The sequence below is a fragment of the Streptantibioticus cattleyicolor NRRL 8057 = DSM 46488 genome, from assembly GCF_000240165.1.
In the GTDB taxonomy this organism is placed as follows: domain Bacteria; phylum Actinomycetota; class Actinomycetes; order Streptomycetales; family Streptomycetaceae; genus Streptantibioticus; species Streptantibioticus cattleyicolor.
On sequence record NC_017586.1, the window covers coordinates 5,255,589 to 5,312,274 of the forward strand.

The 56,686-nt window shown below is 74.2% G+C and carries 50 protein-coding genes and 1 tRNA gene (2 of these 51 only partly in view); 23 read left to right on the top strand and 28 right to left on the bottom strand.

Annotated features, from left to right (window positions below):
- Positions 1–794, top strand: partial view of a S66 peptidase family protein gene (locus SCATT_RS23025; protein WP_014145575.1) — the 3' portion only. 139 nt of this gene lie to the left of the window's left edge; 794 of the gene's 933 nt are visible here — the last part of the coding sequence; the start codon falls outside the window, past its left edge; it ends in the stop codon at positions 792–794.
- Positions 795–855: 61 nt separating this feature from the next.
- Here SCATT_RS23025 and SCATT_RS23030 read toward each other — a convergent pair whose 3' ends face one another.
- A complete protein-coding gene (locus SCATT_RS23030; RefSeq protein WP_014145576.1) occupies positions 856–1,692 on the bottom strand; it encodes a COG4705 family protein in 837 nt (278 codons plus the stop codon).
- 233 nt (positions 1,693–1,925) lie between these two features.
- Between SCATT_RS23030 and SCATT_RS23035 the strand changes: the two genes are divergently transcribed.
- The 3 genes from SCATT_RS23035 to SCATT_RS23045 all read left to right on the top strand — a co-directional run bounded on the left by SCATT_RS23035 (position 1,926) and on the right by SCATT_RS23045 (position 5,513).
- Positions 1,926–3,209, top strand: a complete 1,284-nt coding sequence (locus SCATT_RS23035; protein WP_173405654.1) for a sensor histidine kinase — start codon at positions 1,926–1,928, stop codon at positions 3,207–3,209.
- Entirely contained in the window at positions 3,206–3,874 is a 669-nt protein-coding gene (locus tag SCATT_RS23040; protein WP_014145578.1) for a response regulator, read from the top strand. The genes SCATT_RS23035 and SCATT_RS23040 overlap by 4 nt, the downstream gene beginning before the upstream one ends.
- 154 nt (positions 3,875–4,028) lie before the next feature.
- A complete protein-coding gene (locus SCATT_RS23045) occupies positions 4,029–5,513 on the top strand; it encodes a glycoside hydrolase family 47 protein (RefSeq protein ID WP_014145579.1) in 1,485 nt (494 codons plus the stop codon).
- Here SCATT_RS23045 and SCATT_RS23050 read toward each other — a convergent pair.
- Complete coding sequence (locus SCATT_RS23050) at positions 5,485–6,096, bottom strand: NADAR family protein (RefSeq protein ID WP_014628555.1); 612 nt, start codon at positions 6,094–6,096, stop codon at positions 5,485–5,487. The genes SCATT_RS23045 and SCATT_RS23050 overlap by 29 nt on opposite strands.
- A gap of 219 nt (positions 6,097–6,315) precedes the next feature.
- Between SCATT_RS23050 and SCATT_RS23055 the strand changes: the two genes are divergently transcribed.
- The 5 genes from SCATT_RS23055 (at position 6,316) to SCATT_RS23075 (ending at position 15,104) form a co-directional block, all read left to right on the top strand.
- Entirely contained in the window at positions 6,316–8,370 is a 2,055-nt protein-coding gene (locus SCATT_RS23055; protein WP_078590813.1) for a DUF5107 domain-containing protein, read from the top strand.
- 878 nt (positions 8,371–9,248) lie between these two features.
- On the top strand, positions 9,249–12,515 hold the full coding sequence (locus tag SCATT_RS23060) for a lectin (protein ID WP_014145582.1): 3,267 nt from the start codon (positions 9,249–9,251) through the stop codon (positions 12,513–12,515).
- A gap of 239 nt (positions 12,516–12,754) precedes the next feature.
- Complete coding sequence (locus tag SCATT_RS23065; protein ID WP_014145583.1) at positions 12,755–13,549, top strand: SGNH/GDSL hydrolase family protein; 795 nt, start codon at positions 12,755–12,757, stop codon at positions 13,547–13,549.
- A gap of 64 nt (positions 13,550–13,613) precedes the next feature.
- Positions 13,614–14,549, top strand: a complete 936-nt coding sequence (locus SCATT_RS23070; RefSeq protein WP_173405655.1) for an NADP-dependent oxidoreductase — start codon at positions 13,614–13,616, stop codon at positions 14,547–14,549.
- Positions 14,550–14,693: 144 nt separating this feature from the next.
- Positions 14,694–15,104 carry an SseB family protein gene (locus SCATT_RS23075; RefSeq protein ID WP_014145585.1) on the top strand — a complete coding sequence of 137 codons (411 nt, stop codon included), beginning with the start codon at positions 14,694–14,696 and terminating at the stop codon, positions 15,102–15,104.
- 1 nt (position 15,105) lies between these two features.
- Here SCATT_RS23075 and SCATT_RS23080 read toward each other — a convergent pair whose 3' ends face one another.
- From SCATT_RS23080 to SCATT_RS23100, 5 genes are all read right to left on the bottom strand, one after another.
- Entirely contained in the window at positions 15,106–16,584 is a 1,479-nt protein-coding gene (locus tag SCATT_RS23080) for a phosphatase PAP2 family protein (protein ID WP_014628558.1), read from the bottom strand.
- 121 nt (positions 16,585–16,705) lie between these two features.
- The gene (locus SCATT_RS23085) at positions 16,706–17,107 is read right to left on the bottom strand and encodes a ChaB family protein (protein ID WP_014145587.1); all 402 of its coding nucleotides are present in this window, start codon (positions 17,105–17,107) and stop codon (positions 16,706–16,708) included.
- Positions 17,108–17,149: 42 nt separating this feature from the next.
- The gene (locus tag SCATT_RS23090) at positions 17,150–17,569 is read right to left on the bottom strand and encodes a CBS domain-containing protein (protein WP_407696654.1); all 420 of its coding nucleotides are present in this window, start codon (positions 17,567–17,569) and stop codon (positions 17,150–17,152) included.
- 69 nt (positions 17,570–17,638) lie between these two features.
- Positions 17,639–18,004 carry a DUF2795 domain-containing protein gene (locus tag SCATT_RS23095; protein WP_014145589.1) on the bottom strand — a complete coding sequence of 122 codons (366 nt, stop codon included), beginning with the start codon at positions 18,002–18,004 and terminating at the stop codon, positions 17,639–17,641.
- A 74-nt stretch (positions 18,005–18,078) separates the two neighbouring features.
- The gene (locus tag SCATT_RS23100; protein ID WP_014145590.1) at positions 18,079–18,660 is read right to left on the bottom strand and encodes a hemerythrin domain-containing protein; all 582 of its coding nucleotides are present in this window, start codon (positions 18,658–18,660) and stop codon (positions 18,079–18,081) included.
- Between the two features lie 220 nt (positions 18,661–18,880).
- On the opposite strand from SCATT_RS23100, the gene SCATT_RS23105 reads away from it, so the two are divergent.
- Positions 18,881–19,414 carry a GNAT family N-acetyltransferase gene (locus SCATT_RS23105; RefSeq protein WP_014145591.1) on the top strand — a complete coding sequence of 178 codons (534 nt, stop codon included), beginning with the start codon at positions 18,881–18,883 and terminating at the stop codon, positions 19,412–19,414.
- Between the two features lie 13 nt (positions 19,415–19,427).
- Here SCATT_RS23105 and SCATT_RS23110 read toward each other — a convergent pair whose 3' ends face one another.
- Entirely contained in the window at positions 19,428–20,558 is a 1,131-nt protein-coding gene (locus SCATT_RS23110; RefSeq protein WP_014145592.1) for a baeRF2 domain-containing protein, read from the bottom strand.
- A gap of 88 nt (positions 20,559–20,646) precedes the next feature.
- Here SCATT_RS23110 and SCATT_RS23115 point away from each other — a divergent pair, with 88 nt between their 5' ends.
- Complete coding sequence (locus SCATT_RS23115; RefSeq protein ID WP_014145593.1) at positions 20,647–20,889, top strand: DUF6158 family protein; 243 nt, start codon at positions 20,647–20,649, stop codon at positions 20,887–20,889.
- A gap of 70 nt (positions 20,890–20,959) precedes the next feature.
- Here the strand turns inward: SCATT_RS23115 and SCATT_RS23120 are convergent, their stop codons facing one another.
- The 5 genes from SCATT_RS23120 to SCATT_RS23140 are packed head-to-tail and all read right to left on the bottom strand — an operon-like array spanning position 20,960 to position 26,784.
- The gene (locus SCATT_RS23120) at positions 20,960–22,120 is read right to left on the bottom strand and encodes an enolase C-terminal domain-like protein (RefSeq protein ID WP_014145594.1); all 1,161 of its coding nucleotides are present in this window, start codon (positions 22,118–22,120) and stop codon (positions 20,960–20,962) included.
- Between the two features lie 12 nt (positions 22,121–22,132).
- Positions 22,133–23,851 carry a GMC family oxidoreductase gene (locus SCATT_RS23125; protein WP_014145595.1) on the bottom strand — a complete coding sequence of 573 codons (1,719 nt, stop codon included), beginning with the start codon at positions 23,849–23,851 and terminating at the stop codon, positions 22,133–22,135.
- Positions 23,848–24,447 carry a gluconate 2-dehydrogenase subunit 3 family protein gene (locus tag SCATT_RS23130; RefSeq protein ID WP_014145596.1) on the bottom strand — a complete coding sequence of 200 codons (600 nt, stop codon included), beginning with the start codon at positions 24,445–24,447 and terminating at the stop codon, positions 23,848–23,850. The genes SCATT_RS23125 and SCATT_RS23130 overlap by 4 nt, the downstream gene beginning before the upstream one ends.
- Before the next feature lies 1 nt (position 24,448).
- Complete coding sequence (locus SCATT_RS23135; protein WP_014628559.1) at positions 24,449–24,970, bottom strand: hypothetical protein; 522 nt, start codon at positions 24,968–24,970, stop codon at positions 24,449–24,451.
- An 8-nt stretch (positions 24,971–24,978) separates the two neighbouring features.
- Positions 24,979–26,784, bottom strand: a complete 1,806-nt coding sequence (locus SCATT_RS23140; RefSeq protein ID WP_014145598.1) for a thiamine pyrophosphate-requiring protein — start codon at positions 26,782–26,784, stop codon at positions 24,979–24,981.
- Between the two features lie 464 nt (positions 26,785–27,248).
- On the opposite strand from SCATT_RS23140, the gene SCATT_RS23145 reads away from it, so the two are divergent.
- The 6 genes from SCATT_RS23145 to SCATT_RS23170 all read left to right on the top strand — a co-directional run bounded on the left by SCATT_RS23145 (position 27,249) and on the right by SCATT_RS23170 (position 35,087).
- Positions 27,249–28,133 carry an RNA polymerase sigma factor SigF gene (locus SCATT_RS23145; protein ID WP_014145599.1) on the top strand — a complete coding sequence of 295 codons (885 nt, stop codon included), beginning with the start codon at positions 27,249–27,251 and terminating at the stop codon, positions 28,131–28,133.
- Between the two features lie 45 nt (positions 28,134–28,178).
- Positions 28,179–29,363 (top strand): aminotransferase class I/II-fold pyridoxal phosphate-dependent enzyme, encoded by a 1,185-nt coding sequence (locus tag SCATT_RS23150; protein ID WP_014145600.1) that lies wholly within the window; start codon positions 28,179–28,181, stop codon positions 29,361–29,363.
- A 51-nt stretch (positions 29,364–29,414) separates the two neighbouring features.
- Positions 29,415–30,428: an MBL fold metallo-hydrolase gene (locus tag SCATT_RS23155; RefSeq protein WP_014145601.1), complete on the top strand. Its 1,014-nt coding sequence runs from the start codon at positions 29,415–29,417 to the stop codon at positions 30,426–30,428.
- Between the two features lie 170 nt (positions 30,429–30,598).
- Complete coding sequence (locus tag SCATT_RS23160; RefSeq protein WP_014145602.1) at positions 30,599–31,819, top strand: EfeM/EfeO family lipoprotein; 1,221 nt, start codon at positions 30,599–30,601, stop codon at positions 31,817–31,819.
- The gene (gene efeB / locus SCATT_RS23165) at positions 31,816–33,033 is read left to right on the top strand and encodes an iron uptake transporter deferrochelatase/peroxidase subunit (protein WP_014145603.1); all 1,218 of its coding nucleotides are present in this window, start codon (positions 31,816–31,818) and stop codon (positions 33,031–33,033) included. Before SCATT_RS23160 ends, efeB begins: the two co-directional genes overlap by 4 nt.
- Before the next feature lie 179 nt (positions 33,034–33,212).
- Positions 33,213–35,087: a phospholipase C gene (locus SCATT_RS23170; protein ID WP_014145604.1), complete on the top strand. Its 1,875-nt coding sequence runs from the start codon at positions 33,213–33,215 to the stop codon at positions 35,085–35,087.
- A 63-nt stretch (positions 35,088–35,150) separates the two neighbouring features.
- Here SCATT_RS23170 and SCATT_RS23175 read toward each other — a convergent pair whose 3' ends face one another.
- Entirely contained in the window at positions 35,151–36,107 is a 957-nt protein-coding gene (locus SCATT_RS23175; protein WP_014145605.1) for an LLM class F420-dependent oxidoreductase, read from the bottom strand.
- A gap of 321 nt (positions 36,108–36,428) precedes the next feature.
- Here SCATT_RS23175 and SCATT_RS23180 point away from each other — a divergent pair, with 321 nt between their 5' ends.
- On the top strand, positions 36,429–37,868 hold the full coding sequence (locus SCATT_RS23180) for an amino acid permease (protein ID WP_014145606.1): 1,440 nt from the start codon (positions 36,429–36,431) through the stop codon (positions 37,866–37,868).
- Here the strand turns inward: SCATT_RS23180 and SCATT_RS23185 are convergent.
- The 4 genes from SCATT_RS23185 to SCATT_RS23200 all read right to left on the bottom strand — a co-directional run bounded on the left by SCATT_RS23185 (position 37,865) and on the right by SCATT_RS23200 (position 42,541).
- Entirely contained in the window at positions 37,865–38,662 is a 798-nt protein-coding gene (locus tag SCATT_RS23185) for a class I SAM-dependent methyltransferase (RefSeq protein WP_014145607.1), read from the bottom strand. The two genes, SCATT_RS23180 and SCATT_RS23185, sit on opposite strands and share 4 nt — an antisense overlap.
- Positions 38,663–38,740: 78 nt before the next feature.
- The gene (locus SCATT_RS23190) at positions 38,741–39,424 is read right to left on the bottom strand and encodes a response regulator transcription factor (RefSeq protein ID WP_014145608.1); all 684 of its coding nucleotides are present in this window, start codon (positions 39,422–39,424) and stop codon (positions 38,741–38,743) included.
- The gene (locus SCATT_RS39720; RefSeq protein WP_014145609.1) at positions 39,421–41,598 is read right to left on the bottom strand and encodes a sensor histidine kinase; all 2,178 of its coding nucleotides are present in this window, start codon (positions 41,596–41,598) and stop codon (positions 39,421–39,423) included. The genes SCATT_RS23190 and SCATT_RS39720 overlap by 4 nt, the downstream gene beginning before the upstream one ends.
- A gap of 91 nt (positions 41,599–41,689) precedes the next feature.
- Positions 41,690–42,541, bottom strand: coding sequence for a hypothetical protein (locus tag SCATT_RS23200; protein ID WP_014628563.1), 852 nt, complete (start codon positions 42,539–42,541; stop codon positions 41,690–41,692).
- Between the two features lie 184 nt (positions 42,542–42,725).
- On the opposite strand from SCATT_RS23200, the gene SCATT_RS23205 reads away from it, so the two are divergent.
- On the top strand, positions 42,726–43,208 hold the full coding sequence (locus tag SCATT_RS23205) for a hypothetical protein (RefSeq protein ID WP_014145611.1): 483 nt from the start codon (positions 42,726–42,728) through the stop codon (positions 43,206–43,208).
- Positions 43,209–43,455: 247 nt separating this feature from the next.
- On the opposite strand, the gene SCATT_RS23210 is transcribed toward SCATT_RS23205, so the two are convergent.
- The 3 genes from SCATT_RS23210 to SCATT_RS23220 all read right to left on the bottom strand — a co-directional run bounded on the left by SCATT_RS23210 (position 43,456) and on the right by SCATT_RS23220 (position 48,138).
- The gene (locus tag SCATT_RS23210) at positions 43,456–44,292 is read right to left on the bottom strand and encodes an aldo/keto reductase (protein ID WP_014145612.1); all 837 of its coding nucleotides are present in this window, start codon (positions 44,290–44,292) and stop codon (positions 43,456–43,458) included.
- A 92-nt stretch (positions 44,293–44,384) separates the two neighbouring features.
- Complete coding sequence (locus tag SCATT_RS23215; protein ID WP_014145613.1) at positions 44,385–46,205, bottom strand: AMP-dependent synthetase/ligase; 1,821 nt, start codon at positions 46,203–46,205, stop codon at positions 44,385–44,387.
- A 394-nt stretch (positions 46,206–46,599) separates the two neighbouring features.
- The gene (locus SCATT_RS23220) at positions 46,600–48,138 is read right to left on the bottom strand and encodes an MFS transporter (RefSeq protein WP_014145614.1); all 1,539 of its coding nucleotides are present in this window, start codon (positions 48,136–48,138) and stop codon (positions 46,600–46,602) included.
- Between the two features lie 159 nt (positions 48,139–48,297).
- Between SCATT_RS23220 and SCATT_RS23225 the strand changes: the two genes are divergently transcribed.
- Entirely contained in the window at positions 48,298–49,296 is a 999-nt protein-coding gene (locus SCATT_RS23225; RefSeq protein ID WP_014145615.1) for an Lrp/AsnC family transcriptional regulator, read from the top strand.
- On the opposite strand, the gene SCATT_RS23230 is transcribed toward SCATT_RS23225, so the two are convergent.
- The gene (locus SCATT_RS23230) at positions 49,280–50,206 is read right to left on the bottom strand and encodes a LysR substrate-binding domain-containing protein (protein WP_041824950.1); all 927 of its coding nucleotides are present in this window, start codon (positions 50,204–50,206) and stop codon (positions 49,280–49,282) included. The genes SCATT_RS23225 and SCATT_RS23230 overlap by 17 nt on opposite strands.
- 129 nt (positions 50,207–50,335) lie before the next feature.
- Between SCATT_RS23230 and SCATT_RS23235 the strand changes: the two genes are divergently transcribed.
- On the top strand, positions 50,336–51,379 hold the full coding sequence (locus SCATT_RS23235) for a bile acid:sodium symporter family protein (protein ID WP_014145617.1): 1,044 nt from the start codon (positions 50,336–50,338) through the stop codon (positions 51,377–51,379).
- Positions 51,380–51,388: 9 nt separating this feature from the next.
- Complete coding sequence (tatA, locus tag SCATT_RS23240; protein ID WP_014145618.1) at positions 51,389–51,661, top strand: Sec-independent protein translocase subunit TatA; 273 nt, start codon at positions 51,389–51,391, stop codon at positions 51,659–51,661.
- Between the two features lie 20 nt (positions 51,662–51,681).
- Here the strand turns inward: tatA and fdhD are convergent, their stop codons facing one another.
- Positions 51,682–52,530 carry a formate dehydrogenase accessory sulfurtransferase FdhD gene (gene fdhD / locus SCATT_RS23245; RefSeq protein WP_014145619.1) on the bottom strand — a complete coding sequence of 283 codons (849 nt, stop codon included), beginning with the start codon at positions 52,528–52,530 and terminating at the stop codon, positions 51,682–51,684.
- Positions 52,531–52,699: 169 nt separating this feature from the next.
- On the opposite strand from fdhD, the gene SCATT_RS23250 reads away from it, so the two are divergent.
- Positions 52,700–52,783 (top strand) — tRNA-Leu (locus SCATT_RS23250).
- A 131-nt stretch (positions 52,784–52,914) separates the two neighbouring features.
- Here SCATT_RS23250 and SCATT_RS23255 read toward each other — a convergent pair.
- The 5 genes in view from SCATT_RS23255 to SCATT_RS23275 are tightly spaced (at most 44 nt apart) and all read right to left on the bottom strand, a layout consistent with a single transcriptional unit that may run on beyond the window.
- Complete coding sequence (locus tag SCATT_RS23255; protein WP_014145620.1) at positions 52,915–53,241, bottom strand: DUF6343 family protein; 327 nt, start codon at positions 53,239–53,241, stop codon at positions 52,915–52,917.
- Positions 53,242–53,285: 44 nt separating this feature from the next.
- Positions 53,286–53,939, bottom strand: a complete 654-nt coding sequence (locus SCATT_RS23260; RefSeq protein ID WP_014145621.1) for a TetR/AcrR family transcriptional regulator — start codon at positions 53,937–53,939, stop codon at positions 53,286–53,288.
- Positions 53,936–54,709 (bottom strand): enoyl-CoA hydratase family protein, encoded by a 774-nt coding sequence (locus tag SCATT_RS23265; RefSeq protein WP_014145622.1) that lies wholly within the window; start codon positions 54,707–54,709, stop codon positions 53,936–53,938. The genes SCATT_RS23260 and SCATT_RS23265 overlap by 4 nt, the downstream gene beginning before the upstream one ends.
- Before the next feature lie 24 nt (positions 54,710–54,733).
- Positions 54,734–55,909, bottom strand: a complete 1,176-nt coding sequence (locus SCATT_RS23270; protein WP_014145623.1) for an acyl-CoA dehydrogenase family protein — start codon at positions 55,907–55,909, stop codon at positions 54,734–54,736.
- On the bottom strand, positions 55,906–56,686 hold the end of the coding sequence (locus SCATT_RS23275; protein WP_014628565.1) for an ATP-binding protein. 1,199 nt of this gene lie beyond the right edge of the window; 781 of the gene's 1,980 nt are visible here — the last part of the coding sequence; the start codon falls outside the window, past its right edge; the stop codon is at positions 55,906–55,908. Before SCATT_RS23275 ends, SCATT_RS23270 begins: the two co-directional genes overlap by 4 nt.

The window sequence follows — 56,686 nt, forward strand, 5'->3', positions numbered from 1 at the left end:
TGCTCGCGCCCCACGCCCGCGGCACCGACCCGGTGCTGCCGTACCTCGCCGCGGACGACGCCGCCCGCGCCCGCGACTTCCAGCAGGCGTGGTGCGACCCGTCGGTGGCGGCGGTGCTGTGCGCACGCGGCGGCTTCGGGGCGCAGCGCGTGATCGACCTGCTCGACTGGGAGGCGCTGCGGGCGGCCGGGCCCAAGGTGCTGGTCGGCTTCAGCGATGTCACCCCGCTCCAGCGCGCGGTGGGGCACCGGCTCGGGCTCGCCTCGCTGTACGGGCCGGTGGTCGCGGGGGAGGTCTTCGTCAAGGACGACCCCACCCAGGAGCATCTGCGGCGCACCCTGTTCGCCCCGGAGACCGCCCGGGTGCTCACCTGCGCGGGGGCGCGGACGCTGGTGCCGGGTACGGCGCGCGGGGTCACCGTGGGCGGTTGCTGCGCGCTGCTGGCAGCGTCGATCGGGACCCCGGAGGCCGAGCCGGCGCCGGACGGCGGCATCCTGGTCCTGGAGGACGTGGGCGAGCGGCCGTACCGCCTCGACCGCATCCTCACCCAACTGCTGCGGTCCGGCTGGCTGGACGGGGTCGCCGGCGTCGTCCTGGGTTCCTGGCGGGACTGCGGGCCCTACGACGCGGTGCGGGACGTGCTGCTCGACCGGCTCGGCGGGCTGGGCGTGCCCGTCGTGGAGGAGTTGGGGTTCGGCCACGGCGACTCCAGCCTGACCGTGCCGCTCGGGCTGCCGGCGGTGCTGGACGCCGACGCGGCCACGTTGACGATGGAGATACCGGCGCTGAGCTGACGGGTGCCGGGCAGGCGGCCCGGCGAGACGGCGGCGCCGGTGCGAGGCCCGGCAGCCCTGCTCAGTCCGCCGCCGTCTCCACGGCGGCGTCCACGGGGCGGGCGTCCACGTCGCCGGTGTCCTCCTGCACGTCGGGGCGCTTGACCGCCAGGTAGGCGACGAGGAGCACGAACAGGACGAGTCCTCCCACGGTGACCGTGCCCGCCCCGAGGCCGATCCCTCCGCCTCCCTCCCCCTGGTCGTGGAGGGGCTTGAGGAGCCAGTCGGCCACCGAGGCGCCCAGTGGCCGCGTGAGGACGTACGCCGACCAGAAGGCGGTGACGGGATGTAGGCGCCCGCGGCGATGAAGGATCCACGGGATCACGATGGCGATGCCGAACAGCGCGATCGAGCCCACGAAGCCGAGGCCCAGCGTGCCGGCCGTGAAGTCGCCCGTCGCGGTGCCCAGGGCGAAGCTGCACATGACGGTCGTCCAGTAGAACCGCTCGCGTCGCCGCGTGGTGATGCTGTGAACCGAGAGCGTCCCTTCCGACCGGTACCAGAGCGCGAGGACGGCAGCGGTGGCAGCGGCGTAGCCGGCGACCACGATCGGCAGTGGCACACCGACGACGTAGGACACCACGTCGGCCGCGATCGTTCCGACGACGCCGACCCCGAGGATCGCGGTCCAGTAGGGGATCGCCCGGTAGCGGGGTGACCGGAACTGCCACACCAGCGTCGCCGCGAAGGCGATGACGGTGAGGATCAGGAGGATCCAGTGGCCGCCCGCGGCCATGTAGTCCGAGGCCGACTCCCCGAGGCCGGTCGTGAGCAACTTGACGGCCCAGAACATGGCGGTCAGCGCCGGCACCTTGGGGTAAGGGGCGCCGACACGGCGCTGAAGGTCGACACCGGTCACAACTGCTCCCCGGCACATATAAACCCGTTGCCGCCGGGCACAGGTGGGCTCGTCAACTTCCGTGCATCTACCACTGTTGGTCCCTCGAACCGGGGCGACCAGCCGTTCTGGCGCCTCGTCGGGAACGTTAGGTTCGACCGCGCTTCGATCGGTCGTACCGCGGGACGATCTCCGCACCGGCCGGTGGTACCGCGGTACCACCCGGCTCGTACGACCGCGTGCATCATGGACGGATGGCATCCGTGACCGTGGACGACGGTGTGGGCATGGGACCGCTGGTCGCCTGGCTGGGACAGGTCAGCCGCCGGTTGCGGCACGTCGACCGCGCGCGTCCGTGGGCGCTGGACACCGCGGTGGTGGTGCTGGTCTTCCTGGTGTTGTGCGTACCGGACCTGGTACGGGGAAGCGTCGTCTACTGCGACGACTCACGCTGGCGGCAGGTGGTGTTCGCGCAGTGCTCCAGGGCGGGCATTCTGGCCTTTCATGCCGGACTGCTGCTCCCCTTGTTCTGGTGGCGCCGGAGACCTGGCGTGGCCTTCGGTGCCGTCATGGCCGTGTTCCTGCTCCAGTGGTCGCGGAATGTCGTGCTGCGGGCGGACGTCGCCCTTTGCGTCGCACTGTTCAGCGTGGCTCTGCACGGGCGACCGCGGGAACTGCCGGTGGTGTGCGCGGCGTTGACGGGCGGAATGGTGCTCGTCGCGCTGCGTGTCTCAGGGGTCGTGCCCGTCTGGCACGCGCTGTTCTTCCTGCTGAGCACGGCGACCGCGCCCCTCGCGCTCGGCCTGGCGGTACGGATCCGCAGGGCCCAGCTCGCCGGGCTGCGGGAGCGGGCGGTCCAGTTGGAGATCGAGCGGGACCAGCGCAGCAGACTGGCCGCCGCCACCGAACGGGCCCGGGTGGCACGGGAGATGCACGACATCGTCGGCCACAACCTGTCGGTCGTCATCACCCTCGCCGACGCCGGGTCCTACGCCACCGACCTCGATCCGGCCCGCGGCAAGGAAGCGCTGCAACTCATCGCGGACACCGGCCGTCAGGCGCTCGGTGAGTTGCGACGCGTCCTCGGCGTGCTGCGCGAGGACGGCCCGCGCCGCGAGCCCGAGCTGAGTCCGCAGCCCGGCATCAGGGACATCGAGACGCTGTGCGCCGGCTTGCGCGCGGCGGAACTGGACGTCGTCCACCGGACTGCCGGTGACGTGGACGCCCTGGATCGCGGAGTCCAGTTGACCGTGTACCGCATCGCGCAGGAAGCCCTCACCAACACCCTGAAACACGCCGGCCCCAAGGCCCGGGTCGATCTCGCGATCCTGGTCGAGGAGACCCGGCTGACGGTCCGGGTCCAGGACACGGGCGGTCCGGGCCGGCCCGGACCGCCCAACGAGGAAGGACACGGCCTGGTGGGCATGAGGGAACGAGCCGCGCTCTACGGCGGGAACGTCAGCGCGGGCCGCACGGCCGACGGGGGCTGGCAGATGGAGGCCGTCCTCGACCTCGCGCCGCGGGACGGTGGCCGGTGACCACCGTGCTCGTCGTGGACGACCAGCCCTTGCAGAGGTACGGCTTCCGCGTCCTGCTGGAGTCGGTTCCCGGCACCGACGTCGTCGGCGAGTCGGCGCACGGGGCGGAGGCGGTCCGCATGGCCGCCGAACTGCGCCCCGACGTCGTGCTGATGGACATCCGCATGCCAGGGATGGACGGCATCGAGGCCACCCGCCACATCGTCGCCGCCGGCAACCGTTCGCGCGTCCTGGTGCTCACCACCTTCGACCTCGACGAATACGTCTACGCCGCTCTTAGGGCCGGTGCCAGCGGCTTCCTGCTGAAGGACGCGCGACCCGAGGAACTCCTGGCCGGCATCCGCGCCGTGGCCGTGGGCGACGCCGTGATCGCCCCCGCGCTCACCCGCCGCCTCCTGGACGCGTACATCGAGCCCGCCGCGCGCCACCTGAGCGACCCGGCCGAGAACCCGAGACTGAGCGCCCTCACCGGCCGGGAACTCGAAATCCTGGGCGCGATCGCCAAGGGCTGGACCAACAGTGAGATCGCGGCCCACTTCGTCCTGTCCGAATCCACCGTGAAGACCCACGTCGGCCGCGTCCTGGCCAAGATCGGAGCCCGGGACCGCGTACAGGCCGTCATCTTCGCCTACGACATCGGACTCGTCCGGCCCCGTCCCGAATGAGCCGACGCCGCGGGCAGCGCGACGCACCGCCGCGTCCGGGCGCCCCGGCGGAGCCGTCCCCGCCACGCGTTCCCCGCCATCCGGACCACATCCGTCCCGACAACGTTGGCACGGACCCTTGGGCAACGTGCGTCCCGGGGCTAATCTCCGCGCCATGAGACACGACTCCCGCTCGTTTCCCATCCCTTCGGAACCGGGTCGGCGGCCGGCCCGGCGGACGCTGCTGGGGGCTGCCGGCGCGGTGGCCGCGGCGGCGCTGACCCCGTGGCCGGCGTCGGCGGCAGACCGCACGGCCGACGCCTCGGACCCGGGTCCCGCCCGGACCACCGCGCTGCCCCCGGACCACCGCGTCGCCGCCGAGATCCGCAGCGAGTTCCTGCACGGCTGGCGCGGCTACACGCAGGTCGCGTGGGGGTACGACGAGGTACGGCCGGTCAGCGGGGGGCGCAACGACTTCTTCGCGCCGGGCAGGACGTTCGGGCTCTCCATCGTGGAGGCGCTGGACACGCTGTACGTGATGGGCGAGGACGCGGAGGTGGCCCGCGGCTGCGACTGGATCGAGGCCCATTTCGACCCGGCGCAAGACGCCGACGTGCACGTCTTCGAGGCGGTCATCCGGCTGGTGGGCGGCCTGCTCGCCGGGTACCTGGCGACCGGGCGCAAGCGGCTGCTGGACCGGTGCCGGGAGTTCACCGACCGGTTGCTGCCCGCGTTCGCCTCGCCCACCGGGATCCCGTACACCCACGTCAACCTGCGCACCGGGGCGGTGAGCGGCAGCAGCGTGCCGCTGGCCGAAGTGGGCACCAACGTCATGGAGTTCGGGCTGCTCACCCGGCTCACCGGCGACCGGCGTTACCTCGACGCCTCGATGCGGGCGTACCGGGCGGCGATGGCGCGGCGCACCTCGCTGGGGCTGCTCGGCACCTCGATCGACGCGGAGACCGGACGCTGGACCGATCCGGCGTCGGTGGCGCCCAACCCGCCGGTGGACTCGTTCTACGAGTACCTGTGGGGCGGCTGGGCGCTCCTCGGCGACCGGCGGCTGCGCGACTGGTACCGGTCGCTGACCTCGGCCATCCTCAAGCACCAGGCCGACACCGGCACCGGACACCTGTGGTTCCGCCAGGTGGACCCGGCCACCGGACGGCAGCTCGGCACCAGCCAGTCCGAACTCGCCTCGTTCTACGCCGGACTGCTCGGCAAGGGCGGCGACCCGCGGCACGCCCGCGCCTACTACGAGTCGTGGACCGCCGTCCTCGACCGTTACCCGGTGCTCCCCGAGGGCATCGACTACCGCACCCTCGCCGCCACCGACACGGGCAACCAGCTCCGCCCGGAGTACGTCAACTCCTCCTTCGACCTGTGGCGGCTCACCCGGGACCCGTACTACAAGCGCACGGCGTACCGGTACTTCACCGGCATGCGCGACCACCTCAGGGTGCCCGGCGGCTACACCATCGCCGCGGACGTGACCGCCTCGCCGATGCGGCTGGGCGACCTGACCCCGGCGTACTGGTTCGCCGAGAACCCCAAGTACCTGTACCTGATCTTCGCCGACAGCCCCCGGTTCGACTACCGCACCGGGGTGCTCTCCACCGAGGGCAAGATTCTCAAGGGGCTGCGCCGGCCGGGTCGTTGACGGCGGGACCGGCCGCGAGCCGCGCCCGGGCCTCCATCAGGGCGAAGCCCAGCAGGTTGAGCCCGGGCCAGCGGGCCGGATCGGCGGCGCGCTCGTCGTCCGCCGTGACGCCCGTGCCCCAGACGCGGTCCAGCGGGCTGGCCTCCACCAGCACCCGCGAACCGGTGCCCAGCAGGAACGCGCGCAGCGCCGGATCCTGACCGAACTTCGCGAGGTTGCCGGCCACCACCAGCTCCCAGCGGTGCCGCACCCACCGTTCCTCGTCGAAGCCGCGCACCTGGCGGCCGAGCGTCTTGGCCTCGCCGGGATGCCCGGCCGCCAGCACGCGGGCCGCCGTCTCCGCGTCCCCGGACAGCCGTGCCTTGCCGGCCATCATCCAGTGCTCGGCGGTGGCGTACCGCACGCCCTCCACCGTGAACGGCGACGGCCACCACTGGCTCAGGCAGCCCGGCCCCACACCGCCGTCCCGCCGGGGCCGGTGGCCCCAGAACATCAGATACCTCGGCCGCGCCCCGCGCGCGACCAGCGCCGCAAGCTCCGCCCGGTCGCGGACCGCCGCGCAGTCCCCCGTGATCTCCCGCATGCTCCGATCCTCCCAGAGGGGTACGACACCCCGCCCCCGGATTTCCCCCGGCCCCGGAACGCCGCCCCGCACGGCCGTCGTTCGGCACCGCTTCCGCCGTCCCAAACGCCCGCCTGGTAAAGACCGCGCCAAAACGGTCTCACTGGCGCGGCGGCAATGCGTCAAGGGGTCGATCTGTCGATGGAAAGACCTGTTCACCACCGGCCCGGACCGGGTTCGATGGGGCATCGGCAAGAGAGAGGGGCGGTCTTGGCCACCACCGTGCGTCGTACCAGCATCACCCTGTCCGCCGCGCCCGTCGGCCCGGACAACCCGCTTCCGGCGCTGGGCACCCCCGACGAGGTGCACCGGCTCGACGAACGCGAACGCGCCGCGCTCCCGGCCGACATGGCCCGGCAGATCGGCTACGCCCCGCTGCGTTCGGTGCTGCCGGTCCGGATCCGGGACGGTTACGGCCGCGACCGCGCGCCCGTCGCCGTGGACGCGCTGCGCATCGAGAACGACCGGGTGGCCGCCACCGTCCTGCCCGGCTACGGCGGCCGGGTCCACTCGCTGACGCACAAGGCGACCGGACGCGAACTGCTCCACCGCAACCCCGTGTTGCAGCCCGCCAACTTCGGCCTCGCCGACGCCTGGTTCGCCGGCGGCATCGAATGGAACATCGGCGCCACCGGACACACCACGCTCACCTGCGCCCCGCTGCACGCCGCCCGCGTGGTGGCCCCCGACGGCGGCGAGATGCTGCGGCTGTGGGAGTGGGAACGCCTGCGGGACGTGCCCTTCCAGGTCGACCTGTGGCTGCCGCACGGCTGCGACTTCCTGCTGGTGGGGGTGCGGATCCGCAACCCCCACCCGTACCCGGTGCCGGTCTACTGGTGGTCCAACACCGCCGTCGCGCAGACCCCGGGCACCCGGGTGCTGGTGCCGGCCGACCACGCCTGGCACTTCGGGTACGAACGCGCTTTGCGCCGCATCCCGGTACCGCGGTGGAACGGCGCCGACCGCACCTACGCCACCCGTACCGGACACGCCGCCGACTTCTTCTACGACGTGCCGGCCACCGCGCGCCCGTGGATCGCCGCCCTCGGCGAGGACGGCCACGGACTGGTGCAGACCTCCACCGCCGAACTGCGCGGACGCAAGCTCTTCGTCTGGGGGAACGGCACCGGCGGGCAGCGCTGGCAGCGGTGGCTGAGCGGACCGGACGGCGGCGACTACCTGGAGATCCAGGCCGGACTCGCCCGCACCCAGCTCGAACACGTACCGCTGGACGCCGGCGCCGAGGTGTCGTGGCTGGAGGCGTACGGCCCGCTGGAGGCCGACCCGGCCGTGGTGCACGGCGACGACTGGACGCGGGCGCGGACGGCGGTGGCCGAACGGCTCGACGCCGTACTGCCGGACGAGTGGCTGCGGGCCGCCGCCGCGGAGTGGTCCCGGTGCGCGGACACCGAGCCCAAGGAGATGCTGGCGGCCGGCTCCGGCTGGGGCGCCCTGGAGGTGCAGCGCGGCGGATACGAGCTGCCCGGGACGCCGTTCGGCGCGGCGAGTCTCGGCGCGAGCCAGCGCCCGTGGCTGGAGCTGCTGCACACCGGGGAGTTCCCGGACCGCCCCGGCCCGTTGATCCCGCTCGACCACTCGCTGGTCGCCCCGCACTGGCGCGACCTGCTGGAGGCGGCGCCCTCCGGCTGCGCGGCCGACTACCACCTGGGGGTGGCCCAGTGGTACGCGGGCGACCGGGCCCAGGCGGTACGCAGCTGGGAACGGTCGCTGCGGCACGCGGTCACCCCCTGGGCGCTGCGGTGCCTGGCGGTGGCCGACGCGGAGGCGGGCGAGCCGCGACGGGCCGCCGAACGGTACGCCGAGGCCTTCGCCCACGCCGCCGGCTCCGACGCCGACCCCGACCTCACCACGGCCGCCCTCACCGCGCTCGCCCGCGAGGCGGTGCCCGCCCTCCTGGCCGTGGGACGGGCCGACGAGGCCGCCGCGATACTGGAACAGTTGCCCGACGAGGTACGCTCCCGGGGGCGCTTCCGCCTGCTGACGGCGCGCACGTCGCTGGCCCGCGGGGACGCCCCGGCGGCCCGCGCCCTCTTCGACGCCGGTTTCGAGGTGGCCGACCTGCGGGAGGGCGACGAAGTGCTCGCCGAGACCTGGTTCGCGATCGCCGAACGCCTCGTGGCCGGCGACGGCCCGGTGACCGAGGAGACGCGCCGCCGGGCCAGGACCGAGCATCCGCTGCCGCCCCGCTACGACTTCCGCATGCGCCCCGCCTGAGCGTTCCGGCGTGCGTCGGCCGCCCCACCACCGCGCCCATGCCGTCCCGGCGGGAAGCGCCTCCGGCCGGCGGGGCGTCCCGCCGTGTGCGGTTCCGCGCGATCGCGCCGCGCCGCCGCGTCATACCGTCCCGGCGGGCCTCCCGGGGCGTTCCGGGACGTGCCGGTCGTCCCGTCTCGCCCTGTCCCGGCGGGAAGTGCCGCCGGGGCAGCGGGCGTTCCGCCGTGCGTCGCTGGGGCGTGATCGTGCTGTGTCGCCGTGCCGTGTCGTCCCGGCGGGGAAGTCTCCCGGGGGGCTGGGCGTTGCGGGGTTCGTCGGTCATCCCGCGCCACCCCGCCTCGGCCCGGGAGCCCCGCCGGGCCGGCGTTCCGCCGCGGTCGGTTCCGCGGGACCGTGTCCGCGCTGCCGGGGCCGACGGGAAGCCCCGCCCGACCGCCGGGGCGTTCCGGCGCCCCTCGTCCCGTCGCGCCCCGCGCCGCCCCGCCCCGCCCCGGCCGGGAGCCCCGCCCGACCACCGGGCGTTCCGGCGCCCTCCGCCGGGTTCGCCCGCAGGGCCACACCGCGTCACCCCTCCGGGTATCCGGAGCCCGCTGACTGGACGGGGGCGGTGTGCGGAGTGTTGACAGGGGGTCAGGGGATGGCCGAACCTGGCAAACGACCTTCTGGCAACGTTGTCACGAGCGCTGTCGCCGGGCCGGCGGTTGCGCCGGGGGCCGGTGTCGTCGGCTGTGCCGTGTGAACTCCGCATGCCGGCACGGCGACCGTACGTCAGGCACGTCATCCGTGAAGTCCCGACCGCATGGAGGCACGTGATGGCAAGATTCCGGCGCCGAAACGGGGCGCCAAGACCCGGGGCACGACTCGCCGGCGCCGTCGGTTTGAGCCTGGCCCTGCTGCCGTTCCAGGCTCTGGCCGGCGGCGTCGGCACCGCCGCCGCGGTGGCACCGCCACCTCTGGTGGGTGACCCCGCCTCGCTGGTCAACCCGCTGATCGGCACCTCGGGCGAGGTGGACACCTTCCCCGGCCCCGACATGCCGTTCGGGATGCTCCAGTGGGGCCCCGACACCACGCCGCACCGGCCGGACGGCGGCGGGTACGAGTACAAGGACGGCAAGATCTCCGGCTTCAGCCTCACCCACGTCTCCGGACCGGGCTGTCCGGCCGGCGGTGACGTGCCGATCCTGCCCACCAGCGGACCCCTCACCGGTTCGCTCAGCGACACCGCCGCCCCCTTCGGCCACGCCGCCGAGCACACCGGCATCGGCTACTACGGGGTCACCGACACCACCGGCGTCACCACCGAGCTGACCACCGCCACCCGCTCCGGCCTGGGCCGCTTCACCTTCCCCGCCGGAAAGGACGGCAACCTGCTGCTCAAACTGAGCGGCGGCGCCACCCGCGTCGACGGCACCCGCGCCCGGATCGTCAACGACCACGAGATCACCGGAGCCGTGAACAGCGGTCACTTCTGCGGTGCCGCCAACACCTACACCCTGCACTTCGACATCAAGTTCGACCGGCCGTTCCGGGCCAAGGGCACCTGGGTGGGCGGCACCGTCAACCCCGGGGCCACCTCGCTGCGGCAGGGCCGCCCCCGCCAGCAGGAACGCACGGCCCAACGCGCCGTCGCCGGGCCGCACTTGACGCTCCCCGACCGCCCGCAGCCCACCGTCCACGGCGCCCCCGCCCCTCGCACCATCTCACCGCCGGTCACCGGCGCCAACGGGGTGTACGTCAGCTTCGACACCGTGAAGTCCCGTACCGTCACCGCGGCCGTCGGGATCTCGTACACCACGGACGCGGCGGCGGGGCTCAACCTGGCGAAGGAGATCCGCGGGTTCGACTTCGCGAAGGTGCGCAAGGCGAACCACGACGCGTGGAACGCGGTGCTGCGCCGGGTGCGGATCGGCGGCGGAAGCCACGACCAGCAGGTGAAGTTCTACACCGCGCTCTACCACGCGCTGCTGCACCCCAACGTCTTCTCCGACGTGGACGGCGGCTACGCGGGCATGGACGGCCAGGTGCACAAGGTGTCCAGGGGCCAGCAGGCGCAGTACGCCACCTACTCGGGGTGGGACACCTACCGTTCGCAGACCCAGTTGATGGCGCTGGTGGCGCCGAGGACGGCGAGCGACGTGGTCACCTCCGAACTCAACGGGTTCGACCAGACCGGGCTGCTGCCCAAGTGGGCCCACAACAACGGGGAGAGCTACGTGATGGCGGGCGACCCCGGCGCCGCCATCATCGCCGACGCCTACGCCTTCGGGGCCCGGGACTTCAACGCCCGGCACGCCCTGGACGCCATGGTCTACCAGGCCACCAAGCCCAACAACGACCGCCCCGGCGAGGCCGTCCGGGACGCCATGGGCTACCTGCCGATCGACGGCAGGAACTGGGGCTGCTGCAACTTCTACGGGCCGGTCTCCACCCAGCTCGAATACGACAGCGCCGACCACGCGCTCGCTGCGATGGCCAGGTCGCTCGGGCACAAGGACGTGTACACCCGGTTCGCCACCCGGGCACAGGACTGGCAGAACGTCTTCAACCCGCAGACCGGATACCTCCAGGCGAAGCTGGCGGACGGGGAGTTCGCCCCCGGCTTCGCGCCGGGCACCTCCAACGGCTTCATCGAAGGCACCTCGGCCCAGTACACCCCCATGGTGCCCTTCAACCTCAAGGCGCTGATCGCGGCCCGTGGCGGTCCCGGGGCGTACAGCGCCTACCTCGACGGCCTGCTGTCGAACATCGCCCACCCCACCGGCGTCAACGCCGACCTGAGCAACGAACCCAGCCTGGAGATCCCCTGGGAGTACGACTACCTGGGCAAGCCGTGGAAGACCCAGGCGGCCGTGCGCCAGGCGCAGCTCCAGCTGTACTTCAACGCGCCCGTCGGGTCGTTCGGCAACGACGACCTCGGGGCGATGAGTTCCTGGTACGTCTTCTCCGAACTCGGGATGTATCCGCAGGTGCCGGGGGAGGACACCCTGGTGCTCGGCAGCCCGGGCTTCCCGCGTGCCGAGGTCGCCCTGCAAGGCGGCCGTACGCTGCGGATCAACGCCCCGCAGGCCGCCGACGACGCGCCCTACGTCCACCGGCTCACCGTCAACGGCCGCACCTGGGACCGTCCTTGGCTCAGCTACGCGTCGCTGCGCGGCGGCGCCACCCTGGACTACACCCTCGGCACCCGGCCGGACACCTCGTGGGCCGCGGCGCCGAGGTCCGCTCCGCCGTCCGACGCCACCGGGCAGCACGACGTGCTCGCCGCGGCCGGGCCCTCCGGGGTCGGGCTGGTGGTCGCCCCCGGGGCGAGCGGCACCGGCAGGCTGACGCTGACCGACATCGGTCCCCGGGCGGTCACCGTGCGCTGGCAGGCGCACCCCCCGGCCGGGGTGAGCGTGGACGCGGCCTCCGGCACGGTGCGGGTGCCGGCCGGCGGCAGCGCGGACGTGCCGGTGAAGGTGACGGCCGGCCACGACGAGGGGGTCTACCCGGTGCCGTTCACGCTGACCACCGACTCCGGGGCGGACCTGGGCCCGGCGGTGCTGCGCGTGGTGGTGGCCGGCCCCGGCGAGCTGTGGCCGTACTACACCGGTGAGGGCGTCTACCCCGACGGCGCGCGCTTCACCGGCGGCTTCGACGGCGGCGGCTGGGCCTACTCGCAGGACGCGCTGAAGGCCTCCGGGGTGACCTCGGGGAGCAAGCTGACGGTGAACGGCATCGGCTACACCTGGCCGACGGTGGCCTCCGGGCGGCTGGACAACATCGCGGCGGCCGGGCAGACGATCCCGGCGAACGGCCCGGCGGGCGCCACCCGGCTCGGTCTGCTGGGCGCGGGCACCAGCACCCCGACCACCGGCGCCGCGGGAGAGCTGACCATCACCTACACCGACGGCAGCACCGGCAAGGCCCCGGTGGTCTTCTCCGACTGGACGCTCAACGCCGGCCGTTCCAAGCCGGCCGCCGGCAACACCGTCGCGGTGACCACGCCGTACCGCAACACCGGCGACGGCAGCCAGGACAAGGTGACCACCGACGTCTTCGCGGTCGAGGTGCCGCTGGCCGCGGGCAAGCAGGTCGCCTCGCTGACCCTGCCGGCCGCGGCCTCGGGGACGATCCACCTGTTCGCCGTCGGCTACGGCGGCTGACATGACGCGACGTGTACGACCGGGAGTGACCGCTTCCGGTTGTACACGTCGCATGGCCGTCAGGTGGACGGAATGAATAGGCGCGTGCATGACAAGTGAACAATCGCCGCCGACGGGCAATAGTCGCGTCCGGAGGCTTCTGCGCCGCCGTGGGGTGCGCTTACCTCTGCGTAGCACTCGTGGCTACCCGCGAGTACGCCGACCCCCCACTCTTCCGCACACCCCGTGGAGGACCTCCCGTGCGCAGACCATCCCTGCTCGCCGCGTTCGTCTCCGCCGCCGCCGCACTCGCCTTCGGGCTCGGGGCCGCCCCGGCCGCCTCCGCCGCCGGCCAGAACTACGTGGCGCTGGGCGACTCCTACTCCGCAGGCGTCGGCTCCACCAGCGACTACCTCGACTCCTGCGACCGCAGTACGGCGGCCTACCCCTACCTGTACAGCCAGTCGCACGCGCTCGACTCGTTCAGCTTCCAGGCGTGCACCGGCGCCACCGCCCCCGACATCGAGAACAACCAGCTCGGCGCCCTCAACTCCGCGACCACGCTGGTCAGTCTCACCGACGGCGGCAACGACGTGGGCTTCTCCACCGTCATGACCGACTGCGTGCTCTACTCCGACAGCACCTGCCTGAACGCCATCAACTCCGCCGAGGACAAGGCGCGCAACCAGCTCCCCGGCATCCTCGACACCCTCTACGGCGACATCCGCTCCGCCGCCCCGGGCGCCCACGTGGTGGTGGTCGGCTACCCCGAGTTCTACGACCTGGCCAACTCCAGCGGCTGCGTGGGGCTCGACAACACCAAGCGCACCGCGCTCGACGACGCCGCCGACGTGCTCGACGGGGTGATCTCCGACGCCGTCTCCCGCCAGTCCGGCTTCACCTTCACCGATGTGCGCGGCGGCTTCTCCGGCCACGAGCTGTGCGACTCCAGCGCGTGGCTGCACTCGCTGAGCTGGCCGGTCTCCGACTCGTACCACCCGACCGCGAGCGGCCAGTCGGGGGCCTACCTGCCGGCCTTCGAGGCGGGTGTCTGACGGTTCACCCGAACGGCGGGCCCCGGAGGGGAATGATCACTTCCGGGGCCCGGTTGGGCTGGATATGAAGGCAATCGTCATGCATTCCTACGGCGGCCCGGACCACCTGGAGCTCGCCGACGTGCCGGAGCCCAAGGTCGGGCCGGACACGGTGCTGGTACGCACCCGGGCGGCCGGGGTCAACCCGGTGGACTGGAAGATCGGCGCCGGCCACCTCGACGCGATGCTCAACGTGTACTTCCCGTTCACCCCCGGCTGGGACCTGGCCGGGGAGGTGGTCGCCACCGGCCCCGGCGTCACCGAGTTCGCCCCCGGCGACGAGGTCTTCGGCTACGTGCGCCAGGACTACGTCCAGCACGGCACCTACGCCGAACTGGCCGCGGCCCCGGTGCGCACGCTGGCCCGCAAGCCCGCCTCGCTCGACTGGCGGCAGGCCGCCGCGCTCCCGCTCGCCGGGCTCACCGCCTACCAGTCGCTGCGCGAGGCGGGCGCCCCCGGCAAGGGCGAGACCGTGCTGGTGCACGCCGCCGCCGGAGGGGTCGGCACCTTCGCGGTGCAGATCGCGGTGGCCGCCGGCGCCCGGGTGATCGGCACCGCGGGCGAACGCAACCACGACTTCCTGCGCTCCCTCGGGGCCGAACCGGTGACCTACGGCGACGGCCTCACCGACCGGATCCGCGCGCTCGCCCCGGACGGGGTGGACGCCGCGGTCGACTTCGTCGGCGGCGACGCGGTGGCCGTCTCCCGCGCCGTCCTCGCCCCCGGCAGCGCCGCCCGGCTGGTCTCCGTGGTGGACGGCGCCGGCGTCACCGCGGCGGGCGGACGCTACCTGTGGGTGCGCCCGGACGCCACCGATCTGGCCGCCCTCGGCGACCTGGCCGACCAGGGCAAGCTCACGGTGCCCATCGAACGCGCCGTGCCGCTGGAGCGGACCGCCGAGGCCTGGGAACTGAGCGCCTCCGGCCACGTACGCGGCAAGATCGTGCTCACCGTGTCCTGACCCTGCGGGGTCACCGGGACGGCGGCCATGCGCGGCGAGACTTTACGGTCCGCCGCGCATGGCCGCCGCCTCCTCGGGTACGCGGCCCCACCAGTGGCCGGCGGGCGCCGGCCACGGTGACCCCTGACCCGAGGAGGAGACCTCATGACCGACCACATCCCCGGCGGCGACCCCAGCGTCGTGCAGAACGCGCTCCACCAGCTCGCCGCCGACCGGGAGGACGTCGTCGCCCTCGGCACCCTGGCCGCCAGCGACGTGCTGCTGCCGGTGCCGGACAACGTGCCCAGCCCCAACGGCTCGGAACCGCAGGAGATCACCCTGCCGGTCTTCGAGCAGAGCGACGGGGTACGCCTGGTGCCGGTGTTCACCTCCGAGGAGCGGATGGCGCTCGCCCTGCCGCAGGTGCACAGCTACCGCACGGTCCCGCTGGCCGTGCTCGGCCGCGGCTGGCCCGCCGACGACCTCGCGCTCTCCATCGACGCCGGTTCGCCCGACACGCTGACCGTCCAGGGCCAGGGGGTGCGGGCGCTGGCCACGCTCACCGAGGGCGGCTGAACTACGCCGGACGGTAGACCACCACGGCCCCCGCGGCCTTCCGGATGGTCAGCTCGGCCGGCGCGGGCGCCACCTCGCCGTCGTACGCGAGGTGGGTGCCCGCCGCCAGGCCGCCCACCCGCAGGCTGCGCAGCCTGCGGGCCGAGTACACCGGCGTCCGCGCCAGCCCCCCGGTCAGCGCCGCCGCCAGCAGCCGGGTACGGGCGAACCGGCCGCCGTCCACCACTCGCACGTCCAGCAGCCCGTCGGCGAGGTCGGCGCGGCGCGACGGTACCAGCCCGGCGCCCCGCCGGTACGCGCAGTTGCCGACGAAGAGCAGCCACACCCGGCGCTGCCGTCCGCCCACCACCACCGGCAGCGGACGCGCCGTACGCAGCACGTGCACCGCCGCCAGCACGCTCGCCGGCCAGCTCCCCAGCCGCCGCGACCAGCGCTCCCTGATCCGCACCAGCTCCGGGTAGGCACCCAGGCTGAAGGTGTTGACGAACGGGACGTGCCGTCCGTCCGGGCCGCTGAACCAGGCCAGGTCCATCGCGGTGGCCGAGCCCTCCCGCACCGCCCGAGCGGTCTCCTCCGCGGTCTCCGTGCCCAGGTCGAGGGCGAGGTGGTTGCGGGTGCCGCCGGGGAAGACGGCCAGCGGGACGTGGTGCCGGGCGGCGATCCCGGCCGCGGTGTTCACGGTGCCGTCGCCGCCGTGCACGCCCAGCGCGCCGCCGCGTTCCGCCGCCTGCCGGGACGCCTTCTCCAGCAGTTCGCGCAGGTCGTCGTCCTCGGTGGCCTCGACGACCTCGGCCCGCGGCAGCAGCTCGGCGAGGCGGACGGCCGCCGGGGCCAGCAGCGACGGGGTGCCCGAGGCGCTGTTGACCACCACGGTCAGCCCCTCGCCGTCCGGCAGCGCGGGCGCGGCCGGCGCCGGGTGCCCCGGCGAGGCCGCCCGCTCCTCGGCCGGGGCGGCGACCGGCACCACCGCGCGCAGCAGCAGCGCCGCGGCGGTGCCCACCGCCGCCCCGGCCAGCACGTCACTGGGGTAGTGCACCCCGGTGTAGATCCGGGAGAAGGCCACGGACGCGGCGACGGGGATCACCACCGGCGCCCAGCGCGACGCCTGGAGGGCCACCCCGGTGGCGAAGGCCGCCGCGGAGGCCGCGTGCCCGGACGGGAACGACGTGGTGAACGGCTGCCGGGCCAGCCGGCGCAGCACCGGCACCTCGTCCAGCACCGGCCGCGCCCGCCGCACACTGCGCTTGCCCACGGTGTTGACCACCAGCGACGCCAGCGCCAGCGATCCCACCCCGCGCAACGCCGCGCGCCGCCCGCGCCGTCCGCCGGCCACGGCGAGCGCGCCGGCCCCCGCCAGCCACAGCACCCCGTGGTCGGCGGCCCGGCTCAGCCGAGGGAGCACCGGCTCCGCCCCCGGCCACCGGCGGGTCGCCACCTGAAGGAAGAGCGCGCGGTCCCAGGCGCCGATTCGGTGTCCCATGCGCCGCGTCTACCCGCCGGTCGTCGCAGCATTCCTGACGGAGCGTCAGGTGATGTCGTGTCAGCACATCGATGCCGCCGCACGGACGAGTGTCGTGCGGCGGCACCGTGAACGGGGGGCCTCAGCGGCGGGCCCGCTCCGTGGAACGGTCGTTGGCCTTGCGGATGGCGTCGACCAGCTCGGACTTGGACATCCGCGAGCGGCCCTCCACGCCCAGGCGCTTGGCCACGTCGTACAGATGCTCCTTGCTCGCCCCGGTGTCGACGCCCTGGGCCGACTCGCCCCCGCTGCCGCGCGGACGGCGGGACCGCTCGTCGGACGGCCCCTTACGGCCGCCCTCCTTGCGCTCCCAGTGGTCGCCGACCTTCTCGTAGGTGTGCTTCAGCGCACCGTAGGCCACCCGGTGGGCGCGCTCGCCCTCGCCGTACTCGCGCACGGCCGAGTCATGGGCCTTGATCCAGGTCCGCTGTGCCTTGCTCTCCGAACGGCGGATGGTGTCCGGTAGTTCTTCCCGTCCCGGCATCGCTGTCACCTCCAGGTTCGCGGGACCGCCGGCGCCGGGCCGTCAGCGGTCGGGGTCGGCGGCGCTGATGTCGGCCAGCGCGGAGCCGGGCTCCTGCTCGCGGGCGAGGTCACCCAGGCTGACCATGCCCACCGGCCGGCCGTCCTCGACCACCGGCAGCCGACGCACCGCGTGCTCCCGCATCAGCCGCGCCGCCTGCTCGGCCGAGTCCCTGGGGCCGATGACCACCGGGTCGGGGGTGCAGACCGAACCGGCGCTCAGCCCGCTCGGGTCCACCCCGTCCGCGACCGCCCGGACGGTGATGTCCCGGTCGGTGACCACCCCCAGCACCGTGTCGTCACCGGCCACCACCACGTCGCCGATGTCCTGCTCGCGCATGAGCCGGGCAACCTCCACCAGGGAAGCCTGCGGGCGCACGGCGGTCACACCACCGGTCATCACGTCCTTCACCAGCGTTGCCATGTCGGTCATGACCTCCTCGGGTCATCCGTTCGTCGTCGTCGGGTCGTTGCTGCATCGCACGCCGCGTGTTCAGCGACGCAGCGCCTGGGTGACCTGCTGCACGTTCTGGTACGTGGTCTCCGGCGGCAGCCCGCTCACCAGCTCGGTGAGGGCGTCCGGGGCGTGCGCGCTCTCCAGGTCGCGCAGCAGCGTGCGGCGCTTGGCGGGGAACGCCTTGCGGCCCAGATGACGGGCGAGCTCGAAGCGGAGCGACTCCAGGTCCGGTGCCCCCGCCGAAACCGGCCCGGTGGTCACCGCCGGGTCGTCGTCCGCCCCCGGCTCCGGGTCGTGCCACTCCTCCACCCGGGTCGGGCGGCCGGAGCGGATCAGCCCCTGCAACTCGTGCTTCATCACGTCGTCCTTGTGGACGCTGAGCCGGTCGCTGCCTCGCTGCATGGTGTTTCCTCCCGGCTTGCGGTATTCGCTGCCTTGCGCCTTTCCCGGCCCGCGCCAGGCATTCCTGCCACCGGTCAGCTCGTGCCCATCACCTTGCGCACCGCGTCCCGGGTGCGGTCCATCACCGCCGCCACCGGGCCGACCAGCATGTTCTTCGCCGCCGACTCGGTACCCGGATGCGGATGGGTGGGCGCCACCGTCTCCGCCGCCCGTACCGCCTTGGCCATCGCCTGCAACCGGGCCGGGTCGCCGGCCTCCCGCAGCCGGGGGAACTCGTAGGTCTCCTCCGCCTCCGCGTGCGCCAGCACGTCGTCCTTGAAGGCGGTGAACCTGGTGACGAAGTCCGGCGAGTCCGGGTCGGCGTCCTCCAGCGCGCTCAGCGTGTGCTTGGCCGCCGCCTCCTCCTTCAGCCGGGCGGAGACCACCTGGTCGCCGCCGGCCACCGCGCGCCGGGCGTAGGGGTGGACCACTTCCTCCTCGGCGGTCTCGTGCACCGCCAGCAGGTGGACCAGCCGGCCGAACGCCGCCGCGCGCTCCTTGCCGGTGCGGGCCAGCACCTCGTCCATCAGGCGGCGGACCTCCTCGTGCTGCGACTTCAGCAGCAGCACCACGTCATTGCTCTCCGGCTGCTCTCCGACGGTGGGGTGCTCCGTCATCGTCGTCCTTCCTCCCGGTTCGTAACGTCTCGGGTGCGGCGGGTACCCGTACCGGCGGCGGCGACACCACGACACATCCGGTCGCCCGGCGCGGGTTTGGGCCGGCGGTGGACGGGGACCCGGGCGGCATCCGATGGGCTGATCGGAGTGGGAATGAGGGAAAGTGGGCGCGGGTCCTCACGGCCCGCGCCCACCTCATGCCCGGCATTACGATCACCGGGTGACCGCTGACTTCCTCGCCCGCGGCGAACGCGTCGCCATCCGCCGCCTCGCCCGCACCGACCGCGCCGAGTTCACCCGGCTGGCCAGGCAGAACGCCGAACAGCACCGCCCGTGGCTGTTCCCGCCCACCACCGACGAGGAGTTCGACACCTACTACGCCCGGCTCCAGGAACCGGTCCGGGACGGGTTCGCCATCTGCCTCGCCGACACCGGTGAACTCGCCGGCTACGTGACCATCAACAACATCGTGCACGGCGCCTTCCGCTGCGGCGCCCTGGGGTACGGCGGCTTCCTGCCCGGCCGGGGACTGGTCACCGAGGGCGTCGCGCTGGTGGTGCGGTACGCCTTCGAGCAGTTGGGGCTGCACCGGCTGGAGGTCAACATCCAGCCGGACAACGACCGTTCACTCGCGCTGGTGCGACGGCTCGGCATGCGCCGCGAGGGGTACTCGCCCGACTTCCTCTTCATCGACGGCGCCTGGCGCGACCACGAACGCTGGGCGATCACCGCGGAGATGCTGGAGCGGGGGTGACCCGCCGGCCCGCCTACCGCGCCGGCTCGGCCCAGCGCAGCAGCGCGCCCAGCCCGCCGGCCGGCGCCTCGGCCCCGTCCACCCGCAGCACCTCCGCCCCGGTGGCGGCGGCCGAACGCAGCAGCGCGTCGTCGGCCCGGGCCGGGGCGGGCCGGACCGCGCCCAGGTACGCGCTGTCGGTACGGCGGTCGGAGACCTGGTCGGGGTCGGTGCCCACCCACACCTCACGGGCCACGTCGGAGCCGTCGGGGTCGATCAGCAGCGCCGCGATGCGGTGTTCCCGGGCCGCCTCGACGAGCGCGGGGACCCCCTCGGCCGCCGCGGCCGGTCCGGCGCCGGTGGCCTTGGCCCGTTCGGCGCGGTAGCGCTCCAGCACGTCCAGGGTGTGTTCGCGCACCCGGTCGTGGCGCACCCGGTCCACGTCGTGGTCGAGCCGGCCGCGGTCGCCGGAGCCGGCCGCGCGGGAGCCGTGCTCGGACTCGGTGGTCACCGCCCGCACCGGTCCCGGGAGCCGCATCCGCACCTCGTGCCGGATGCGCGGATCGCCGGCGAGCACCACGACATCGGCACCGCACCGCCGCCACAGCCGGCTCAACTCCTCGGCGACCACGGTGGCGTTGCGTTCCCAGGTCTCCTCCACCGACCGGTCGAAGTGGTGCTCGGACCAGTCGGCGCTCGCCGTGCGGTGCACCGGCCACCGCTCGCCGGACACCTCACCCGCCGCGTGGGCGCCGGTGCCGGAACGCAACCAGAAGTCGGCGCCGGTGCGGTCCACCCGGGCCAGCAGGCAGGTCGGCTCCCGGGCCGCCAGCTCCACCAGCGGGGTCAGCCGGGGCAGCGCCGAGAAGTCCACCAGATCGGTGGCCGGCGCCCGCGCCAGCGGTACGTCCAGCACCACCTGGCCGGCGGTGGCGTACACCACGCGCCCGGCGGGTGAGCCGCCCGGCGCCGGGGTGGTCAGCGCCCGGTGGACCGCCTCCCGGGTCTCCCGGTCCGCGCCGTGCGCCTCCAGCTCGTCGCGGGCCGCGCGGGCCGCCAGCTCCCGTCGGGCGGCGGTGTCCTCGGCGGGCCGTCCGGTGGCGACGCAGACCGTGGCCCACGGGCCGGGACGGTCCAGCAGCGGGGCGGCGAAATCCAGCTCCATCGTTGCCTCCTGATCGCCGTATGGATGACCACGGCGCGGGTACCCGACGTTGCGGCGGCGACACGGATGACGCGGAGAAGGAGCGACCATGGCCGAGCACGACAGCGGTGTGCCCGCCGAGCGGCTGGACGACCGGGTGCTGCTGCGGGAGCTGGAGGCGATCCACCGGACGCGGCACGAGACGCTGCTGCACGGTTCGGCGGAGGCGCTGGCCACGCACACCGCGCGCATGCGGGAACTGGAGGCCGAGTATCTGCGCCGGCACCCCGCGCGGGTCCCCGCGGCCGGCCGCACCCGGGCCGGCGCCCGCGCCCGGGCCACCGAGGAGTAACGGCCCCGGATGGAACGCCCGAGCCCCGGCCGGCGCCTCCGAGGGCGCGCCGGCCGGGGCTCGCCGCGTCTCACACCACCCGGTACCGCGCCACGTCCGCCTCCTTCAGCGTCAGCCCCAGCCCCGGTTCACCGGAGGCGCCCGGGGTGACCGTCCCGCCGGTGGGGTCGAGCACCCCGTCGAAGAAGAGCGACTCGACGCGCACGTGGTCGTGGAACCACTCCAGATGCCGGGCGTTGGGCACGGCGGCGGCCACGTGGGCGTGGGCGTGCGGGGCGCGGTGGCCGGAGACGTCCAGGCAGTGCGCCCGGGCCAGCGCCGCCGCGCGCAGCCACTCGGTCACGCCACCGCACCGGGTCACGTCCACCTGGAGGCAGTCGACCGCGCCGGCCTGCGTCAGCCGGGCGAAGTACGGCAGGTCGTAGCCGTACTCACCGGCCGCCACGTCGCAGTCGAGGGCGTCGCGCACCACCCGCAGCCCGGCCAGGTCGTCGGCGGGTACCGGCTCCTCGAACCAGCTCACCCCGTAGTCGGCGAGCACCCGGCCGACCCGTACCGCCTGCTTGCGCGCGTAGGCGCCGCCCGCGTCCACGAACAACTCGGCGCCGGAGCCGATCATCTCCCGGGCGTGCCGGGCCCGGGCCAGGTCCCGTGCCGGATCGCCGCCCCGGTCCTGACCGATCTGGATCTTCACCCGCCCGATGCCGTGGCCGCGCACCCACCCCTCCAGCTGGGTCGCCAGCCGCACGTCCGGATACGTGGTGAACCCCCCGCTGCCGTACACCGGGACCTCGGCCACCGCCGACCCCAGCAGCGTGGCCAGCGGCAGCCCCAGCAGCCGTGCCTTCAGGTCCCACAACGCCAGGTCCACCGCCGACAGGGCGCACGCGACCAGCCCCGGGCGCCCGGCGTCGCGCACCGCGCGGCACATCGCCTCGTGCGCCGCCGGCACCTCCAGCGCCCCGCGCCCGATCACCTCGCCGGCCAGCAGCTCGTGCACCACCGCGCTCGTGGTGCCCGGCGCGTACGTCCAGCCCAGCCCGCTCACCTCGCCGCTGTACGCCCGCACCAGCACCACGCTGGTGGTGTCCCCGGCGGGGGAGTCGGTGGGCACCGCGTACGCCGACGCCTCCAGCCGCTCGACCACCGGCCCGCCGTCCGGCTCCGGCCACAGCCGCCCGTCGACCCGCCGCACCCGCCCGGCCCCGCCGCCTCCGTCCGTGCCTCGCATCCTGGGTCCTCCCTACGCCCGCACGCCGCGCCGGGCGCCTTCGATCAGCCGCTGCGCGGCGCGGTCGGCGAGCGCCATGATGGTCAGCGCCGGGTTGGCGCTGCCCTGGGTCGGCAGCACGCTGCCGTCGGTGATGTACAGGTTGGGCACGGCGTGGGTGCGCAGCCAGGGGTCGACCACCCCGTCCTCGGGGCGGGCCGACATCCGGCAGCCGCCGACCAGATGGGCGTAGCGCTCGATGGTCATCACCTCCGACGCCCCGGCGGCCCGCAGGATGTCCTCCATCACCCGGGTGGCGGCGGCCATCAACTGGTCGTCGTTGTCGCAGTGGCTGTGCGAGAACTCGGCGACCGGCAGCCCGTGGCGGTCGGTCTGGTCGGCGAGCGTGACCCGGTTGTCCGCCTGCGGCAGGAACTCGCAGAGCGCGCCGAGGGTGGCCCAGTGCGTGTAGTCGGCCATGTAGCGGCGCAGGTCGTCGCCCCAGTGGCCCTGCGCGGCGACGTGCTCGGCCCAGGTGATCGGCAGCGGCGAGATGGTCTGCACGGAGAAGCCGCGCCGGTACGGCTTGGCCGGATCGGTCTCGTAGAACGCCTCGGTGGAGGTCTCCGGCGGCGGCGCCTTGTACATGCGCACCGTCTCCTCGAACCGCCCGGCGGTCTGCGGCGCCCCCTGCACCATCACGTACCGGCCCACCTGGTCGTGGTCGTTGCAAAGACCGTCGGGGAAGCGGGAGTTGGCCGAGTTCAGCAGCAGCCGCGGGGTCTCGATGGAGTATCCGGCCACCGCGACCATCCGGGCCCGCTGGACGTACTCCCGGCCGTGGTCGATGTAGCGCACCCCGGTGGCGTAGCGGCCCTGCGCGTCGGTCTCGATCGCGGTCACCATGGAGTGCGCCCGGATCTCGGCGCCGTGCGCCAGCGCGTCGGGGACGTGGGTGATCAGCGGCGACGCCTTGGCGTTGACCTTGCAGCCCTGGAGGCAGAAGCCGCGGTAGATGCAGTGCGGCCGGTTGCCGAACCGCCCGTTGGTGATGGCCACCGGACCCACCCGGGCCTCGATGCCCAGCTCCGCGCAACCGCGCAGCATGATCTCCCCGTTGCCGCTCACCGGGTGCGGCGCGTACGGGTACGGGTGCGGGTCGCCCCACGGCCAGTACTGCCCGGCCACCGGCAGCTCGCGCTCCAGCCGCACGTAGTACGGCGCCAGGTCCTCGTAGGCGATGGGCCAGTCGGCGCCCACCCCGTCCTGGCTGCGGGTGCGGAAGTCGGAGGGGTGGAAACGCGGCGCGAACCCGGCGAAGTGCACCATCGAACCGCCCACGCCGCGGCCGGAGTTGTTGGCCCCCAGCGGTACCGGGTTGGCGCCGCTGATCACCCGAGGCTCGTTCCAGTACAGATGGTGCGAGCCGGCCTCGTCGCTGACCCAGTCGTGCTCGATGTCCCAGAACGGCCCGGCCTCCAGACAGACCACCCGCCACCCGGCGTGCGCCAGCCGCTGGGTGACGGTGGCGCCGCCCGCCCCGCAGCCGATCACCACGATGTCGACCTCGTCGTCCGGGTCGAACCGCCGCATCGACTCCAGCAGCCGCCGGTCGAACCGCCGGTCGTCGTCGGGCAGCAGCCACGCCGAGGCGTTGCGCTCCCGGACGTCCGCCTGCGACCGGGCGGTCTCGCGCAGCGTGTCGACGGCCGGGCGCAGCCACCCGGTCCCGCGGGTCCGTCCCTGCTTCACCGCGGCTCCTCCCACGGCTCGCGTGCCCCCAGGCCCAGCCGCAGATAGCCGCGCGGATAGGCGGGGCCGCCGAAGCCGATCTCGTCCCAGGCGTGCGGATGCGCGTAGTAGGCCGCGCACAGGTAACGCGTCCACAGCGACCACACATGGCTCGCCGGCATGCCGTACCACTCGTGGGAGCCCAGCTCCTTGACGTGGGTCAGCAGCCGGTGCTGGTCGCCGTAGCCGATCGCGGCGAAGCCGGTGCCCTCGTGGCGCAGGCGCGCGTCCTCGTCGAGCCCGGCCAGCGAACGCCGCCAGGCGTCGCCGTCCTCGGGCATGTCCCGGTACCGCCAGCCGTCGATCTGGCCCTCGGCGAGCCGCTGGTCGACCAGTTCCAGCACCGGCACCGGGCAGTCGTCGGGCAGGTCCAGCAGGTGGCCGGCGAGCGGGCGGGCCACCGCCACCTCGGGCGGGGTGAAGAACCGGGCGTCCGGCTGGGGGCCGAGCCGGGCCAGCACCACCCCGGCGGTCACCCGGTCCCAGTGGTCGGCCTGGTCCACCACCGAGCCGCCGCGCGCGGGGCGCCGTCGGCGCCGCGGGATGTCGTCGGCCATCTCAGCGCTCCCGCCGCAGCACCGAGGCGAGCAGCCCCATCCCGCCGACCATGGACATCAGCAGCGGCGCGAACAGCGGCGGCCCCATCTCCACGTTGTAGCGGGCCATCCGCCAGCCGCCGGGCTTCTGCGCGATGCCCCGCACATGCAGATAGGTGCCCTGCAGACCATTGGCCGCGATCGCCGCCGACGCCAGCGGCAACGCGGTGTGCGCCGCCCGCTCGCTGCGGAACGCCGCCACCCCGGCCGCCACCCCCACCGGACCGAGCAGCACCGGCCACCACATCACGCGGTTGCCGAACCCGGCCCGGTCGTGCTCCAGGTAGATCTCCGCCGCCGTGATCGCCGACCCGGCCGCGGTCAGCAGCGCCAACGACCGCTCCAGCCGCCCGTGGCGCACGTCCTCGGCGGCCCGCAGCGCGAACCGCGCGGCCCGTGCCTTCGTCCGCGTGGCGCCGGGGGAGCGGACCAGCCGGGCCGCCAGCCCCGGCAGCCGCGCGGCGGACGCGGCCCGGCTACTCACCGCCGCCCTCAACCCTGCTCACCCGCCTTTTTGCGGCCCGGCAGGAACTCCTGGACCTTCGCCTTCAGCCCCTGCTTGACCATGTCGCCCCGGTCGGCGTCGCCCTTGAGGATGGCGGCGGCGGTGGCCTCCATCTGGTCCCAGGTGGCGTGCGGCGGGATCGGCGGCACCGCCGGATCGGTGAGGAACTCCAGCACCACCGGCCCGTCGGCGTCGAGCGCGTGCTGCCAGGCGGAGACCACGCCCTCGGGCTTCTCCACCCGGATCCCGGTCAGCCCCAGCGACTCGGCGAAGGCCGCGTAGTGCACGTCCGGGATCGACTGCGACGGCAGGAACTGCGGCGAACCGCTCATCGACCGCATCTCCCAGGTCACCTGGTTGAGGTCCTGGTTGTTCCACACCGCCACGATCAGCCGCGGATCGCTCCACTCGCCGCGGTACTTGGCGACGGTGATCAGCTCCGCCATCCCGTTCATCTGCATCGCGCCGTCCCCGACCAGCGCGATCGCCGGCCGGTCCGGATGGGCGAACTTCGCCCCGATCGCGTACGGCACCCCGCTGCCCATGGTCGCCAGCGTCCCCGACAGCGAACCGCGCATCCGGCCGCGCATCCGCACATGGCGCGCGTACCAGTTGGCCACCGAACCGGAGTCGCAGGTGAGCACGGCGTCCTCGGGCAGCAGCGGATCGAGGGCGTGGGCGACCAGTTCGGGGTTGATCGGGTCGGCCGACTGCTCGGCCCGCCGCGCCATCACCCCGTGCCACTTCTCCACGCCCGCGATCACGCCCTCCTGCCAGCCGCGGTCCGTCTTCCGCTCCAGCTTGGGCAGCAGCCGCAGCAGCGTGGCTCGCGCGTCGCCGACCAGGTTGACCTCGTACGGGTAGCGCATCCCCACCATGTGCGGATCGAGGTCGATCTGCACCCCGCGCGCGCTGCCGTAGTCCGGCATGAACTGCGCGTACGGGAAGCTCGACCCGATGGTCAGCAGCGTGTCGCAGTCCCGCATCAGCTCGTAGGAGGGACGGGAGCCCAGCAGCCCCACCGGGCCGGTGACGTACGGGAGTTCGTCGCTGAGCACGTCCTTGCCGAGCAGCGCCTTGGCCACCCCGGCGCCCAGGATGTCGGCCGCCTGCTCCACCTCCGCGCGGGCCCCGGCGGCGCCCTGGCCCACCAGGATCGCCACCTTCTCGCCGGCGTTGAGCACCTCGGCGGCCCGGTCCACCGCGTCCGCGTCCGGCAGCGGCGACCAGCCGGACAGGCCCATGCTGGACGGCACCATCTTGAAGGCGTGGGTGGGCGGGGAGTACTCCAGCTCCTGCACGTCCGCCGGGATGATCACCGCGGTCGGGCAGCGCCGGGAGTACGCGGTGCGGATCGCCCGGTCCAGCACGTTGGGCAGCTGCTCGGGGACGTTGACGGTCTCCACGAACTCGGCGGCCACGTCCTTGTAGAGCGTGTGCAGGTCGACCTCCTGCTGGTACGAGCCGCCCATCGCGCTGCGGTTGGTCTGCCCGACGATCGCCACCACCGGGACGTGGTCGAGCTTGGCGTCGTACAACCCGTTGAGCAGGTGGATCGCCCCCGGCCCCGAGGTCGCCGCGCAGACCGCGACCTTGCCGGTGAACTTGGCGTACCCCACCGCCTCGAACGCCGCCATCTCCTCGTGCCGCGCCTGGATGAACCGCGGATCGTCACCGGCCCGGGCCCACGCGGCCAGCAGCCCGTTGATGCCATCACCCGGATAGGCGAACACATGGGTGATGCCCCACTCCCGCAGCCGGGCGAGGACGTAGTCGGACACCTTGGTACTCATCAGCGGCTCCTTCGCACGGTGGACGGGGCCCGGATCCACGCTCGCGGGTATCCGCCGACCGGCGGCGGAAACCTGTTGGGCTTACTGTCGGAGAGAAGGCAACGCACGCCGGGCCGCACCGGCCACCCGAGCGAAGGAGTACCGCCCGGCGCACCACGCAGACCGGTGCCCGGCCGGGCCGGGCACAGGACCAACGCATCCGTAAAGCGGAATGTTTGGGGGCCTTGGGCCCGGGCACGCGAACCTCCGTGCTTCGGACCGGAGGCACGCCCGTCGGGGCAGGTCACGCCTGCTCCGGCCGCGCGAGGGCACACCGGTCCGGGCGCCCGGATCCGGACGCAGGGCAGGCGCGGGAGAACGGCTCCAGGAGGGCCGGTCCCCCCGCCGAACGGTGGCCCAGCGGTCACAACACAACCCAACCCGCGCGGCATCGAGACTCCACCCAGCCAGGAGCCGAGGTCACCATGCGTCGTACCCCCGATTCCCACCCGGCCGGCCCCGCCAGGACCCGCAAGCGCCCGGCAGCCGCCACAGCCACCGCCACCGCCGCCCGTCACCCCGCCCGGCCGCACCGCGCCCGGCGCACCTCCCACCCGCACGACGACGCCCCCGACACCACCGACGCCTTCCGCCGGATAGCCACCCTGCCGGACGGCCCGGAACGGGACCGGCTGCGCAAGGAGGTGGTGGCGGCGTGGATACCCATGGCCGAACGCCTCGCCACCCGGTTCCGCAACCGCGGCGAGGCCGTCGAGGACCTCAAGCAGGTGGCCGCGCTCGGCCTGGTCAAGGCCGTCGACCGGTACGACCCGGAACGCGGCACCGCGTTCGCCAGCTTCGCGGTGCCCACCGTGGTCGGTGAGGTCAAACGCCACTTCCGCGACCACCTGTGGGGGCTGCACGTACCCCGCCGGGTGCAGGAACTGCGCAACCGGGTCCGTACCGCCCGCAACGACCTGACCCAGTCCATCGACGGACGCGGCCCCACCGTCGCCGAGATCGCCGAACACGCCGGGCTCAGCGAGGAGGAGGTGCTCCTCGGCCTGGAGGCGATCGACAGCTTCTCCACCATGTCGCTCGACGCCGAACTGCCCGGCTCCGACGGCTACACGCTGGTCGACACCCTCGGCCTGCCCGACCCCGGCATGGACGCCGTGGTCGACCGGGAATCGGTCAAACCCCGGCTGCGGCAACTACCCGAACGCGAACGCACCATCTTGTACCTGCGGTTCTTCGACGACATGACGCAAAGCCAGATAGCCCGCATCATGGGCATCTCGCAAATGCACGTCTCCCGGCTGATCAACCGAACCTGCGCCCGGCTGCGCGCCGAGATCCTGGCCGAGTGAGAGGCCCCGCGCCCGTGCCGGGCCCGGCACCACCGGAGGTGGCCGATGCGGTGGACCCCTGGCACCCCGGCCGCCCCCACCGATCCCGGGCTGCCGGTCCCGCCGTGGCTCGCCGAACGGCTGGCCGGCGCCGCGGGGCGGGCCCGGGCGGTGCCGGTCGGCGGCGCCCGCCTGGTACGTGAGGCGGCGGCCGGCTACTGGGAGCGGCGCGGACTGCCCACCACCCCGGAACGGGTGCTGCTCGCCCCCGGGCCCGGCCCGCTGCTGCTGGCGCTGCTCGCGGTGGCCGGCGGCGACCTGGTGGTGGCCCGCCCGCACCCCGCCTGGTACCCCGGGCCGGCCGCGCTGCTGGGCCGCCGGGTCCACCCGGTGTCCGCCCCGGCCGAATGCGGCGGCGTCCCCGACCCGGTGGCGCTGCTGGAGACGGTGCGCCGGGCCCGCGCCGAGGGCGGCCGGCCCCGGCTGGTGATGCTCACCGTCGCCGACGACCCCACCGGCACCGTCGTCCCGCCCGAACTGGTGCGCGAGGTGTGCGAGGCGGTCACCGACGCCGGACTGCTCGCGGTCTCCGACGAGACCTACCGCGACCTGCCGCACGACCCGCACACCGTGCTGCTCAGCCCCGCCGAGGCGCTGCACGGCCGCACCCTGGTCCTCACCGACCTCGCGGGCGCGCTGCTGCCGCCCGGCTGGCCCGCCGCCGTGCTGCGTTTCCCGCTCGAAGGGCCGGCCGCCGCCCTGGCCGAGCCGGTCCGCGCGGCGCTCGCCGCGCAGCGCGCCCACCCGGCCGCCCCGGTCGCCGAAGCCGCCCGCTACGCCCTGGCGGAACCGGCCACGGTACGGGAGCACACCGCCGCCGCGGCCCGGCTGCACGCCACGGTGGCCCGCGCCGCGCACCGCGTGGTCACCGAAGCCGGGGCGCTCTGCCCGCCGCCCGGGGCCGGCTTCCACCTCTACCCCGACCTCGGCGCGCTGCGCCCGGCCCTCGCGCCGCGCGGCGTCACCGGCGCCGCCGCCCTGGAGACCCGGCTGCCCGGTGCGCACGGCGGCCACCACTTCGGCGACGACCCGGCCGGACTGCGGGTCCGGCTGGACGTCCCCGCGCTGTACGGCGGTACGGACGGCGAACGCGCCGCCGCGCTGGCCGCCGCCGACCCGCCGCGGCTCCCGCATGTCGCCGAGGCGTTGACCCGGCTCCGCGCAGCCTTCGCCGAACTGACGACAGGGTGATTTACGGTCGTCGGGGCGCCCCCACATCCGCCCCGGACGATTGGAGCCGTGATGACCGATCAGGCCGACCCCCGGACCGAGCAGGGCGGATACACCACGGCACGGAACCGGCCCCGGCCCCTGGGGGAGCGGCGCCAGTGGCCGAGATCCTTCGCCGGCCGCCTCACCGGCCCGCTCCCCGGTTTCCTGGAGCTGGCCCAGGCCGGCCGGCCGGTCTTCCGGCCGCGCGCCGACCCCGCCCAGGTCGCCGCCCTGCCGTACGACCCCGCCCCGCTGCCCGCGGTCGGCACCGGCACCGTCGCCATCACCTGGGTGGGCCACGCCAGCTGGGTGATCCGCCTCGGCGGCCTCACCGTGCTCACCGACCCGGTCTGGTCGCGCCGCATCCTCGCCACCCCGCCCCGGCTCACCCCGCCCGGCGTGCCCTGGCGCGACCTGCCCGCCGTGGACGCCGTGGTCATCAGCCACAACCACTACGACCACCTCGACCTGCCCACGCTGCGCAGACTGCCGCCGCGCACCGCCCTGTTCGTCCCGGCCGGGCTGGCCCGCTGGTGCCGCCGCCGGGGCTTCACCTGCGTCACCGAACTCGACTGGTGGGAGTCGGCCCAACTCGGCGGCGTCTCCTTCGACTTCGTCCCCGCCCACCACTGGAGCAAGCGCACCCTGACCGACACCTGCCGCACCCTGTGGGGCGGCTGGGTGCTCACCGGACCCGACGGCCACCGGGTCTACTTCGCCGGGGACACCGGCTACGGCCACTGGTTCACCGAGATCGGCCGCCGCCACCCGGGGATCGACGTCGCGCTGCTGCCGATCGGCGCCTACGCCCCGCGCAACCTGCTGCGCACCGTGCACACCGACCCCGAGGAGGCGGTACGGGCCTGCCTGGACGTGGGCGCCCGGGCGATGGCCCCGATGCACTGGGCCACCTTCCTGCTCGCCGGCGAGCCCCCGCTGGAACCGCTGGCCCGGGTCCGCGCCGCCTGGCAGGCCACCGGACGGCCCCGTACCGACCTGTGGGACCTGCCGGTGGGCGGCTCCCGGGTGCTCACCGGCCCGTGACCCGCCCCGCCCGACGTGCACGAACGGTGAACCCTTGCGGAACTTAGGGTTCCATCCGGTGCACGGGGGCGTACGGCCCGCCCACGGCTGCCTAAGCTGAGCGCCGACGGCCACCCGGCGCACCCGGGCACCGGCCGACGCTTCGCCCGCACACCGCCAGGAGCCGCCGAGTGATCCGCCTGCCCGCCCCGCGCAGCCGCACAGGTCCGCTGGTCGCCGGGGGGATCGTGGCGGCCGGCGGGGCCGTCCTCATCGTGTGCGCCACGGCCGGCCACGCCCCCGTACCCGCCCGGACCACCACCGCCGCCCCGGCCGCCGACGGACTGCCGCACACCGCGATCCGCGTCACCGCGGGCAGTTGCGGCACCGGATGGAGCCGCCCGCACCCCGGGCAGCAGGTCTTCGACGTACGCAACGACTCCGCCGGGCCCGCCGAGGTCGACCTGTACGACCCGGCCACCGGAGCCGTGCTCGGCGAGGTGGAAGGGCTCGCACCGGGCACCACCCGGCCGTTGCAGGTCACCCTGGGCAGCGGCGCCTTCGCCTTCAAGTGCCTGCCCGACGACGGCGACGCGGTCATCGGCCCAACCGTCCGCGTCCCCGGCCACGCCGTCTCCGGCCCCGCCGCCGTCCCGGTCACCCAGCACGACCTGATCCCGCCGGCCATCGCCTACCAGAAGTGGATCGGCGCCCGCCTCGGCGACCTGGCCGACGCGGTGGCCACGCTGCGATCGGACGTCGACCGCGGCGACCTCGACGCCGCCCGCACCGCCTGGCTCCCGGCCCACCTGGTCTACGAACGCCTCGGCGCCGCCTACGGCACCTTCGGCGACGCCGACAAGGCGATCAACGGCACCACCGCGGGCCTGCCCAAGGGCGCCGACGACCCCGGCTTCACCGGCTTCCACCGCCTCGAACAGGGGCTGTGGCACGGCGAGTCGGCCGACCGGCTGCGCCCGGTGGCCGACCGGCTCGCCACCGACGTGGACACACTGCGCGACGGCTGGTCCCAGGCCCGGCTGGACCCGGCCCAACTCGGCCTGCGCGCCCACGAGATCCTGGAGAACACCGAGCGCTTCGAGATCACCGGCCGCACCGACTACGGCAGCGGCAGCAACCTGGCCACCGCCCGCGCCAACCTCGACGGCACCCGCACCGTCCTGGGCTACCTGCGCCCGCTGCTGACCACCCGCTACCCGGCGCTGCCCCGGCTCGACGCCCTCCTCGACCGGCTCCAGCACACCCTCGACAGCCACCTGACCGGCGGCCGGCCCACCCCGGTGGACGACCTCACCACCGCGCAGCGCGAACGCCTCCACGCCGACCTCGGCCAGGCCGTGGAACGCCTCGCCGACATCGCCGCCCTCTTCGACGTACGGAGGACCTCATGACCGCCCACGGCCGCCGCTGGTTCCTGCGCGGAGCCGCCGCCGCGGGGCTGGGCACGGCGACCGCCGCCGGCCTGGTCCGCGGGGAGCCCGGCGCCGCCGCGGCCCCGGCCCCGTCCGGCGTCCCCTTCCACGGCGTCCACCAGGCCGGCATCACCACCCCGGCACAACGCCACTCGGTGTTCGCCGCCCTCGACGTCACCGCCGACGACCGCGCCGCCCTGCGCGACCTGCTGCGCACCCTCACCGACCGGGCCCGCTCCCTGACCGCCGGCGGTACCCCGCCCTCCCTGGGGATCACCGCGCCGCCCGCCGACTCCGGCACCCTGGGCCCGGTGCTCCCCGCCGACCGGCTCACCGTCACCGTGGGCGCCGGCGCCTCGCTCTTCGACGACCGCTTCGGGCTGGCCGCCCGCCGGCCGCGCCGGCTGCGCCCGATGGACACCTTCCCCGACGACGACCTCGACGCCGCGTGGTGCCACGGCGACCTCAGCCTGCACCTGTGCGCCGACAACCCGGACACCGTGCTGCACGCCCTGCGCGACATCGCCCGGCACACCCGGGGCGCGGCCCAGGTGCGCTGGCGCGTCGACGGATACGTCGCCCCGCCCCGCCCCTCCGGCACCCCGCGCAACCACCTCGGCTTCATGGACGGCACCGCCAACCCCGACCCCGCCGACCCCCGCGAGATGGACCGGCTGGTGTGGGTCGGCCCGCACCAGGGCGAACCGTCCTGGGCCACCGGCGGCAGCTACCAGGTGGTCCGGCTCATCCGGATGCTGGTGGAGTTCTGGGACCGCGTCAGCATCAACGAGCAGGAACGCATCTTCGGCCGCCGCCGCGACACCGGCGCCCCGCTCGACGGCACCCGGGAGACCGACGCCCCCCGCTACGCCGACGACCCCAAGGGCGACGTCATCCCGCTCGACAGCCACATACGCCTGGCCAACCCGCGCACCCCGGCCACCGCCGACCAGCGCATCCTGCGCCGCGCCTACAACTACGACCGCGGCATGGACAAGGCCGGCGACCTCGACATGGGCCTGGTCTTCTGCTGCTACCAGCAGGACCTGGACCGCCAGTTCACCGCGGTGCAAAAGCGCCTGGCGGGGGAGCCGCTGGTGGACTACGTCTCGCCGTTCGGCGGCGGCTACTTCTACGCGCTGCCCGGCGTGCGGGACGGGGACGACTGGCTGGGACGCGCCCTGCTGGCGTGATCCGACACCCCGTGGCACGGCACCGGAGACCACACAAGGTCAAGAGGTGGTCAAGGGTTCTGTACCCTCTCCTGACCCGGTGTTCACCCCCGTGCCATCGTGGGCTTCCGAACGGCCGTACGGACACTGCAACATCACCGCTCGTGACGAGGCTTCACCAGAGCAATGGAGGTCCTGCCATGGTCGGCAGAGGCAAGGCGCCGGGCGTGCGGCGCCAGGCGGTTCGGTGGGCGGCGCTGGCCGGTGCCGCCGTACTGGCGGCGGGCGGCAGCGCCGTACCGGCGGTGGCCGCCGCCAACCACGGCACACCGCACGGCCGCACCGCCACCCCGGTGAAGCACCTGGTGGTCATCTTCGACGAGAACATCTCCTTCGACCACTACTTCGCCACCTACCCCAAGGCGGCCAACACCGACGGCACCCGCTTCAAGGCCGCCCCGGGCACCCCGAAGGACACCGCCAACCTGGCCAACGCCGGGCTGCTCAAGCACAACCCCAACCAGTACGCCCCCAAGCGCCTCACCCCGGCGCAGGCGATGACCTGCGACCAGAACCACGAGTACAGCGCCGAGCAGTACGCGTACCACGGCGGCAAGGCCGACCAGTTCGTGCAGAACACCGAGACCAGCAAGTGCTCGGGCAACCTGTTCGGCGAGCCCGGCCTGGTGATGGACTACTACGACGGCAACACCGTCACCGCGCTGTGGAACTACGCCCAGCACTACACCCTCAACGACCAGTCCTTCGGCTCCGCCTACGGCCCCTCGACGCCGGGCGCGCTGGAGCTGGTCTCCGGCCAGACGCACGGTGTCATCTCCGTCGACCCGGCCTCCGGCACCGAACACCCCAAGCAGACCGCCAAGCCGGACAAGTACACGGTCGCCTCCCCGAACGCCAAGGGCGTGGGCACCGTGATCAACGACCCCGACCCGGCCTTCGACGACTGCTCCGACAAGGACCACGCCAGCGCCAACGCGCTCGCCGTGATGACCGGCGCCAACATCGGTGACCGGCTCAACTCCCGAGGCGTGAGCTGGGGTTGGTTCCAGGGCGGCTTCCGGCCCAGCACCGCCTGGAACGGCAAGCAGGGTTCCTACGCCAAGTGCGGCGGCACCACCCACACCAACGTCGGCGGCGCCGCGGTGGAGGACTACAGCCCCCACCACAACCCGTTCGCCTACTACCGCTCCACCGCCAACCCGCACCACCTGGCCCCCGCCTCGGTGGGCGAGATCGGCCACGGCGGACGCGCCAACCACAACTACGACCTGTCCGACTTCGACGCCGTGGTCAAGGCGGGCAAGCTCCCCGCGGTGAGCTTCCTGAAGGCGGGCGAGTACCAGGACGGCCACGCCGGCTACTCCGACCCCGTCGACGAGCAGCACTTCCTGGTCAAGGAGATCAACCAGCTCCAGAAGTCGCCGCAGTGGAAGGACACCGCGGTCGTGGTCGCCTACGACGACTCCGACGGCTGGTACGACCACGTCTACGCCAAGCCGCTCAACGGCTCCAAGGACGCCACCACCGGCTCCGACGGCCAGGCCACCGACGCGCCCGGCTGCAAGGCCGGTCCCGCCCCGGCCGGCGGCTACGCCGACCGCTGCGGCCCTGGCACCCGTCAGCCGCTGCTGGTCATCTCGCCGTTCGCCAAGGTCAACAAGGTCGACCACACCCGTACCGAGCAGGCGTCCATCACCCGGTTCATCGAGGACAACTGGCACACCGGGCGCATCGGTGACGCCTCCTTCGACACCCGGGCCACCTCGCTGGCCGCCCTGTTCGACTTCAGGCACCCCAACAACAAGCAGGTGCTGCTGGCCGCCGACGGCTCGGTGACCTCGGTGCGGCCGATCCCGCCGGTGCACGGCCACCCGGGTGCCTCGGGTGACACCTCCGGCAACGCCCCGGTCGCCGACGGCGCCGCCACCGCCCAGCTCGCCGAGACCGGCGCCGGCTTCCCGGCGCTGCCGGTGGGCATCGGTGCCGCCGCGGCCGTGGTGGCCGGCGCCGGCGTGGGCGTCGCGGTCGCGGTACGCCGCCGCCGTACCGCCTGATCCGTCGGACCTACGTCAGGGGCACGTGGCCCACGGCCACGTGCCCCTGACGCGTACCCGGGCCTACTCGGCCAGCCGCGGCAGCACCTTGGTGCGGTAGAAGTCGAAGAAGCCGCGGTGGTCGTGGCCGATCTGGTTGACGTAGACGGTGTCGAACCCGGCGTCGGCGAACGCCCGCAACGTGGCCACGTGCTCGTCCACGTCGTCGCCGCAGGTGACGTTCTCCGCCACCCGCTCCTCGGTCACCAGGGTGGACGCCTGCTCGAAGTGGCGGGGGGTGGGCAGCACCTGGGCCAGCTCGCCGGGGAGCTGCTCGTTGGCCCACAGCCGGTGCGCGGTGCGGACCGCCTCCCGCTTGTCCGGCCCCCAGCACACCTTGGTGCCGCCGGCCACCGGCTTGTTGCCGCCGCCGCTCTTGCGGAACCGGGTCACCGCCTCCTCGTCCGGGAAGATGCTGATGTAACCGTCGCCGATCCGGCCGGCCATCTCGGTGGCGGTCGGGCCGAAGCCGGAGACGTCGATCGGCACCGGATGCTCGGGCACCGTGTACAGCTGGGCGTTCTCCACCGTGTAGTGCTTGCCGTGATGGGTCACCTCGCGCCCGGTGAACAGCTCCCGCATCACCGCGATGGCCTCCTCCAGCATCTCCAGCCGCACCGGCGCCGGGGGCCAGGCGTCGCCCAGGATGTGTTCGTTGAGCGCCTCTCCGCTGCCCACCCCGAGCCGGAACCGGCCGCCGAGCATCACCGCGCTGGTCGCCGCGGCCTGCGCGGTCACCGCCGGATGCATCCGGATGGTGGGACAGGTCACCGCGGTCTGCACCGGCAGCGAGGTGGCCTCCGACAGGGCGCCGATCACCGACCACACGAAGGCGGCCTGGCCCTGCTCGCGGTTCCACGGGTGGTAGTGGTCGGAGATCCACAGCGCCTTGAACCCGGCCTGCTCCGCCATGCGTGCCTGCTCGACCAGCTCCTTCGGCGAGAACTCCTCGCACGACAGAAAGTAGCCGTACTCGGTCATGGCCCGACCTCCTGGTTACGCGGGTGCCTGACCGGGCGCCGGTGCCCGGAAGATCCCGGCACGGGTTACCGCCCGGCCCGGGGGAAAACCTCCCGGTGGGGGATGCAGGAACCACGGACGGCGGTGCCCCGCGCGCAAACTTTTGCGGCCAGCCGCATGGCCCGCTGCACGATTCGCGGTGATTTGGCGCGCCCCGTCCGGCCGGGCACCATGGAGTCCTCCCTCCGCGGAGCACACCCCCCTCCCACGCCGGGTCCCCGTACCGCCCCGACCGGGCCGGTCACGGCACCCGGCGGCCTGCTGCCCGAAAGGCCACCGCACATGCACGACCCCGGCACCGGGGCCCGGTCCGCGGCCATCGCGACCGGCCCGGCACCGCAGGCCGCGTCCCGTCCGGCCGCCGAAACCGGCCCCGAGGACGCGCACCCCGTCCGCCGTTTCGGCCTCGTCACCGCCACCGCGCTGGTGATGGGCAACATCATCGGCGGCGGCATCTTCCTGCTGCCGGCCTCCGTCGCCCCCTTCGGCTCGCTGAGCCTGCTGGCCTTCGTGGTGCTCACGGTGGGGGCGATCGCCCTCGCGCTGGTCTTCGGCCGGCTGGCCCGCCGCGATCCGCGTACCGGCGGCCCGTACGTCTACGCCCGCGAGGCGTTCGGCGACTTCGCCGGGTTCCTTTCGGCCTGGTCGTACTGGGTGATGACGTGGGTGAGCAACGCGGCGCTGGCGGTGGCCGCGGTCGGTTACGTCCGGGTCGTCTTCCCCGGCCACTACCCGCCCGGCACCGATCTGGCCATCGCGCTGCTGGCGCTGTGGCTGCCGGCGCTGGCCAACCTGGCGGGCACCCGCTGGGTGGGGGCGGTGCAGATCGTCTCCACGGTGCTGAAGTTCCTGCCGCTGCTCTTCGTCGCCTTCGCCGGGCTGTTCTTCTTCGACCCGAAGAACCTCGGTGCCTTCGACCCGCACGGCGGCAACCCGCTGGGCGGCCTGTCCGCCGCGGCGGCACTGCTGCTCTACTCGTACGTGGGCGTGGAGTCGGCGGCGGTGAGCGCCGGCGAGGTCCGCGACCCGGCGCGCAACGTGGGGCGGGCCACCGTGCTGGGCACCATCGGCGCGGCCGTGGTCTACCTGCTGGGCACCGTCTCGGTCTTCGGCACCGTGCCCCACGGCGAGCTGGTGACCTCCACGGCGCCCTTCTCCGCCGCCGTCGACCACATGGTGGGCGGCCACTGGGGCGGCACCCTGATCGCCGCCGCCGCGGTCGTCTCCATCGTCGGCGCGCTCAACGGCTGGACGCTGATGAGCGCCCAGGCGCCCTACGCCGCCGCCCGCGACGGGCTCTTCCCGGCCCGTTTCGCCCGCCGCAAGCGCGGGGTGCCCACCTTCGGCGTGCTGGTCGGCGTCGTCCTCGCCACCGCGCTGACGGTGATCAACTACACCTCGGGCACCACGGGTGTCTTCAACGTGCTGGTGCTGATCACCACGTTCTCCGCCACCGTGCCCTACCTGCTGGCCGCCGCCGCCCAGCTGTACTGGCTCGCCGCCGGGGAACGCTCCCGGGTCAGCCCCGGCCGCTTCGCCCGCGACGTGGTGCTCGCCCTCGGTGCCTTCGCCTTCTCCATGTGGCTGGTGGCCGGTGCCGGGTACGCCGCGGTCTACCAGGGGGTGCTCTTCCTCTTCGCCGGGGTGCTGGTCTTCGTGGTGATGAAGGGCCGTACCCGGGCGAAGGCGGAGGCCGAGGCGGCCCCCGCCCAGGAGGTCTAGGCCACCGCCAGGATCTCCCCGTGGAGGATGGACAGCCAGCCGTCCTCCGCGCGCGCCCAGCGCAGCCAGCCGGCCGAGATGCGGCGCAGGTCCTCCCCGGTGGCGAGGCCGTCGCGCAGCGCCTGTTCGGCCATGGCCGACTTCAGGATGCGGTCGGCCCACATCCCGCCCCAGTGGGAGCGCTCCGCCTCGTCGGCGTGGCACCAGGTGCTCGCGCCCGCGGTGACCTCGGTGAAGCCGGCCGCGCGGGCCCAGGACAGCAGGCGGCGCCCCGCGTCCGGCTCGCCGCCGTTGGCCCGGGCGCACCGCTGGTACAACGCCAGCCACTCGTCCAGCTCGGGCAGCCGCGGATACCAGGCGAAGCCGTCGTAGTCCGACTCGCGGACGGCGACGATCCCGCCGGGACGGCACACCCGGCGCATCTCCCGCAGCGCCCGCACCGGATCGGCCACGTGCTGGAGCACCTGGTGGGCGTGGACGACGTCGAAGGAGTCGTCGGGGAAGTCCAGCGCGTGGACGTCGGCGGTGGCGTACCGGATGTTGGACACCCCGCGCTCGGCGGCGAAGGCGGCGGCGTCCTCCAGCACCCCGGCGGCCTCGTCCACCGCGGTCACCGTGCCCGGCGCCACCAGGGCGGCCAGGTCGGCGGTGATGGTGCCCGGACCGCACCCCACGTCCAGCAGGTCCATGCCCGGCCGCAGCCGCCCGATCAGATACCCGGCCGAGTTCTCCGCGGTGCGCCAGCGGTGCGACCGCAGCACCGACTCGTGGTGGCCGTGGGTGTACGTGGTCATCGTCCCAGCCCCTTCCGGAGGGATCGGCAGGTGAGGTGATCACTGTAGGAGGTGATCTCATCTACTGGGAACGGTGTCTCATACTTCGATACGCGAGGCGCGCGGCCACCCCGCCGACGGCATGACGAACCCCGACTCGTACGCCGTGATCACCGCCTGGGTACGGTCCCGCGCGCCGAGTTTGGCCAGCACCCGGGCGACATGGGTCTTCACCGTCTCCGGACCGACCCGCAGCCGGGCCGCGATCTCCCCGTTGGCCAGCCCCCGGGCCATCAGCCGCAGCACCTCGCACTCCCGCTCGGTGAGCCGTTCCCGCAGCCGCCGCCCCGCACCCTCCGCCGGGGCGTACCGCGCCGCCAGCCGGCCCACCGCGGCCGGGAACAGCAGGCAGTCACCGGCCGCCACCAACCGCACCGCGCTCACCAACTGCCCCGCGTCGGCCCGCTTGAGCAGGAACCCGGCCGCCCCCGCCCGCAGCGCCTGGTACACGTACGCGTCGTTCTCGAACGTGGTCACCACCAGGATCCGCGGCGGCACCGTCATCGACGACACCAGACGCTCGGTGGCGCGGATGCCGTCGACCTCGGGCATGCGCACGTCCATCAGAACCACGTCCGGACGCACCTGACGCACCAGCGGGACCACCTCGGCACCCGAGGCCGCCTCGCCCGCCACCGTCAGGTCCGGCTCGCACTCCAGGATCGCCCGCAGCGCGCCGCGGACCATCGCCTCGTCGTCGGCGAGCACCACGCGTACCGTCACCGCGCGGCCCCGCGCACCGGCAGGCGGACCGCCAGCCGCCAGCCGTCCTCGTCCGCCCCCGCCGCCAGGTGGCCGCCGAGCACCGCGACCCGCTCGGCCACGCCCCGCAGGCCGCGTCCGCCGCCGGTGCGCCGTCCGGCCGGGACGTTCCCCGGCACCGGATTGGTCATCTCGATCCCCAACTCCCCGTTGCCCGCCGTGATCCGCAGCCGTACCGGGACCCGGCCCGCGTGGCGCAGCGCGTTGCTGAGCCCTTCCTGGACGATGCGGTACGCCTCCCGGGAGACCGCGGGCGGCAGCCGGTCCAGGCCGGGCGGGAGCGCCGACCGGAGCCGCAGCCCGGCCGCCGCGGTGCGCTCCAGCAGCTCCGGCAGCGCCGCCAGATCCGGTCCGGCCACCGCCACCGCCTCGCCGTCCTCGCGCAACACGCCCAGCACGTCGTCGAGTTCGGCCACCGCGCGCCGGGTGGTCTCCTCGATCGCCGTCAACGCCCGCCGTACGTACGCCGGGTCGCGCTCCAGCAGCCGCCCGGCCGCCGTGGCCTGGAGGGTGACCGCGCTGAGCGCGTGGCCCACCGAGTCGTGCAACTCCCTGGCGAGCCGGTTGCGGGCCGCCAGCCGTACCGCCCGCCGTTCGGCGTCGGCCAGCCGTTCGGCGGCGGTCGGCCCGAGCAGCACCTGCGCCAGCCGGGCCAGCAGCGCCCCGGCCCCCGCCGCGGCCACCACCAGCAGCGCCAGCAGCGCGAGCGCCAGGCAGCCGGCCAGCCACGCCCGGCCGGACAGGGCCGCCGGGGTCCACGGCACGGGCCACCGCCGCCTGTCCGGCAGCACGGCCATGGCCGACAGCACCACCACGGCCGGTGGCACCGCCAGCGTCGCCCCGCTGACCAGGGCGCCCACCCCGGCGTGCAGCACGAACCAGGCACAGGTACGCCCCCGCGCCGCCCACGACCGGGCCGGCCCCGCCGTGATCCCGTCGGCCCCGCACAACGCCCGGGCCGCCGCCCCCTCCAGCGCCCGCACCACCGGGAACAACGCGGTCAGCGCGACCAGTGGCAGGGCGACCCCGAAGGCGACGAACGGTTCCACCACCGGTGAGCCGCCCCGGAACCCCGCCGTACGCAGGACCACCTCGGCCACCAGGTAGTACGGCATCAGCAACGCGCCGCCCAGGATCAGATGGACCCAGCGCAACCGCGCCCGGCGGCCCAGCAACGCGGTCACGCCCGGCGCCCCGCGAGTACCCCGCGCAGGGCTCCGGCGAGCAGCACCCCGGCGACCGTCTGCACCGCGTACACCAGTGTCATCGCCCCAGAGACCGACCCGCCGGCGCCGTCCGGGGCCGACACCACCCAGCAGCAGCCAGCCGCCCCACGCCGCCGTCGTCCCCGTCCCGCACCACGCGAGCGCCACCCATGGCACCGCCCGCCGGCCGTCACCGCACCGGAACACCGTCCACACCACCCCCACCGCACCGGCCACCACGAACACCGCGTAACCCGCCTCCAGCACCGCGACATCACGCCCCCGCCCGGCGATCCGCCCCGGCGCGAGCCCCGTGGTGGCCCCGCACGCCCACGCCACGTGCGCCACCGCGGGCAGCACCGCCGCCACCACACCGGCCACCGCCACCCGCCGCACCCCGGGCCGCACCGGACGCCCGGCCGGCGGCGCTCCCCAGCGTTCCCGCACGTACAGCACGAACAGCGCCCCGAGCGCCACCCCCTGTACCAGGAAACCGCCGTAGACCAGCACGAACACCCACGGGTCCAGCCACGGCACCTGCCGCGCCACCAAGGCCGGCCCCGGGAAGACCGCCGACAGCAGCGTCTGCACCGGCCACACCACGAACACCGGACCCAGCAGCCCCGAGGCGAGCCACGCCGGACCCACCAGCACCCATCCCGGCAGCCGCCTGCCCCACGGCCTGGTCAGGGCGACCGCGAGCACCACCACCGCGGCGTCCATCGCCACCGTCAGCGCGTTGACGGTGGCCAGCCGCGGATCCTCGTGGCGCAGCGCGCTGCCGGCCGGGATGCCCACGGTGCTGCCGGACAACCAGGCGACCTTCAACGCCAGGTAGGGGACGCAGGCGGCGACGGCGACGGTCACCAGCACGCGGCGCGGGGTACGGAACGCGCCGCGCGGTGCGGCGGCGGGGAGGACACCGGTCATGGCGTCCACCCTTCCGTCACCGGTGCCCCGGGCGCGTCCGGCCCGGTGACGACCTCGGTCCCCCGCGCGGGGGACCGGGGACGCCGCGTGCTCAGCCGGTGGTCGGGCGGTAGGAGTACACCGTGGTGGTGACCTTGCAGACGCTCGGCGGGACCACCTCGACCCGCAGCACCCCGGCCTTGGCGTCGTAGTCCAGCCCCTCGGCCTCGAAGGCACCGGAGCAGATGCTGCGTCGCGGGAGCTGGAGCAGGGTGCTGACGTGGCCGGTCACCGCGGTGCCGTCCAGCGGGTGCTCCAGGTCGACCTGGAGCAGGTCCTTGGCCGCGTCGTCGGAGCTGCACACCAGCCGGGTGGGGGAGACGAAGTCGCACCCCTGCACGTCGCTGACGGTGTGGTCCAAGGCGATCGGGCCGGCCTGGCGCAGCGTGCCGCCGGTTCGCGGGGTCGCCGGGTTGAGCAGCGGCGCCGGGAAGACCTCCAGCCGTGACTCGTCCCCCCACTCCCCGGAGACCAGCCACCGGGCGTCGGGGGAGACGGTGGCGAAGGAGTTGTTGAGCATCTCGCCGGGGTCCAGCGGGTGGGTGTACTCGTAGCGCTGACCGCCCGGTGTGGTCACCGCGAACATCTTGGCGGTGGCGGTGTCACCGCCCTGGTAGGCGTCGAAGACGTAGCCGCGCGCGATGTCCGGGTCGCCGATGTGGTTCCACCCCTGGGTGCGCAGGGACAGCGGGACGGAACCGAGGCCGCGGTAGAGCAGCGAGCCGTCGTCCCGGCTGGCCAGCCCCTGGCCGCCGGTGAGCGAGTTGACGTGGGCGGACCCGGACTCCACCCAGCCACCGGGGGAGGACGGCTGCGCGGCGGCGGCCCCGCCACCGGCGACGGACAGGCTCGACGCGGCAAGCAGCAGCGCGGCCAGACGGGTACGGGCCGTACGTATGGTCAAGGGGTCCCCCCGGGAAGCGGTCGGCACGAGCAGCAAGTGAGCGTAGGCCCTCCCCGGCCCGTCGAGCCACCACACCACGGCCAACCCGGCCGGAAACGGCCCCCGTTGACCTGCGGCGCCCTCCGCCGGCCGCGGACCGGAGCGGCCCGCGGAACCGGAATCACACCTCGTACGTCACAGCCACATGAAGCGACACACCCAGCGCAACGGACGACTCCTCCCGCTCGGCACCGGCCTGACCGCCGCCGCTCTCGCCGCGGTCGTGCTGACCGGCTGCGGCCACTCGGGGCAGGGCGTCGCCGACCCCGCCGCGCCGCCGTCCCCGAGCCCCTCCGCCCCCGGCACCCCGTCCGCCTCGGCCAACCCGCCGGGCGGCAAGGTCACCAAGGAGGCCATCGCGGCGCCGGTGAAGACCGGCCGGGACGACCGCACCCTGACCGTGGGCGCCGAGGAGGGCGGCTGCCGCACCGCGCGGCTCACCACGCGGGAGACCGCCACCCGGGTCACCCTCACGCTGGAACTCGCCGACCACCACAAGCCCGGCTCGGTCTGCCCCGACATCGCCCGGATGCGGCAGGTCAGCGTCACCTTGAAGGCACCGCTGGACGGCCGCGAGCTGATCGACGGCGCCACCGGCCACCAGCTCGCCGCCCCCGGACGCAGCTGACCCGGCGTCCAGCGCGCCACGACCACGCAGCCGCCCCGGAGCCCGTCCTCCGGGGCGGCCGTCGGACGGCCGGGACTTAGGGTCCTTCTGACGGATCTCCGCGGCGTCGCGACGCCCGGCACGCCCTCTCGCCGCACCGGCCGAAAGCCCAGGTACGCCCAGTACGAGGGCTTCCGGCCGGCACACCGAGAGCACGCACCGGACGCCGCTCCTTCTCCCACGGAGATCCGTCAGAAGGACCCTAGGCTCAGGCCCCCACGTCGAAGGTGTCCGGGTCCGGGCCCAGGCGCCGGCCCGCGTCGAGCCGCGCGAACTCCGCCAGGTCGGCGTCGTCCAGCTCGAAGTCGAAGACGTCGATGTTCTCCCGGATCCGGGACGGGGTGACCGACTTGGGGATCACCACGTTGCCCAGCTGGAGGTGCCAGCGCAGCACCACCTGCGCCGGGGTACGGCCGTGCTTCGCGGCGACCCGGGCCACCGTGGCGTCCTCCAGCAGCCCCCGGCCCTGGCCCAGCGGGGACCACGCCTCGGTGGCGATCCGGTGACCGGCGTGGAAGGCCCGCGCCTCGGCCTGCTGGAGCTGCGGGTGCAGCTCGATCTGGTCGACCGCCGGCACCACCGAGGTCTCGTCGAGCAGCCGCTTCAGGTGGTGGATCTGGAAGTTGGAGACGCCGATGGCGCGGGCCCGCCCCTCCTGGTGGATCTTCTCCAGCGCCCGGTACGTCGCCACGTACTCGTCGCGGGACGGCAGCGGCCAGTGGATCAGGTAGAGGTCGACGTACTCCAGGCCCAGCCGGGTCAGCGACTGGTCGAAGGCGCGCAGCGTGGCGTCGTAGCCGTGGTCGCTGTTCCACAGCTTGGTGGTCACGAAGAGTTCGTCACGCGGGACGCCCGACGCCGCCAGCGCCTTGCCGGTGCCCTCCTCGTTGCCGTAGACGGCGGCCGTGTCGATGCTGCGGTAGCCGGCGTCCAGGGCGTGGCCCACGGCGGTGAAGGCCTCGTCGTCCGGCACCTGCCACACGCCGAAGCCGAGCTGCGGCATCGCCACGCCGTTGTTCAGGGTGATTGCGGGGACCTTGCTCACGAGCAGTGGCTTCCTTGTCTGAATCGTCCTGCGTTCATGGCTCATTTTCGCGCATGCCCCGGTGCGGCCCGGCCACACCCTCCCCGTCCGCCTCACCCGTAGAGGGCGTCGATCTCCCGGGCGTACGCCTTCTCGATCGCCCTGCGCTTGAGCTTCAACGACGGCGTCAGCAGCCCTTGTTCCTCGGTGAACGGGGCGGCCAGCAGGCGGAAGGTGCGGATCGACTCGGCCTGCGAGACCAGGGTGTTGGCGGCCACCACCGCCCGGCGCACCTCGTTCTCCAGATCCTGGTCGCGCACCAGCTCCGGCGGGGTCATCGGCGGCTTGCCGCGCATCGTCAGCCAGTGCGCCACCGCGTCGAAGTCCAAGGTGACCAGGGCGGCCACGAAGGGGCGGTCGTTGCCCACCACCACGCACTGGGCCACCAGCGGATGGCTGCGCACCCGCTCCTCCAGCACCGCCGGCGAGACCGACTTGCCGCCGCTGGTCACCAGGATCTCCTTCTTGCGCCCGGTGATCGTCAGATAGCCGTCGTCGTCGAGCGCCCCGATGTCCCCGGTGGCCAGCCAGCCGTCCCGCAGCGTCTCCGCGGTGGCCTGCGGATTGTTCAGATAGCCGGCGAAGACCTGCCCGCCGCGCAGCCACACCTCGCCGTCGTCCGCGATGTGCACGGTGGTGCCCGGCACCGGCAGCCCCACGGTGCCGAACCGGGTGCGTTCCGGCGGGTTGGCGGTGGCCGCCGCGGTGCACTCGGTGAGCCCGTACCCCTCGTACAGGGTGATCCCGGCGCCCGCGAAGAACAGCCCGAGGCGCCGCTCCATCGCCGAGCCGCCGGACATCCCGTGCCGCATCCGGCCGCCCAGCGCCTCCCGCACCTTGGCGTAGACCAGCTTGTCGTAGAGCTGGTGCTGCACCCGCAGCGCCGGACCCGGCCCCGGACCGGTGCCGAACGCCCGCTGCTCCTGGGCCTCCGCGTAGCGCACCGCCACCTCGACGGCCTTCTCGAACACGGCGAGCCGCCCGCTCGCCTCCGCGCCGCGCCGCGCCGCGTGGAAGACCTTCTCGAAGACGTACGGCACCGCCAGCGCGAACGTCGGGCGGAACGCCGCCAGGTCGGGCAGGAGGTCCCGGGCGGCCATGCTCGGCTGGTGGCCCAGCCGGACCCGGCCGCGTACGCAGGCCACCTCCACCATCCGCCCGAAGACGTGCGCCAGCGGCAGGAAGAGCAGCGTGGACGCCTCGTCCCCGGGACGGGAGTGGAACACCGGCTCCCACCGGGCCACCACGTTGTCCGCCTCGGCCATGAAGTTGGCGTGGGTGAGCAGACACCCCTTGGGGCGGCCGGTGGTGCCCGAGGTGTAGATCACGGTGGCCACCGCGTCCGGGGTGACCGCGAGCCGGTGGCGCTCGACGACCTCGTCGCCCAGTTGCGCGCCGGCCGCCGTCAGCTCGGCCACCGCGCCCGCGTCCAGCTGCCACAACCGCCCCAGCTGCGGCAGCTGGTCGATCACCGCGCCCACCGTCATCGCGTGGTCCTCGTGCTCCACCACGCAGGCCACCGCGCCGGAGTCGTACAGCATCCAGCGCACCTGGTCGGAGGAGGAGGTGGGGTACACCGGCACCGGCTGGGCGCCGATGGTCCACAGCGCGAAGTCGAAGAGCGTCCACTCGTACCGGGTACGCGACATGATCCCGACCCGGTCGCCGAACCGGACGCCCTCCGCCAGCAGCCCCTTGGCCAGCGCCATCACCTCGTCCCGGAAGCGCAGCGCGGTGACGTCCCGCCAGCCGTCCTCGGTACGGCGGCCGAGCACGGCCAGCTCCGGCACCTCGGCGGCGTTGCGGAAGACGGCGTCCGCCAGCCCGCCGGCCTGCGGCGCCGTCACCAGCGGCGGGACGGTGATCTCGCGCAACTTCGCTCCTCGGGCGCGCCCCGCACGGCGCCTCGACGGTGGTGCTGCCGCCCGGCCGGACCGCGAAACCGCCGTGCCGGACGGGGCCCGTAAGCTACCCGATCCCGGCCGCCCGCGGGAGGCTCCCGCGGATCACGACAAGTCCGGCATGGCCGTCGGCGGTCCGCCCCGAAATCCGCCGTTGCGTCCGGAACGCCCCGGAAGCCGCCACCGGTGCGCCGGTTGTACCGGGCCGGGGATCTGCACCGAATCTTCCCCGGCCCCGCACGGTGGCGTTACACCTGGTAACCCCAGGGTTGACAAGGGGTGGTGGCGTGCCGGCCGGGGCTTGCCCGGTGCGTCGCCACTCGCCGTGCCGGGCGCCGCCACGGGGCGGACCCCGGCTGACGCGGCGCTACCGGTCCGCCCCGGCCCCGGCGGCCACCGGACGCGGCACGCCGCCGCCCGACCCGGCCACCGGAGACGGCGCGCCCGGCCGCACCAGCCACAGCACCAGCGCCCCGGCCACCAGGCCCACCCCGGCCGCGGCCCACGCGGCGGCGTCCAGACCGGAGGTGAAGGCGGCCCGCAGCACGTGGCCGGCGGCGGCCCGGTGCGCAGCCGGCACGTGGGCCAGCAACCGCGGTGCGCCACCGCCGGCCAGCGCCCGGGAGGCACCGTGCGGGTCCGGTACGTGACCTGTCAGCCCGTGCGCCATCCGCGAGGTGGCCAGCGCGCCGAAGAGGGCCACCCCGAGCGCGTACCCCAGCTGCCGGAAGGTGTTGACGGCGCCGCCCGCCATACCGGCCCGGTGCGGCGGCACCGACGCCAGCGCCGCCTGCGACAGCGACGGCGTCACCAGCCCCACCCCGGCCCCGGTCACCAGCAGCCCTGGCGTGGGCGCGAACCACCCCGACCCGGCGCCCAGCCACGCCTGCCCGGCCGCCCCCGCGGCGATCAGCAGCAGCCCGCAGCCCACCGTCAACCGGACCGGCACCCCGTGCAGCAGCCGGCCGCCCACCGCCGCCACCACGAACGACGCCCCGGCCAGCGGCACCAGCACCAGCCCACCGGCGAGCGGCGAGAACCCCAGCACCGTCTGGAGCCATATCGAGGTGTACGGCAGCAGTCCGAACGCCGCCGCGTTGAGCGCGAACGCCGCGACCATGACCGCGGTGAACGACGCGCTGCGGAACAGCCGCGGATCCAGCAGCGGATGCTCCGCCCGCCGCTCCGCCAGCCAGAACGCCGCCAGCGCCACCACGGCCACCGCCAGCACCCCCAGCGTCCGCGCCGAACCCCAGCCGATCGCGTCGGCGCGGATCACCGCGTAGGTCGCGGTGCCGGCGAAGAGCGTCCAGGCCGCCGTCCCCGCCACGTCGACCCGGCGTCCCGCGGCGCCCCGGGACTCGGTGACCACCCGCAGCGTCAGCGCCACCGCGGCCACGCTCACCGGCAGGTTGACGAAGAAGATCCACCGCCAGCCCAGGTCCTCGGTGAGCACCCCGCCCAGCACCGGGCCGAGCGCCGCCGCGGCCCCCGAGACGGCGCCCCACACCCCGAACGCGACCCCGCGCTCCCGGCCCTGGTACGCGGCGCCCAGCAGCGACAAGGTGGTGGCGAACATCGCCGCGCCGCCCACCCCCTGCAACGCGCGCATCGCCACCAGCATCCCCGCGCTGCCGCTCAGCCCGCAGGCCAGCGACGCCGCCGCGAAGACCACCGTCCCCGCCGTGTACACCCGCCGCCGGCCGATCGCGTCCGCCGTGGCCCCCGCCCCCAGCAGCAACGCGGCCAGCGCGAGCGCGTAGACGTCGACCACCCACTGCAGACCGTCCAGCGACGCGTGGAGCCCCGAGGCCATCTCCGGCAGCGCCACCGTCACGATCGTCACGTCCAGCAACAGCATGAACGTCCCCAGGCAGACCGCCACCAGCGGCCACCACTTGCGCATTCCTCGTCCCATCCCTCTTCCGCCCCGCACGCCCGCCACCGCGGCCCGGCGCGGACGGCACCGGCAACGTCTTCTCCCGTACGATCGGCTGCCGACGCCGATACGCCCCAGCGAACGGCCCTCGCGCGCCGGAATCCGACATCGTGGAAGGGGGAAGCGGTGGTATCCGAGACCGTGGACCAACTCGACCGGCAGCTGCTCCAGGCGCTCCAGCTCGACGGACGGGCACCGTTCAGCAAGATCGCGGAGGTGCTCGGGGTCTCCGACCAGACCGTCGCCCGCCGCTACGCCAAGCTGTGCGCCCACGGCGGCCTGCGCGTCCTCGGGCTCGCCGACGAGGCCCGGCTCGGCCGCACCAACTGGATCCTGCGGCTGAGCTGCACCCCGGACGCCGCCGAACCGCTGGCCACCGCGCTCGCCCGGCGCCCCGACACCCGGTGGATCGGGCTGATCTCCGGCGGCACCGAGGTGCTGTGCGTGATGGCCGCCCGCACCACCGAGGACCGCGACACCCTGCTGCTCGACAAGATCCAGCGCACCCCGCGGGTCACCGCAGTCCGCGCCCACTGCGTGCTCCACACCTTCTACGGCGGGACGCTCGGCTGGTACACCAAGTCCGACGCCCTCGACCCCGCGCAGGTGGCCGCGCTCACCCCGCCGCCGCCCGAGCCGGTCGGCGAACCGGTGGAGCTGGACCCCGCCGACGAGGCGCTGTTCGCCGCGCTCTTCCAGGACGGACGCGCCCCGGTGACCGAACTCGCCCAGGCCACAAGGGTGTCGGAGTCCGCGGTACGCCGCCGGCTGGACCGGCTGCGGAGCACCGGCGCCCTCGTGATCGACGTGCAGTTCGACTCCGTGTTCGTCGGCTACGACACCAAGGCGTCGCTGTGGCTCACCGTCACCCCGGCCGCCCTCGGCGACGTCGGCACCGCGCTCGCCGCCCACCGCGAAGTGGCCTTCGCCGCCGCCGTCTCCGGCCCGGCCAACGTCGTCGCCACCGTCCTGTGCCGCGACACCCACGCCCTCTACCGCTACCTCAGCGACCGCATCGGCCCGCTCGACGGCGTCCAGCACGTGGAGACCGCCCCACTGCTGCGCCAGGTCAAACGGCTGACCTACGAGAACCGGCGGGGCGGCGGCGTCAACGCGCCGTGGTGAGCGGGGGACGGGCGTGCAAGCGGTCCCCGGCCGCCAGGATCGCCCGGGAGAGCGCGTCGGCGGCCTGCTGGGCCGCCATCGCCTCCGGCGCCGCGGACCGTGCCCGGCCGCGCAGCAGCACGAACTCCACCCCGCCCAGCTCCGGCAGGAACGACCGGGCCGGCAACGGCCGCAGCCCCGGCGGCACCAGCCCCTCGGCGTGCGGCACCACCCCCAGCCCGGCCAGCGCCGCCGCCCGCACCCCGCTCAGCGACCGGCTGGTGCACACGATGTGCCACGGTCGCCCCGCCTGCTCCAGCACCTCCAGCGCCCGCGCCCGGGTGATGCTCGGCGGCGGATAGACGATCAGCGGCACCGGACGCTCCGGGTCCAGCCGCAGCCCCGCGCCGCCGATCCACGCCAGCCGGTCCCGCCACACCAGCCGGCCCGGCTCCGCCCCCGTCGACCGCTTGCCCAGCACCAGATCGAGCCGCCCCTCGGCGAGCTGCCGGTGCAGGGTGCCGGAGAGCTCCACGGTCAGCTCCAGGTCCACCTCCGGATGGTCGCGCCGGAACCCCTCCAGGACCTCCGGCAGCCGGGTGAGCACGAAGTCCTCCGAGGCGCCGAAGCGCAGCCTGCCGCGCAGCCGGGTGCCCGCGAAGAACTCCGCGGCCCGCACGTTGGCGGCCACGATCGTGCGGGCGAACCCCAGCATCGCCTCCCCGTCCTCGGTCAGCGCCACCCCGTGGGTGTCCCGCACGAACAACTGCCGCCCGGCCGCCTCCTCCAGCTTGCGCACATGCTGGCTGACCGTGGACTGCCGCACCCCCAGCCGGTGCGCCGCCTGCGTGAAGCTCAGCGTCTGCGCCACGGCCAGGAACGTCCGCAACTGCGTGGGATCGAACACCTGCCCCACCCTACGCCCGTCCATCGCAAACCGTGATGGCAGTAACCACGGTGAACGTACTTCACAATCACCAGGCCGCCCGCGAAGCTGGCGGCAGGAGGCCGTACGGGTGACCGGCGGCCGGACGGACGACGGACCGACGGAAGAGAGGCCATGGCACGCATCGCGATGCCCACGTGGCTGCCCATCGACCCCTACATCGCGGTGCTGGTCGCCACCGTGGGACTGGCCGCGCTGCTGCCCGCCGAAGGCGGTGCCGCGACGGCGGTGGGCGGCGCCTCCACGGTCGCCGTCGGGCTGCTGTTCTTCCTCTACGGCGCCCGGCTCTCCACCCGCGAGGCGGTTGCCGGGCTGAGCCACTGGCGGCTCCACCTGACCGTGGTGGCCAGCACCTTCGCGCTCTTCCCGCTGCTCGGGCTGGCCGCCCGCGGGCTGGTGCCGCACGTGCTCACCCCGCAGCTGTACACCGGCCTGCTCTACCTGTGCGTCCTGCCCTCGACCATCCAGTCCTCGATCGCCTTCACCTCGATCGCCCGCGGCAACGTCTCGGCCGCGATCTGCGCCGGAACGTACTCCAGCCTGCTGGGCATGGTGCTCACCCCGCTGCTCGCCGGGGTGCTGCTGGACTCCGGCGGCGCCGGGTTCTCCGCGCACGGCCTCGCCGACATCGGCCTCCAGCTGTTCGCGCCGTTCCTCGCCGGACAACTGCTGCGCCGCTGGATCGGGCCCTTCATCACCCGGCACAAGAAGGTCCTCGGCCTCGTCGACCGCGGCTCGATCCTCCTGGTGGTCTACACCGCGTTCAGCGAGGGCATGGTGCAGGGCATCTGGCACCAGGTGACCGTGGCGCGGCTGCTGGTCCTGGTCGGCGTGGAGGCGGTGCTCCTCGCGCTGGTGCTGACGGTGACCTCCGCCACCTCGCGGCGGCTGCGCTTCGGCCGCGCCGACCGCACCGCCATCGTCTTCTGCGGCTCCAAGAAGAGCCTCGCCAACGGGTTGCCCATGGCCAGCGTGCTCTTCGGCGCCCACGCCGGGCTGATCGTCCTGCCGCTGATGCTGTTCCACCAGATGCAACTGATGGTTTGCGCGGTGATCGCCAAACGATGGTCCACTGCCGGGGACGACGGCGGGGAAGGTAGCCTGCCATCGGAACGGTCATCGAACCCCGACGCCCAGGCCCGCCCTGTCACCGCTTGAGGAGAACCCGTGATCCGCGACCTGTTCACCCCCACCCACCTGCTGATCGTCGTGCTCATCGCGATCGTCCTCTTCGGCGCCAAGCGACTGCCGGACACCGCCCGCGCGCTCGGCAAGTCGCTGCGCATCCTCAAGGCGGAGACCAAGGCCATGCGGGACGAGACCCCGGCGGGCGAGCAGCAGACCGTCAAGGGCCAGGTGGTCGACGGCGCCCCGGCCGCCGCCCAGGCCCCCGGCCAGGCGCAGGCCACCGCCAAGCAGCCGGAGCCGCAGGCGCACTGACGCCCCCGGTCCCCGGCGCATCAGCCGCGGGCCGCCGCAGTCGGCAGCAGTACGCGGTGCTCGCCCGCGTACACGTTCATCGACGCCCCGCGCAGGAAGCCGACGAGGGTCAGCCCGCTCTCGGCCGCCAGGTCCACCGCGAGCGAGGACGGCGCCGAGACCGCCGCGAGCACCGGGATGCCCGCCATCACCGCCTTCTGCGCCAGCTCGAACGAGGCTCGGCCGGAGACCAGCAGGACGCTTCCGGACAGGGGGAGGCGTCCTTCCTGGAGCGCCCGGCCGACCAGCTTGTCCACCGCGTTGTGGCGCCCCACGTCCTCCCGTATGTCCACCAGCTCGCCCCGCTCGGTGAAGAGCGCCGCCGCGTGCAGTCCGCCGGTGCGGTCGAAGACGCGCTGGTCGGCGCGGAGCCGTTCGGGCAGCGACGCCAGCACCTCGGGGGTCAGCCGCACCGCCGGGTCGTCCGCGATCGGCCGGCGGGCCGTCGTCCGCACCGCCTCCAGGCTCGCCTTGCCGCACAGCCCGCACGACGAGGTGGTGTACACGTTGCGGGCCAGCCCGCTCTCCGGCACCGGCACCCCCTCGGCCAGCCGGACGTCCACCACATTGTAGGTGTTGGAGCCGTCCCGGGTGGCCCCCGCGCAGTACACGATGGACGCCAGCTCCTCCGCCGCGCCCAGCACGCCCTCGCTCACCAGGAACCCGGCGGCCAGCGCGAAGTCGTCCCCGGGCGTGCGCATGGTGACCGCCAGCGGCTCCCCGTTCAGCCGGATCTCCAGCGGCTCCTCGGCCACCAGCGTGTCCGCCCGGTGCTCCGCCCGGCCGTCCCTGATCCGCAGCACCCGGCGCCGCTCCGTGACCCGTCCCATCCGATCAGCCCCTCATCCCTCGCTCAGGCGTACGCCCGTGCCCCGATGATCCCACCCACCCCTCCCACCCGCCCCCCGCCCACCGGACGGATCCGCAGGTGAAACCCACCCCGAAACCTTGGTATCGTTGTCCTGCCGCCGCGGGGAAGCCCGCGGGGAGCGCACCTGAGTCCGGGTGGCGGAATGGCAGACGCGCTAGCTTGAGGTGCTAGTGCCCGTTAAGGGCGTGGGGGTTCAAGTCCCCCCTCGGACACCGTGAAAACCCCAGCCGAGCTGGGGTTTTTCTTGTTGATCCCGTTGGCGGAGCCGGCCCACCGGGGCGCGGTCGCGGGGGACCCTTCGCGACGTACCTCGCCCCGCCGCCCAACCCCGCGCGGCGAGCCGCTAACGTCCCGATCGGCGGCGTGCCGAGGGCCATACGCCGCGCCTGCCGGGGCGGCCGGCGTGGCGGGGTTCGTCGTCGGCCGGCCAGTAGGGCGGGATGTCGCGGCCCGGCTGGTAGTGCGGGCCCTGGCGGATGTGGTGCACCACCACCGCCAGGTCCACCACCGCCACCAGCGCGATCGCGCCGAAGAAGCCGGCCCACCCCGGTTCGCCGGCCGCCGCGAAGCCGCCCGCCGCGGCCAGCGCCCACACCAGTCCGAACAAGGTCAGCGCCACTCGCAGCCGCAGCGGACTGCGGGCCCGGGTCGGTTCGCTTCCGGTACGCATGGCGGGCCACCTCCGCCCCTACGGCTACCCCCGGCGAACCGGGACTACCGTGATGTACCCGGAGAATCGGGCGAGTGGAGGACGGTGTCCAGCACCCGCGACCACTGGGCCACGATCGCCGCCCGGCGCGGGCCGTCGTCGCTGAGCAGGTTGGCCAGGCCCAGGCCGCGGGCCATGTCCAAGGTGCCCTGGACGGTCTCCCGCACCCCCGGCACCCGTTCGTCGGCGCCCAGGAACTCCACCGCCAGCCGGTGCGCCTCCCGGCCCATCCGGGCCTCCAGCGCGGTCACCCGGGGCCGCAGCTGGGCCTCGTCGGCCGCCGCCACCCACAGGTGGAGCGCCGCCCGGAACAGCGGTCCGGTGTAGATGCCCACCAGCGTCTCCACCACCGCCCGGGTCCGTACCGCCCCGGCCGCGGGCAGCGTGCGGGCGTGGCCGCGCAGATCCGCCAGCCACTCCTCGGCCACGTGCTCCACGGCCGCCGTGAACAGGTCCTCCCGGGTGGGGAAGTGGTGCTGGGCGGCGCCCCGGGAGACCCCGGCGCGCTCGGCGACCGCGGCCACCGTGCTGCCGCCCCAGCCGTGCTCGGCCAGGCAGGCCACCGCGGCCTGAAGCAGCCGCCGCCGGGTGGCCCGGCTGCGGTCCTGCTTGGGCGCCCGGGCCGCCGGACGGTCCAGCGGGACCCCGCCGCCGCTCACCGCCGGCCCCCCGCGGCCGGTCCACCGCCGCCGTCGAGGGACCAGGCCGGGGCGCGCCGCTCCAGGAACGCCCGCATCCCCTCCGCCGCCTCCGCCGAGGCGAACAGCCGCGCCGACCGATCGGCCAGCTCCGCCGCGTCCCGGTCGAAGGCGCGCAGCACCCGTGCCGTGGTCAGCCGCTTGGACTCGGCCAGCCCCTGCGGGGAGGCCGCCCGCAGCCCGGCGAGCACCTCCGGCAACGCCTCCTCACCCGCCGTGACCAGCCCGATCCGCACCGCCTCGGCCACCGGGAAGACCTCCCCGGTCAGGTAGTAACGGGCCACCGCGCGCGGCTCGGTGCGCTCCAGCACGGTCAGCGAGATCACCGCCGGCGCCAGCCCCAGCCGGGACTCGGTGAACGCGAAGGTGGCCGCCGGTCCGGCCAGCGTGATGTCGCAGGCGGCCAGCAGCCCGAGTCCGCCCGCCCGGACGTGGCCGGTGGCCACCGCGACCACCGGCTTGGGCAGTTCGACCACCGCCCGCAGCAGCGCGGTCAGCTCACGCGGGCCGGTGGGCGCCGGCTCGCTCAGATCGGCGCCGGCGCAGAAGGTGTTGCCGGTGTGGGTGAGCAGCACCGCCCGGGTGTCCCGGTCCTCCGCCGCCGCGGCCAGGCCCTCGTGCAACTCGCCGACCAGCCGGGCCGACAGGGCGTTGCGGTTGTGCGGGGAGTCCAGGGTCAGCGTGGTGATGCCGCGTTCACGGTCGCGGCGGACGAGGGGAGCCTCGGGCATGGGCCTTCCTGACATCGGCGGTATTCAGTAGGACTTGGGCAGTCCGAGCGTATGGTGCGACACGAAGTTGAGGATCATCTCCCTGCTCACCGGGGCTATCCGCCCGACCCGGGAGGCGGTCAGCAGCGAGGCGAGGCCGTACTCGGCGGTGAGCCCGTTGCCGCCCAGGGTGTGCACCGCCTGGTCCACCGCGCGGGCCCCGGCCTCGGCCGCCGCGTACTTGGCCATGTTGGCCGCCTCCCCGGCCGCCAGGTCGTCCCCCGCGTCGTACAGGAACGCCGCCTTGCGGGTCATCAACGCCGCCATCTCCAGAGCGATGTGCGCCTCGGCCAGCGGATGAGCGATCGCCTGGTGGGCGCCGATCGGGGTCCGCCACACCTGCCGGGTGCGGGCGTACTCCACGGCGACGGTCAGCGCGTAGCGCCCCAGGCCCAGCGAGAACGCGGCCGTCATGACGCGCTCGGGGTTGAGCCCGGCGAACAGTTGCAGCAACCCGGCGTCCTCGTCGCCCACCAGCGCCTCGGCGGGCAGCCGCACCTCGTCCAGGAAGAGCTGGAACTGCTTCTCCGGCGCCGCGATCTCCATCTCGACGGGCCGGAACTCGAAGCCCGGGGCGCCGCGTTCGACGATGAACAGGCAGGGCTTGAGCTTGCCGGTGCGGGCGTCCTCGGTGCGGCCGACGACCAGGGTGGCGTCGGCGATGTCGACACCGGAGATGAAGACCTTGCGCCCGGACAGCAGCCAGTCGGTGCCGTCCCGGCGGGCGGTGGTGGTGATCCGGTGCGAGTTGGAGCCGGCGTCCGGCTCGGTGATGCCGAACGCCATCCGCAGCGAGCCGTCGGCCAGCCCCGGCAGCCAGCGCCGCTTCTGCTCCGGGGTGCCGAACCGGGCGATCACGGTGCCGCAGATCGCGGGGGAGACCACCATCAGCAGCAGCGGCGCCCCGGTGGCCCCCAACTCCTCCAGCACGATGGCGAGTTCGCTGATGCCCGCGCCCCCGCCGCCGTACTCCTCGGGGATGCTGACCCCCAGGTAGCCCAGTCGGCCGGCCTCCCGCCACAACTCGTCCACCGGGCGGCCGGCCTTGACGGCGGCGGTGAAGTAGCCGCGGCCGTAGCGCTTGCCGAGGGCGGCCACCGAGGCGCGCAGGTCGCGGTGCTCGGCGCTCTCCACCAGGGCGTTGCCGAAGGTGACGCTCATGGGGTGTGCTCCTCCTCGGTGACGACGGCCAGGACGGTCCCGACGTCCACCTGCCGGCCGGGCTCGGCGTGCAGTGCGCGCAGTACGCCCGTGGTGGGCGCGCTGACCAGGTGCTCCATCTTCATCGCCTCCAGCCACACCAGCGGCGTTCCGGCCGCGACCGGTTCGCCCACCGCCACCTCGGCCACCCGCACCACCGTCCCCGGCATCGGTGCCAGCAGCGAACCGGGCGCCGTCTCGGCCACCGGCTCCGGGAAACGGGGCAGCGCGGTGAAGGCGAAGGCGCCCAGCGGCGAGTCGACGTACACCCGCTCGCCGTAGGCGGCGACGGCGAACTCGCGGCGCACCCCGGAGGCGTCGAGCACCACGCGGTCGGGGCCGGCGGCCACCACGGTCACCCCGGGGTGGTCCTCGGCGGCCGTGCCGTGGCGGGTGTACCGGTAGCGCACCCGGTGCTCGGTGCCGTCCGGGTCGGCGCGGTAGCACCTGGTCCGCGGCTGGGAGGGGACGTTGCGCCAGCCGCCGGCCCGGGCGGTGACCCCGGTGCCGCGGCGGGCCCGGGCGGCGTCGGCGAGCGCGGCGGCCAGGGCGGACAGCCCGGCGTACTCCGCCCGCCGCGGGTCCGGCGCGGTGAGCGCGGCCCAGTGGTCGGTGAGGAACCCGGTGGTCGGCCGTCCGGCGGCGAACTCGGGGTGGCGCACCACGGCCACCAGCAGCTCGCGGTTGGTCCCCGGGCCGTGCAGCCGGGCCCGCTCCAGGGCGTGGGCGAGCCGCCGT

What these genes read in the sequence shown, in the direction of transcription:
- SCATT_RS23130 (WP_014145596.1), bottom strand. Translation starts at nt 24,447, where the DNA reads ATGGCCGACGACATCCCGCGGCGCCGACGGCGCCCCGCGCGCGGCGGC.
- SCATT_RS23265 (WP_014145622.1), bottom strand. Translation starts at nt 54,709, where the DNA reads ATGCCCGAGGCTCCCCTCGTCCGCCGCGACCGTGAACGCGGCATCACC.
- SCATT_RS23090 (WP_407696654.1), bottom strand. Translation starts at nt 17,569, where the DNA reads ATGGCAACGCTGGTGAAGGACGTGATGACCGGTGGTGTGACCGCCGTG.
- SCATT_RS23100 (WP_014145590.1), bottom strand. Translation starts at nt 18,660, where the DNA reads ATGACGGAGCACCCCACCGTCGGAGAGCAGCCGGAGAGCAATGACGTG.
- SCATT_RS23095 (WP_014145589.1), bottom strand. Translation starts at nt 18,004, where the DNA reads ATGCAGCGAGGCAGCGACCGGCTCAGCGTCCACAAGGACGACGTGATG.
- SCATT_RS23205 (WP_014145611.1), top strand. Translation starts at nt 42,726, where the DNA reads ATGAAGCGACACACCCAGCGCAACGGACGACTCCTCCCGCTCGGCACC.
- SCATT_RS23145 (WP_014145599.1), top strand. Translation starts at nt 27,249, where the DNA reads ATGCGTCGTACCCCCGATTCCCACCCGGCCGGCCCCGCCAGGACCCGC.
- efeB (WP_014145603.1), top strand. Translation starts at nt 31,816, where the DNA reads ATGACCGCCCACGGCCGCCGCTGGTTCCTGCGCGGAGCCGCCGCCGCG.
- SCATT_RS23270 (WP_014145623.1), bottom strand. Translation starts at nt 55,909, where the DNA reads ATGAGCGTCACCTTCGGCAACGCCCTGGTGGAGAGCGCCGAGCACCGC.
- SCATT_RS23070 (WP_173405655.1), top strand. Translation starts at nt 13,614, where the DNA reads ATGAAGGCAATCGTCATGCATTCCTACGGCGGCCCGGACCACCTGGAG.
- SCATT_RS23055 (WP_078590813.1), top strand. Translation starts at nt 6,316, where the DNA reads ATGGGGCATCGGCAAGAGAGAGGGGCGGTCTTGGCCACCACCGTGCGT.
- SCATT_RS23120 (WP_014145594.1), bottom strand. Translation starts at nt 22,120, where the DNA reads ATGCGAGGCACGGACGGAGGCGGCGGGGCCGGGCGGGTGCGGCGGGTC.
- SCATT_RS23175 (WP_014145605.1), bottom strand. Translation starts at nt 36,107, where the DNA reads ATGACCGAGTACGGCTACTTTCTGTCGTGCGAGGAGTTCTCGCCGAAG.
- SCATT_RS23115 (WP_014145593.1), top strand. Translation starts at nt 20,647, where the DNA reads ATGGCCGAGCACGACAGCGGTGTGCCCGCCGAGCGGCTGGACGACCGG.
- SCATT_RS23220 (WP_014145614.1), bottom strand. Translation starts at nt 48,138, where the DNA reads ATGCGCAAGTGGTGGCCGCTGGTGGCGGTCTGCCTGGGGACGTTCATG.
- SCATT_RS23085 (WP_014145587.1), bottom strand. Translation starts at nt 17,107, where the DNA reads ATGCCGGGACGGGAAGAACTACCGGACACCATCCGCCGTTCGGAGAGC.
- SCATT_RS23140 (WP_014145598.1), bottom strand. Translation starts at nt 26,784, where the DNA reads ATGAGTACCAAGGTGTCCGACTACGTCCTCGCCCGGCTGCGGGAGTGG.
- fdhD (WP_014145619.1), bottom strand. Translation starts at nt 52,530, where the DNA reads ATGGGACGGGTCACGGAGCGGCGCCGGGTGCTGCGGATCAGGGACGGC.
- SCATT_RS23155 (WP_014145601.1), top strand. Translation starts at nt 29,415, where the DNA reads ATGACCGATCAGGCCGACCCCCGGACCGAGCAGGGCGGATACACCACG.
- SCATT_RS23235 (WP_014145617.1), top strand. Translation starts at nt 50,336, where the DNA reads ATGGCACGCATCGCGATGCCCACGTGGCTGCCCATCGACCCCTACATC.
- SCATT_RS23110 (WP_014145592.1), bottom strand. Translation starts at nt 20,558, where the DNA reads ATGGAGCTGGATTTCGCCGCCCCGCTGCTGGACCGTCCCGGCCCGTGG.
- SCATT_RS23075 (WP_014145585.1), top strand. Translation starts at nt 14,694, where the DNA reads ATGACCGACCACATCCCCGGCGGCGACCCCAGCGTCGTGCAGAACGCG.
- SCATT_RS23230 (WP_041824950.1), bottom strand. Translation starts at nt 50,206, where the DNA reads ATGGACGGGCGTAGGGTGGGGCAGGTGTTCGATCCCACGCAGTTGCGG.
- SCATT_RS23185 (WP_014145607.1), bottom strand. Translation starts at nt 38,662, where the DNA reads ATGACCACGTACACCCACGGCCACCACGAGTCGGTGCTGCGGTCGCAC.
- SCATT_RS23255 (WP_014145620.1), bottom strand. Translation starts at nt 53,241, where the DNA reads ATGCGTACCGGAAGCGAACCGACCCGGGCCCGCAGTCCGCTGCGGCTG.
- SCATT_RS23170 (WP_014145604.1), top strand. Translation starts at nt 33,213, where the DNA reads ATGGTCGGCAGAGGCAAGGCGCCGGGCGTGCGGCGCCAGGCGGTTCGG.
- SCATT_RS23045 (WP_014145579.1), top strand. Translation starts at nt 4,029, where the DNA reads ATGAGACACGACTCCCGCTCGTTTCCCATCCCTTCGGAACCGGGTCGG.
- SCATT_RS23050 (WP_014628555.1), bottom strand. Translation starts at nt 6,096, where the DNA reads ATGCGGGAGATCACGGGGGACTGCGCGGCGGTCCGCGACCGGGCGGAG.
- SCATT_RS23150 (WP_014145600.1), top strand. Translation starts at nt 28,179, where the DNA reads ATGCGGTGGACCCCTGGCACCCCGGCCGCCCCCACCGATCCCGGGCTG.
- SCATT_RS23035 (WP_173405654.1), top strand. Translation starts at nt 1,926, where the DNA reads ATGGCATCCGTGACCGTGGACGACGGTGTGGGCATGGGACCGCTGGTC.
- SCATT_RS39720 (WP_014145609.1), bottom strand. Translation starts at nt 41,598, where the DNA reads ATGACCGGTGTCCTCCCCGCCGCCGCACCGCGCGGCGCGTTCCGTACC.
- SCATT_RS23180 (WP_014145606.1), top strand. Translation starts at nt 36,429, where the DNA reads ATGCACGACCCCGGCACCGGGGCCCGGTCCGCGGCCATCGCGACCGGC.
- SCATT_RS23080 (WP_014628558.1), bottom strand. Translation starts at nt 16,584, where the DNA reads ATGGGACACCGAATCGGCGCCTGGGACCGCGCGCTCTTCCTTCAGGTG.